The following is a 57,671-nucleotide window of genomic DNA, read 5'->3' as shown; positions in this document are numbered from 1 at the left end:
GCCGGGCTGCCGGGATATCTGGGCAACTGTCACTCTTCCGGCACGGTGATCCTGGATCAACTGGGCGAGGAGCATATGCGTACCGGCAAGCCGATTTTCTATACCTCCGCCGATTCGGTTTTCCAGATAGCCTGTCATGAAGAACGGTTCGGCCTGCAACGTTTGTACGACCTCTGCGAGCTGGCCCGGGAGATGCTGACCGCCGGCGGCTACAATATCGGCCGGGTGATCGCCCGGCCGTTTACCGGCGATAAAAGCGGTCATTTCCAGCGCACCGGCAACCGCCATGATCTGGCGGTGGAGCCGCCCTCCGCCACGGTATTGCAAAAGCTGGTGGAAGAAAAGGGCGGGCAGGTGGTGTCGGTGGGCAAGATCGCCGATATCTACGCCCAGGTGGGCATCACTAAAAAAATCAAGGCCACCGGCCTGGATGCGCTGTTCGACGCTACTTTGCGTGAAATGGAACTCGCGGGCGATAACACCATCGTCTTTACCAACTTTGTCGATTTTGATTCATCCTATGGCCACCGCCGCGACGTGGCCGGCTATGCGGCGGCGCTGGAGCTGTTCGACCGCCGCCTGCCGGAACTGCTCGCGCGGGTGACCGGCGAGGATATGATCATTCTGACCGCCGATCACGGCTGCGATCCCACCTGGCGCGGCACCGATCATACCCGCGAGCACGTGCCGGTGTTACTCTACGGCCCCGCCATCCGGCCGGGGTCCTATGGGCACCGCCGGACCTTCGCCGATATCGGCCAGACGGTGGCGGATTATTTTGGCCTGACACCCATGGATTATGGTAAATCCATCCTCCATGCATGAAGGTAGTCAGGATTTTGCCTGTCCCGGCGCGGGCCGGGACAACGTTATTTTTTATTATTGAGTATAAGGAAAACCAACATGGCGACGCCGCATATTAACGCTGAACGAGGTGATTTTGCCGATGTGGTCCTGATGCCCGGCGATCCGCTGCGGGCGCAGCACATCGCCAATAACTTTCTCACGCAACCGCGCGAAGTCAATAACGTCCGCGGCATGCTGGGCTATACCGGCAGCTACAAAGGCCGGGCCATTTCAGTTATGGGTCACGGCATGGGCATCCCGTCCTGCTCCATTTACACCAAGGAGCTGATTACCGAGTTCGGGGTTGAACAGATCATCCGGGTCGGGTCCTGCGGCGCGCTGCGCGGCGATGTCAATGTGCGCGACGTGGTGATCGGCATGGGCGCCTGCACCGATTCCAAGGTTAACCGCATGCGTTTTAAGGATCATGACTTTGCGGCCATTGCCGATTATGACCTGCTGCGCCACGCGGTGGACGCGGCCAAGGCGGCGGGGGTCAATGTGCGCGTCGGCAATCTGTTCTCGGCGGATCTGTTTTACACCCCCGATCCGCAGATGTTCGACGTCATGGAAAAATACGGCGTCCTGGGCGTGGAAATGGAAGCCGCCGGTATCTACGGCGTGGCCGCGGAATTCGGCGCCAGGGCGCTGGCCATCTGCACCGTGTCCGACCATATCCGTACCGGCGAGGCCTTAAGCGCGGCGGATCGCCAGACCACGTTTAACGAGATGATCGAAATCGCGCTGGAGTCGGTGCTGCGCGGCGACGCGGCATAAAGACCACGCGGCCGGCGGCAAGGCGTCAACGCGCTGTTCCGCCGGTCAAGACGCGCAGGTTGGCAACGGCGCAAGGCGTGCCTGATGCGCGCGCTTAGTCGGTTTTGGTCCGCGCAGGATCATCGGGCGTGGCCGCAGCCGGGGCCGGCGCGTCGTTTTCGTCCCCTTTGCGTTCCGCCAACGGCGTGCTGGCGGTCAGCAGGTACGGGGACTGCTGCCAGCGGCTGCGGCGGTTTTGCAGCAGGGTGCGGGCCAGGATAATACCGATGGCCAGCGCCAGCAGAATCATCAGGCGCAGCAGGTTGGTGGTGTTATCCACCTGTTTGGCTTCGGTTTCCAGCACATGGGTATCAAGGGTCAGGCGGATAAAACCGCTGGGCCCGTCCTTATCGATAATGGTACGCACCAGCTGATGGTTAAAATAGCTGCCGGCGCGCTGGTGTTCGATAGCCAGCCGGTCGCGCACGCTGATGGTCTCCCCGGCGCGGGCTATCAGGCTGCCGTCCATGCTGTATACGCTGGCATCCAGGATACGGCTGCCCTGGGTAAGGGTGTCCAGTATCGACTGGATGGGGGCATTGTTTTCCTCGCTGTCGGCCATCAGCGGCGCCAGTTGCCCCGCCAGCTGTCCTATCAGTGTGCCGGCCAGCTCATCCACCTGCGCCGAGCGGGCCATTTGATGGCTCAGGCTGAACCAGGACGCGCCCTGCATCAGGAAGACCAGCAGCGTCACGCAGATAAGCACGATGGCGGTGCGGTGTAAACGAAACGAGTGTCTGGCCCGGAGCATGGGATTCCTTTACTATTCTGAACGCTTTATGTTGCCAGAAGCGTCGACGATAGGATAGCTTGATGCGCGATGTTTTATCATGACGGTTATCCATGACTACAGGAGTGATTGATGCCTATTAGTTTGACGTACTGCGATCTCCCCGCCGGGATTTCACAGTGGCCGGGTCTCCCGTTATCATTAAGCGGCGACGAGGTCATGCCGCTGGATTACCGGGCCGGTCATACCGGCTGGCTGCTGTACGGCAAGGCGTTGGATAAATTTTCCCTTACCCGTTTCCAGCGTCGCCTGGGCGCGGCGATGGTTATCGTCTCCGCCTGGCATGTCGAAGACTACCAGGTGGTCAGGCTGGCCGGTCCGCTGACCGGGCTGGCCGCGCAGCTGGCCGCGGAGATGGAGCTGGATGTCGCGCCGTTTGGCAAAACGCCGCATCTGCATGCCCCGGGACTGCTGGTCATGGACATGGATTCCACCGCCATCCAGATAGAATGCATTGATGAAATCGCCAAACTGGCGGGCACGGGCGAGGAAGTCGCCGCCGTTACCGAACGCGCCATGCGCGGCGAGCTGGATTTCGCCGCCAGCCTGCGCCAGCGCGTGGCGACCCTTAAGGGCGCCGACGCCGATATCCTGCGCCAGGTGCGGGACAGTTTACCGTTGACGCCGGGCCTGGGCTCCCTGGTGACCAAATTGCAAAGCCTGGGCTGGCAGATAGCCATCGCTTCCGGCGGATTTACCTATTTCGCCGACTACCTGCGCGACCGGTTTCACCTGGTCGCCGTGGCGGCCAATGAACTGGGCATCCGCGACGGTAAATTCACCGGCGAGGTGGTGGGGCCCATCGTCGATGCCGCCTATAAAGCCCGCATGCTGACCACCCTGGCGGAGCGGCTGGAAATCCCGCTGCACCAGACGGTGGCCATCGGCGACGGCGCCAATGACCTGTTGATGCTACAATCTGCTGGCCTGGGTATCGCATATCATGCCAAGCCCAAGGTGAATAAGCAGAGTAAGGTCATTATCCGCCATGCGGATCTGCTGGGCGTGCTGTGTATCCTGACCGGCAATCTTAAGAATGAAGAGCGCTAGGCGGCCGCCATGTGTTCCCTAGGCGGGTCTTCATTGTTTTCTCATTTCCGAGGTCATTGTGGCTAAAGCGGCGAAACGGGCATTTGTCTGTAATGAATGCGGGGCGGAATATCCGCGCTGGCAGGGCCAGTGCAGCGCCTGTGAAGCCTGGAATACCATCACCGAGGTCCGGGTGGCGTCTACCCCCGCCGCCGTGCGTAACGACCGCTTCAGCGGCTATTCCGGCGAAGCCGGCGTCAGCCGGGTGCGCAGGCTGGCGGATATCAGTCCCGAGGAACTGCCCCGTTTTTCCACGGGGTTCAAGGAGTTCGACCGAGTGCTGGGCGGCGGCGTGGTGCCGGGCAGCGCCATTTTGATCGGCGGCAGCCCCGGCGCCGGTAAAAGCACCCTGCTGCTGCAAACCCTGTGTAAATTGTCCGAACAGATGAAAACGCTGTATGTCACCGGCGAGGAGTCGTTGCAGCAGGTCGCCATGCGCGCGCACCGGCTGGCGCTGCCCACGGGCGGGCTGAACATGCTCTCGGAAACCAGCATCGAGCAAATCTGTCTGATTGCGGCCGAGGAAAAGCCGCGCCTGATGGTGATCGATTCCATCCAAGTGATGCATATGGCGGACATCCAGTCGTCGCCGGGCAGCGTTTCGCAGGTGCGGGAAACCGCCGCCTACCTGACCCGGTTCGCCAAAACCCAGGGCGTGGCGATCCTGATGGTCGGCCACGTGACCAAGGATGGCTCCCTGGCCGGCCCCAAGGTACTGGAACACTGTATCGACTGTTCCATCATGCTCGACGGTGATTCGGACTCCCGTTTCCGCACCCTGCGCAGTCATAAAAACCGCTTTGGGGCGGTGAACGAGCTGGGGGTGTTCGCCATGACCGAACAGGGATTGCGGGAAGTCAGCAATCCGTCGGCCATTTTTCTCAGCCGCGGCGAGGAGATGACGCCCGGCAGCAGCGTGATGGTGGTTTGGGAAGGCACCCGTCCCCTGCTGGTGGAAATCCAGGCGCTGGTGGATCACTCCATGCTGGCCAATCCACGCCGGGTGGCGGTGGGCCTGGAGCAAAACCGGCTGGCGATCCTGCTGGCGGTGCTGCATCGCCACGGCGGCTTGCAAATGGCCGATCAGGATGTCTTTGTCAATGTGGTCGGCGGCGTCAAGGTGACGGAAACCAGCGCCGACCTGGCGCTGATGCTGGCGATGGTGTCCAGCCTGCGCGATCGTCCGTTGCCGCGGGATTTGGTGGTATTTGGCGAAGTGGGGCTGGCCGGCGAGATCCGCCCGGTGCCCAGCGGCCAGGAGCGCATTGCGGAGGCGGCCAAGCACGGTTTTCGCCGCGCCATCGTGCCCTTTGCCAATGTGCCGAAAAAAGCGCAGGACAATATGCAGATTTTTGGCGTGAAAAAGCTGGCCGACGCGCTGGACATCCTTGCCGAGCTTGAATGACCGGCGCGTTTACCGGCTGACGCCATGCGGATTTTTGCTTAAGCCATCAGAGGGAGGCGTATGTCGTCATTCGATTACCTGAAGAGTGCGATTAAACAACAGGGATGTACCCTACAGCAGGTCGCCGAGGCCAGCGGCATGACCAAAGGCTACCTCAGCCAGTTGCTGAACGCCAAAATCAAAAGCCCCAGCGCGCAGAAGCTGGAGGCCATCCACCGTTTCCTCGGGCTGGAGTTTCCGCGGCGGGAAAGGAAAATCGGCGTTATTTTCGGCAAGTTCTATCCCCTGCATACCGGCCATATCTACCTGATCCAGCGGGCGTGCAGCCAGGTGGACGAGCTGCACGTGATCCTCGGCTACGACGAGCCGCGCGATCGCAAATTATTTGAAGACAGCGCCATGTCGCAGCAGCCCACCGTCAGCGACAGGCTGCGCTGGCTGCTGCAAACCTTTAAATACCAGAAGAATATCCATATCCACGCCTTTAACGAGCAAGGCATGGAGCCTTATCCGCACGGCTGGGATGTCTGGAGCCGCGGCATTACCTCCTTTATGAAAGAGAAGGGCATCGCGCCGGGGTTTATCTATTCAAGCGAAGCGCGGGATGTGTCGCGCTACCGCGAGCATTTGGGCATCGAGACCATACTGGTCGACCCCAACCGGTCGTTTATGTCGATCAGCGGCGAGCAAATCCGCCAGGATCCGTTCCGTTATTGGGAATATATCCCGACCGAGGTCAAGCCGTTCTTTGTACGCACCGTGGCGTTAATCGGCGGCGAGTCCAGCGGTAAATCCACCATGGTCAATAAACTGGCCAATATCTTTAATACCAGCAGCGCCTGGGAGTACGGCCGTGAATACATCTTCTCCCATTTGGGCGGCGATGAAATGGCGCTGCAGTATTCCGACTACGACAAGATCGCCCTGGGCCAGGCGCAATATATCGACTTCGCGGTGAAATACGCCAATAAAGTGGCGTTTATCGACACGGATTTCGTTACCAGCCAGGCGTTTTGCAAACGCTACCATGGCCGCGAGCACCCCTTTGTTCAGGCGATGATTGACGAGTACCGTTTTGATTTGGTTATTTTATTAAAGAATAATACGCCCTGGGTGGCCGACGGGTTGCGCAGCCTGGGCAATCCGGTGGATCGCGACGGTTTCCAGCGGCTGCTGGAGGACCTGCTGAACGCGAATAATATTCCCTTTGTGCGCATCGACGCGCCGGACTACGACCAGCGCTTTTTGCAATGCATCGATCTGGTGCGGGACCTGCTGGGGCAACGGTAAGCCTGGCGCCAGCCGCAAGCTAAACCCCCGCAAAGGTTGCCTGCGTCAATGAAGAAAAAATTCGCCGGTCCAGGGCGCCTCATTGGCATGAGGCGCCCATCGCTGGCGCTATCAGGACATTTTTTTATATTTAATCCGGTGCGGCTGTAGCGCTTCCGCGCCCAGCGTGCGTTTTTTCCACTCTTCGTATTCGGTAAAGTTGCCTTCAAAGAATTCGATCTTGCCTTCATCCTGATAGTCAATGATATGGGTGGCGATGCGGTCGAGGAACCAGCGGTCATGGGAGATCACCATGGCGCAGCCGGGGAACTCCAGCAGGGCGTTTTCCAGCGCGCGCAGGGTTTCCACATCCAGGTCATTGGTCGGTTCATCGAGCAGCAGCATATTGCCGCCCACCTGCAGCAGTTTGGCCAGATGCAGCCGCCCGCGCTCGCCGCCGGACAGTTCGCCGACGCGTTTGCCCTGATCGACGCCCTTGAAGTTAAAACGGCCGACATAAGCGCGGCTCGGCATTTCAAAGTTGCCGATGCGCATAATATCCTGGCCGCCGGACACTTCTTCCCAGACGGTTTTACTGTTATCCATGCTATCGCGGAACTGGTCAACCGAGGCCAGCTGCACCGTATCGCCCAGCGTTACCGTACCGCTGTCCGCCTGTTCCTTGCCGGACAGGATACGGAACAGGGTCGACTTGCCGGCGCCGTTCGGGCCGATAATGCCGACGATCGCCCCTTTGGGGATCGAGAACGACAGGTTGTCTATCAGCAGCCGGTCGCCATAGGATTTCCTGAGGTTTTCCACCTCCAGCACTTTGTCGCCCAGGCGCGGTCCGGGTGGAATAAACAGCTCGCTGGTCTCGTTGCGCTTTTGGTATTCCACATTGTTAAGCTCTTCAAAGCGCGCCAGACGGGCCTTGCCTTTGGACTGGCGTCCCTTGGGATTCTGGCGCACCCATTCCAGTTCCTTCTCGATGGATTTGCGCCGCGCCGTTTCCGATGAGGCTTCCAGCGCCAGGCGCTGATCTTTTTGCTCCAGCCAGGAAGAATAGTTGCCTTCCCAGGGAATGCCCTCGCCGCGGTCCAGTTCCAGGATCCAGCCGGCCACGTTATCCAGGAAATAGCGGTCATGGGTAATGGCCACCACGGTGCCTTCGTAATCCAGCAGGAACCGCTCCAGCCAGGCGACCGACTCCGCATCCAGATGGTTGGTCGGCTCATCGAGCAGCAGCATGTCCGGTTTTTCCAGCAGCAGGCGGCAAATCGCCACGCGGCGGCGTTCCCCGCCCGACAGGGTGGCTATCTTCGCATCCCAGGGCGGCAGGCGCAGCGCATCGGCGGCGCGTTCCAGCTGGTTCTCCAGGTTATGGCCGTCATGGGCCTGGATAATGGCTTCCAGTTCGCCCTGTTCCCTGGCGAGCTTATCGAAGTCCGCATCCGGTTCGGCATAGGCGGCATAGACCGCGTCCAGGCGCGTCAGCGCCTGTTTGACTTCCCCAACCGCCTCTTCAATCGCCTCGCGCACGGTTTGCTCTAAATTCAGCTGCGGCTCCTGGGACAGATAACCGATTTTGATACCCGCCTGCGGCCGCGCCTCGCCCTCAATTTCCGTGTCGATGCCGGCCATGATGCGCAGCAGGGTGGACTTACCGGCGCCGTTGAGCCCCAGCACGCCGATCTTGGCGCCGGGAAAAAAGCTGAGCGAGATATCTTTCAGGATATGACGTTTCGGCGGCACGATTTTGCCGACGCGATGCATGGTATAGACGTATTGAGCCACGTTGTTAAGAGCCTCTTTCTATCTGGTTTTAGCTATGCCCCGCGGCCTGCGCGGAGCATGTACGGGCAGTGCGCCAAGTGTCGCAATGGATAAGCGCCCAGTTTAGCCCGTTTTCGCATGCGATCCCAGCCATCACCGGACGATGTTGGTATCGTGCGCCGGCAGCGCGGAGGCCCGTCTGCGCCGGCGGGTAAAATACAGCACCGTCACCAGCAAAGACAGCAGGCTGGTGACCGCGGGGATAATCACAATAGAGCGATGATAGGCTAACGTGACGCTGTGCTCGCCGTCGGTCAGGGCAACGCCGACCAGCCCGCTGTCCAGCCGGACGGTGTCCCGCCGTTTGCCGTCCACCAGCAGGTAATAGCCGGCATACATAATATAGGGCAGGGTAACGGTTTGCGTCCCCTGCGCCCGTATGATCATCGCCGGATAGCCCTGGCGATAGGTAGTGCCGATAATGGCGGCTGCGGGGTTGGCGAAGAAAGCGAAGTCGTTGATTTTCAGATGATCGAAGTTCTCGGGGCGCACGTTGTGGTTATTGAGGTAATCATCATAAAGAGAGGACGTATCCACATTCAGATAACGTACGCTTAAGGCCTTATGGATAAGAGGATACATCCCCGCGATGCACAGGCAGGCCAGTAGCATGACCAGCGCTTTTTTCCGCGCCATCATCGCCGCCAGCATGCCCGACGCATGCAAAGCGATGATGGCGGTGGCGCAGGACAGCAGCCGCCACGGGAACTGGATTAATTTTAACACCGGCACGCTATCGGGAATTTTATTCCAGGGTATCAAGTGGGTAGTGGCAATGATAAACAATAAAGCTATTAGGATCATTTTCTTCGACGCGCCGGATTTACCCCATTTCAGATAGGCCACGGCGAGCAGCAGCTGGATAACGCCCACCGATAAAAACATGCCCGGTTCGGATACGCCGTAGGTAGAAGACAGCGACAGCAGGGTTTCCGTCAGGCCGCTGCTGAACTTTAACAGGTCGTCGTACTTAAGCAGCTTGCCGCTGGTGGCGAAAATATCTGAATTATGGATATGATAAAACAAAGGCGCCCAATAAAATGCGCTAATCGAGACGACAATGAGAAACGACATCAGAAAAAAAGTTATATTGGCTTTAATAAAAACTGCCCGGGCGTTGAGCAGGCAAAATAAAACAAAAAACCCTAAAAGCACCACCATGCTCGGGATATTGGCTAAAAATACGCCTAAGGCGCTAAACGGCAGCAGCCAGATATCCCGGCGATCGCGGATAAGGGAACTGCAACCCCTGATAAACAGCGGCATCAGCGACATGGCCAAACTTTCGCCCAGGGCAAAGCGAACATAGATATTGGTCAGGAAATATCCGGAAGTGATAAATAATATGGCGCAGAGCAACCCGGCCTGGGAAGACGAATGCTCTCGTTTAGCGGCGGAATAGGTCGAAAAAAAGGCAATGATGAAGAGGAGGAAATACACCATTTTCATCTGGCTAATGATATCAGCGGTATTAAATGTCAGCGCTTTCGCCGCCAAAAACAGCAAGGATGTCAACGGCGGATAAAATAGCTGCCATGAGTAACCGAATTGCCCGGGCGACCAATAATCAAACAAGGGAGGGAACTGATTGTGCGCCAATTCGTTATTCAACGAAATCATTCTCTGGAAATGAGCGATCCAATCATGCCCGTTCCAAATGCCAATTTCTTTTAACGTTACCAGGAGTATGCATAAAACCAAGAAACTCAGAAAGATAAGCATCAGGTTGTTTTTCAATTTCACTTTCCATCACCTTAAAGCATGTTTGTTGCAAACATCATTCGGTAGTTGCAATTCTTTTAGACCGGGGCAAACAGGCACGGGCCACAGCCCACGGTTGACATGCCCGTGGTAAATAGACGGTTACGCGTTGCGTGCTCAGTTGCGCAGCGTAACCCAACCCCAGAACCGGGTATAGGGGCAACCCGCGTTCGCTACCGTTAAAAATCAGTAATGTGATCCAGCGCGCTGCCGTCGCCGGCCCGCTTTGCGCTTATTATCGCCGCTAAAAAAAATAACCGCGAAAATAATGACGATTGTCGCCGCTGCCGCTGGCATACGCCCGGTTGCTTAGCTAGCATGGTGACAGCAACCGGATTTATGGCAAACTGAATGAATGCGCCGGCGTCCGGAAAAGGACGCGGCAAAAAGACATTACGCTGAGGATAGAGTGGATATGGTCAAGGTGGACGGATGGCGGTATGTGGGCGCGGGTTTTATCTGCGCGCTGGCAAGCCTGGTGGCCGCAACCGGCAGCGCGCACGCGGACTCAATCGATGCGCAGCGCCAGCGCTATCAGCAGGTTAAGCAGGCGTGGGATAGCAACCAAATGGATGTGGTGTCGCAGCTGATGCCCACCCTGCGTGATTATCCCCTGTATCCCTATCTGGAGTACCGCGCCTTGTCGCAGGATCTTTCCCAGGCGAGCACGGCGCAGGTTAAGGCCTTTATGGATGCCAACCCGACGCTTATGCCTGCACGCTCGCTGTCGGCCCGCTTTGTCAATGAGCTGGCCCAGCGCCAGGACTGGCAGGGGCTGCTGGCCTTCAGTCCGCAGCCGCCGAAACCGGTCTCCGCGCGCTGCAACTTTTATTACGCCAAATGGGCCACCGGGGCGCAGCAGGCGGCCTGGGACGGCGCCAAGGAGATCTGGCTCAACGGCCATTCCCTGCCGGAAAGCTGCAACAAATTATTCAGCGTCTGGGATCAGGCCGGGCAGCGCGGGCCATTGGCGATCCTCGAGCGGATGCGCCTGGCGATGAAAGAGGACAATACCAACCTGGTGAACGCGCTGTCGAAACAATTGCCGATTGAATACCAGACCATGGGCAGCGCGCTGGCGGCATTACAGGATAATCCCGCGACCCTGGAAGGCTTTGCCAGAAGCGTGGGACCGACGGATTTAACCCGCCAGGCCACGATTATCTCCTTTGCGCGCCTGGCCCGCGACGATGTGGAAAATGCCCGCGCCATGCTGCCGACCCTGGTGCGGCTGCAGAAAATGGACGACGGCGATCGCCTCGATCTCGAGGAAAGCGTCGCCTGGCGCCTGATGGGCACCGACGCCACGCCGGAACAGGCCGCCTGGCGCGACAACGTTATTTTACGCGGCCACTCCACCGCATTGCTCGAGCGGCGTATCCGCATGTCGCTGGGACAAGGCGATATGCGCGCGGTGGCCGCCTGGCTGGACCGCCTGCCGGAGGACGCCCGCCAGAAAGAGGAGTGGCGCTACTGGCGCGCGGTATTGCTTATCAACCAGGGGCGCAAAAGCGACGGCGAGCCGATACTGCGTGATTTGATGCAGGGACGCGGTTTTTACCCGATGGTCGCAGCACAGGAACTGGGCGTCAATTATGCCGTCAATGTGGCGCGCGCGGTCGCGCCGGCCCCCGAGCTTATCAAACGGCCGGAAATCGCCCGCGTGCGCGAGCTGATGTACTGGAATATGGATAACCTGGCCAGGAACGAATGGAGCTCGCTCGTGGCCAGCCTGAGCCGGACGGAACAGGAAGGTCTGGCGCGTTACGCCTTTGAACAGCAATGGCCCGACCTGAGCGTGCAGGCGACGATTACCGGCAAGCTGTGGGATCATCTGGAAGAGCGTTTTCCCCTGGCCTGGCATAATGAATTTCGCCGCGCCACCGACGATAAAGGGATAAGCCAGAGTTACGCCATGGCGATAGCCCGCCAGGAAAGCGCCTGGAATCCTAAAGCACTGTCGCCGGTCGGCGCGGCCGGCCTGATGCAGCTGATGCCCGCCACGGCCAAGCATACCGCCGAAATGTTTAATATCAGCAGTTATATGAACACCAGCCAGCTGTTGGATCCGCAGACCAACATCGAGCTGGGCACCACTTACCTGGAATATGTGTACCAGATGTTCGGCCGCAACCGGATCTTATCAAGCGTGGCCTATAACGCCGGCCCTGGGCGGGTGAACACCTGGCTTGGCAACAGCGCGGGGCGTATCGACGCGGTGGCTTTTATTGAGAGCATTCCGTTTTCGGAAACCCGCGGTTACGTGAAAAATGTCCTGGCCTATGACGTCTTTTACCGTTATTTCCTGCGTCAGCCCGCAAAAGTGCTGACGGACGCAGAGTGGCAACGGCGTTACTGAACCGGCGGGGAAAATAGGGTAGACTGCTGTACTCGTTAACAGGTATGGCGGGCGCTTATGAATGACATTACCACCTCCGTTGCCGGCGATGTGCCGCGGCATGAGCAGGAGTGGCGGCATTTTGCCGTGCTGTTGGGGCAGGCTTTTGCCGACGGTATGCATGTGCCGTTGCTGCAACTGATGTTGACCGCCGATGAGCGCGAAGCCATCGGCACGCGCATCCGCATTATCCGGGCGCTGCTGGACGGCGAGATGAGCCAGCGCGAATTAAAGAATGCGCTTGGCACCGGCATTGCCACCATCACCCGTGGTTCCAATAGCCTCAAGGCCGCATCGCCTGAATTAAAACAGTGGCTGGAGCATCATCTGCGGCATTTGCCGGATTAACCGCCGTGGCCGCGGCTGGTCTGGTAGATGGCGTTATTAAACGGCACCAGCGCCAATAGCAGGGCCTGATAATAGACGCTGCTGCGGGTCAGCCTGCCGGCGGTAAACACGCCGATGGCGCCGCCCTGGCGTTTAATATCCGTAATTCCGGTCAATCTGGCCATTTCCTGGCCTAATTCCCGCCCTTCAATGATTCCCTGTAATATACTTTCTGGTAATATTAAGCTGGCGGAGCGAGATTCACCGCGCAGGTGCGTATTTTCAATAACCATCCAGGCAAAGGTCATATTATCTGCAATACCCGCCTCGACACCGACCCAGAAATCCGCCTCGGGACAAACCTGACGCGCGGCCATGACCCGATTCCGCGCCCCGCTGCGGGTTTCGACATCGCCCATGGGCTGCGACGGCACGCCGCTGTCGACATCTATGCCTTCAACGCGGCAGCTGTCGGGCCCGTAGGTGTCGTTAAAGGCCTGGAGAATGGCATTGATTTTAGCCGGGTTAGTCGTTGCAGCCACCACATAATACATAATGTTTTTATCACTCCAGTCATTTTCACGCAGTATAACGGAAAAAAACCATGTTACAGGTCTATCTTGTTCGCCATGGCGAAACAGAATGGAATGCCTTGCGCCGTATCCAGGGACAATCCGACAGCGCGTTAACCGCCAAAGGCCAGCGCCAGGCGCAACAGGTCGCTGAACGCGTGCAGCGTATGGGTATTACCCATATCATCAGCAGCGACCTCGGACGCACGCGCCATACCGCCGATATCATCGCCCGGGCCTGCGGCTGCGATGTTCGCCCGGACCCCCGGCTGCGCGAGCTGGACATGGGCGTGCTGGAAATGCGCGATATCGATACCCTGACGCCGGAAGAAGAAAGCTGGCGCAAGCAATTGGTTAACGGAACGCCCGACGGGCGCATTCCCAAGGGGGAATCGATGACCGAACTGGCGCAGCGCATGCACGCGGCGCTGGACAGCTGCCGTGAACTGCCCGCCGGCAGCATGCCCCTGCTGGTGAGCCATGGCATGGCGCTGGGGTGCCTCATCAGTACCGTCCTGGGCTTGCCGCCCTATGCCGAGCGCCGGCTACGGTTACGCAACTGCTCTATTTCCCGCATGGACTTCCAGCAAAGCCCTTGGCTGGCGCCCGGCTGGGTGGTGGAGACCGCGGGCGACACCTCGCATCTGGATATGCCGGCGTTGGATGAAATCCAGCGTTAGCGTCGCACCGGTATCAGATATTCACACCGGATGGTATGCGGCGCGGGCGCATCGGGCGCTCTTTCCTGCGGATAGAAACGCTCGATATCATGTCCGCGGCGGCGGGTCATTTTCATCATCGGCAGGCAGGTGCCATACAACGTTAAAATAAAGCTCTGCAGGCCGTCGGACGCGCCGTTATAAATAAACTGCGCGTAATCGCCGCCGTCCAGCGCGATCGGCTGGCCGTTTTGTACATTATCGGGCACGTCCTGGGGTTCGATGGCGGTGGTATACAGGATCTCCTGTTCGTCATCCTTTTCCTGGCTGGGGCGCGAGTGGTTCAGGCCGTACAGTACCGGCGGAATGGTTTTTGCCTCGCCCAGGTACTGGCGCCAGAACTGAATGCGCAACTCGGTACGGAACGTGGTGATCTGTTCCAGGGTGCAGGAATAGCTTTGCGTCAGGCCCACCAGCTGCATCGGCGGCAGGACGATAAATTGCGGCTGCGGCATTTCCCATTTTTCCAGCCGGATCGGCGGCCGGATGCCGCTGGAGTCCCATTCTTCCGCCCGGCGGTATAACGCGGGCGTCTGGGTGAACTGTTTTTTGAACGCGCGGGTAAAGGTTTGTTGCGAGTCGAACCGGTATTGCAGGGCAATATCCAGGATCGGCCGACTGGTTAGACGCAATGCCACGGCCGCTTTGGATAACCTGCGGGCCCTGATATACGCACCGATGGCATGACCTGTTACCTCTTTGAACATCCGCTGCAAATGCCATTTGGAATAACCGGCTTTTGCGGCGACATTGTCCAGGGACAGCGGCTGGTCAAGATGTCCTTCCAGCCAGCTTAACAGATCACGAATTATACCGGCTTGATCCATAGATCATCCTCAAAAAAGCATTTAGGGCACAATGAAAAAAGTTGACGCATGATAGCAATTTTTTTGCAGTTCGACCGTCAAAGATTTATTAGCTAATTAATACCTGCCATGATAGCAGCAATTCACCACCGGTAGTGAAGCCCGTACGCGGTCTTCGCCCCGCCGCCGATCCGTCCATTGAAAGAAGTCTATCTCTATGAAGAAACTGTTTTTTTCCGCATTGCTGCTCAGTTTGACAGCCACCGGCGTCGCCCGGTCCGAGGAAGTCGGCTCCGTTGACACTGTTTTCAAACTCTTTGGCCCCGATCACAAGATTGTCGTGGAGGCATTTGACGACCCTGATGTGCAGAATGTCACCTGCTACCTCAGCCGGGCCAAGACCGGCGGCATCAAGGGAGGATTGGGCCTGGCCGAGGATACCTCGGACGCGGCCATCTCCTGCCAGCAGGTCGGTCCCATTACCCTGACGGATAAAATCAAGAACGGTAAACAGACCGGCAGCGTTGTATTCCAAAAACGCACATCGCTGGTTTTTAAGCGGCTACAGGTGGTTCGTTTTTATGACGCGAAGCGTAATGCGCTGGTATACCTGTCCTACTCGGACCGGGTGGTGGAAGGATCGCCGAAAAATGCCCTGAGCGCGGTGCCGATTATTCCCTGGACCACACAGCATGAATAAAGCCGGTCAATAATAACATCGGGCGCCCATGCGGACGCCCGATGTGGTGATGCCATGGGGCGATTATTCTTCCAGATCGCCGCAGAAACGATAGCCTTCGCCATGGATGGTAGCGATGATTTCCGGCGTGTCGGGGGTGGATTCAAAATGCTTGCGGATGCGGCGGATGGTGACATCCACGGTACGATCGTGTGCTTTGAGTTCGCGCCCGGTCATTTTTTTCAGCAGTTCGGCGCGGGATTGAATTTTGCCCGGATTTTCGCAAAAGTGCAGCATGGCGCGAAATTCGCTGCGCGGTAGCTTGTAATGATCGCCGGTGGGGCTTAACAATGAGCGGCTGTTGATATCCAGTTCCCAACCGTTGAATTTATAGCTTTCCACCAGTTTGCGCTCTTCGCCGCCACCGCCGAGATTCATGGTGCGCGACAACAGGTTGCGCGCGCGGATGGTAAGCTCGCGGGGATTGAACGGCTTGGTAATATAATCGTCGGCGCCGATTTCCAGGCCGAGGATTTTATCGACTTCATTATCGCGGCCAGTCAAAAACATCAGCGCAACGCTTGCATGCTCACGTAATTCACGCGCCAGCAGTAAACCATTTTTACCCGGCAGGTTAATATCCATAATTACCAGGTTGATGTCGTTTTCCGACAAAATCTGATGCATTTCAGCGCCATCGGTGGCTTCATGAACCATGTAGCCCTCGGCCTCGAAAATGCTTTTGAGGGTATTGCGGGTAACTGACTCGTCTTCAACGATAAGTATGTGCGGGGTCTGCATGTTTGCTACCTAAAATTACTAACAAAATTGGAAGAGGAAGTACAAAAGCCGCGGTTATCTACAACATTGCCCGGGGCATAATGCCGCATCCCCAACGCCATGAGGCTAAAGTACATAAACGTGCTCCAGATGACGAACGACGGATAACCTTGGCACCGCTAACCTGATTTTGGTCCGCTTTTTCTCAAGCTCAAATGCCGTATAGCTTACCCTTATTAACAACACTATAACAGCGCGAAACGAAATTGCCACGCAAGAAAATTTCATTTTGCTGACATATATCAAATTACCGTCCACGACAGCGCGCATTTCCGGAAAATCCCTTAAATACCAGCATATTTAAGCATTTTTGCCAAGAGCGCCAATTCGATTCAGCTTTAACGACGCGGTCTGAAATAGCGGTGGAATGATGATAATATCGGCGTCATTCGCCGCGATTTAAGAGACTCACCATGCAATTGCATATTATCCTGGTATCCCCGGCGCGTCCGGAGAATGTCGGCGCCGCGGCCCGGGCCATGAAAACCATGGGGTTCGGCTCGCTGCGTATCGTCGACAGCCGCGCGCACCTTCAGCCCGCCGCCGCCCGGGTCGCCCACGGCGCGACCGAGGTGTTGGAACGGGCCATTCATTTCGACACGCTGGCGGCCGCCCTGGCGGATGTGGATTTTACGGTGGCCACCACCGCGCGTCACCGGGCCCGGTTCCACTATTACTGCACCGCCGCGCAATTGCTGCCGCAAATGCAGGAAAAACAACAGTGGATAACGCAGGCGGCGCTGGTATTCGGACGGGAAGATACCGGCCTGACCAACGAGGAACTGGCGCTGGCCGATATCCTGACCGGCGTGCCGATGCAGGCCGGCTATCCGTCCCTGAATCTCGGGCAGGCGGTGATGGTTTACTGTTATCAGCTGGCGGCGCTGAACCGGATTGCGCCTCAGGAGCACCCGCCGGCCATACCCGGGCAACTGGCTGCGCTGCATCAGCGCTTCGATCGGCTGTTCACGCAATTAAGCGTCGGCGATGATCATAAATTAACCGATTGGCTGCATCAGCGGCTTGGACTGGCGACCCAGCGGGACATCGCGATGTTGCACCAACTGCTGCAGGATATAGAAAAAGTATTGCCAGTAAATAATACCACGGCGTAGCGATAACCTGGCGTTTAAAACTATATGAATACGTTTCAGCCACATTATTATATGATTATTGGGTATTGCGAACAGTAAAACTCCGACCGCTGCGCTGAGTGATAAATAGCCAAACGCAAATTAACATTGACTTTTTACGGCAATTGCTTTACCAGTAAGCCATTAAAAAATAATATAGATTGCTTAAGACATGCGTTTTATCAGCCTGAACACCATTATTATTACCACCACCGATACCACAAGTAGCGGTGCGGGCTGACGCATACAGGATAAACAGAAAAAAGCCCGCACCTAACCAGTGCGGGCTTTTTTTTAAGCTTCAATCCAGGAGAGAGAAAAGAAATGCGCGTACTGAAATTCGGGGGTACCTCGGTCGCCAATGCGGAACGTTTTATTCGCGTTGCCGATATCATTGAAAGTAATACAGGTCAGGGACAGGTCGCCGCCGTGCTCTCCGCACCCGCAAAGATCACTAATCACCTGGTGTCGATGATCGACAAGACGCTCGGCGGGCTGGATATCCAGCCCGCCATGAACGACGCCGAGCGTATTTTCTCCGAGCTGCTGCAGGGCTTGTCCCAGGCCCAGCCCGGTTTTGACTTCGCCGCCCTGCGCAAGCTGGTGGATCAGGAGTTCGGCCAGCTTAAGCAGTTGCTGCACGGCATTACCTTGCTCAGGCAATGTCCGGACAGTATCAACGCCGCCATTATCTGCCGTGGGGAAAAGCTCTCCATCGCCATTATGGAAGCGGTGTTCGTCGCCCGCGGTTATGCCGTGACGGTAATAAATCCGGTGGAAAAACTGCTGGCGCAGGGCAGCTATCTGGAGTCCACCGTGGATATCGTGGAATCCACGCGGCGCATTAACGACGCCGCCATTCCCGCCGACCATATTATCCTGATGGCGGGGTTCACCGCCGGTAATGAGAAAGGCGAGCTGGTGGTGCTGGGCCGTAACGGCTCCGATTATTCGGCGGCGGTATTGGCCGCCTGCCTGCGCGCCGACTGCTGTGAAATCTGGACCGACGTGGATGGGGTATACACCTGCGATCCCCGCCAGGTGCCGGACGCGCGGTTATTGAAATCCATGTCCTACCAGGAGGCCATGGAATTATCGTACTTCGGCGCCAAAGTGCTGCATCCGCGCACCATCGCGCCGATTGCCCAGTTCCAGATACCCTGCCTGATAAAAAATACTGAAAACCCGCAGGCGCCCGGCACGCTTATCGGCCAGAGCGATCCCGACAGCGATAATCCGGTTAAGGGCATCACCCATTTAAACAATATGGCGATGATCAATGTTTCCGGCCCCGGCATGAAGGGGATGATCGGCATGGCGGCGCGGGTTTTCGCCGCCATGTCCCGGGCCGGCAGTTCGGTGGTATTGATTACCCAATCCTCATCGGAATACAGCATCAGCTTTTGCGTGCCGCATCATGAGCTGAACGGCGCGCGCAAGGCGCTGGAAGACGAATTTTACCTGGAACTGAAGGACGGCCTGCTGGAACCGCTCGACGTCATGACCCAACTGGCGATTATTTCGGTCATCGGCGACGGTATGCGCACCCAGCGCGGCCTGTCCGCCAAGCTGTTCGCGGCCCTGGCGCGCGCCAATATCAATATTGTCGCCATCGCCCAGGGATCGTCCGAGCGGTCGATTTCGGTGGTGGTGGATAACGACGCCACCACCACCGGGGTGCGTGTCGCGCACCAGATGCTGTTTAACACCGACCAGGTGATCGAGGTGTTTGTCATCGGCGCCGGCGGCGTGGGCGGCGCGCTTATCGAGCAGATCCATCGCCAGCATCGGTGGCTGAAAGCGAAGCATATCGATTTGCGCGTCTGCGGCATCGCCAACTCGCGGGCGTTGCTGACCAGCGTGCACGGTATCTCGCTGGAAACCTGGCGCGAGGAGCTGGCGCAGGCCAAGGAGCCGTTTAACCTGGGACGCTTGATCCGCCTGGTAAAGGAGTATCATCTGCTTAATCCGGTGATCGTCGATTGCACCAGCAGCGCGGCGGTGGCCGACCAGTATGCGGACTTCCTGGCCGACGGCTTCCACGTGGTGACGCCTAATAAGAAAGCCAATACCGCCTCGATGCATTATTACCGGCAGATGCGCACCGCCGCCGCCAGGTCGCGGCGTAAATTCCTTTACGACACCAACGTGGGCGCGGGCCTGCCGGTTATCGAAAATTTGCAGAACCTGCTTAACGCCGGTGATGAACTGGTACGTTTTTCCGGTATTCTTTCCGGGTCGCTGTCGTTTATCTTCGGCAAGCTGGACGAGGGCATGTCGCTGTCGGCGGCGACGCTGGCGGCAAGGGCGCTCGGTTATACCGAACCGGACCCGCGCGATGACTTGTCAGGGATGGACGTCGCGCGTAAGTTATTGATTCTGGCGCGCGAGGCGGGTTATCAGCTTGAATTGGAGTCCATCGACGTCGAGCCGGTGCTGCCCGCGGATTTTGACAGCGCCGGCGATACCGACAGTTTCCTGGCGCGGCTGCCGGGTCTTGACGACGCCTTTGCCTCTAAAGTCGCCATGGCGCGGGAACAGGGCCAGGTGCTGCGTTATGTCGGCAGCATCCGGGATGGCCGCTGCCAGGTTAAGATAGCGGCGGTGGATGGCAACGATCCGTTGTACAAAGTGAAGGATGGCGAAAACGCGCTGGCGTTCTATACCCGTTATTACCAGCCGTTGCCGTTGGTGTTGCGCGGCTACGGCGCCGGCAATGATGTGACGGCCGCGGGCGTATTCGCGGATCTTCTGCGTACGTTGTCATGGAAGCTGGGAGTCTAAAATGGTTAAGGTGTATGCGCCGGCCTCGATCGGCAATGTCAGTGTCGGCTTTGATGTGCTGGGCGCCGCGGTATCGCCCGTGGACGGTACGTTGCTCGGGGACTGCGTGACGGTGGAGGACGCGGCGGCGTTCAGCCTGTGCAACGAAGGGCGTTTCGCCGGCAAGCTGCCGGCTGAAACCGAGCAGAATATTGTTTATCAATGCTGGGAACGTTTTTGCCAGGCGGTGGGTAAAACCGTCCCGGTGGCCATGCGGCTGGAAAAAAACATGCCCATCGGCTCGGGACTGGGCTCCAGCGCCTGTTCGGTGGTGGCGGCGCTGGTGGCGATGAACGCCCATTGCGGTTATCCGCTGGATGAAAACCAGATGCTGACGCTGATGGGCGAAATGGAAGGCCGTATTTCCGGCAGCGTTCATTATGATAACGTGGCGCCCTGTTTCCTGGGCGGCATCCAGCTGATGCTGGAGGAAAACAGTATCATCAGCCAGCAGGTGCCCGGTTTCAGCGAATGGCTGTGGGTCATGGCCTATCCGGGCATCAAGGTCTCCACCGCCGAGGCGCGGGCAATCCTGCCCGCTCAATATCGCCGGCAGGATTGCATCAGCCACGGGCGTTTCCTGGCGGGTTTTATCCACGCCAGCCATACCCAGCAGCCGGCTCTGGCGGCAAAACTGATGAAGGATGTGATTGCCGAGCCTTACCGCACTAAACTGCTGCCGGGATTTACCGAAGCGCGCCAGGCCTGCGCCAGTATCGGCGCCCTGGCTTGCGGCATCTCCGGCTCGGGACCGACGCTGTTTGCGGTCTGCGATCGGGAAGATACCGCGCAGCGCCTGGCCGGCTGGCTGGAGCAGCACTACCTGCAAAATGATGAGGGTTTTGTTCATATATGCCGCCTGGATACCACCGGCGCGCGAGTGATGGGATAACGTATGAAACTGTATAATATTAAAGATCATAACGAGCAGGTCAGCTTCGCGCAGGCGATAAAGCAGGGGCTGGGACGCCAGCAGGGGCTGTTTTTCCCCGTCGATCTCCCGGAGTTCGCCTCGACGGAAATCGACGCCCTGCTGGATCTCGATCTGGTGACCCGCAGCGCGCGCATCCTGTCGGCCTATATCGGCGACGAGCTGCCGTTGGACGTTATCCATAAACGGGTGCAGGCCGCCTTCGAGTTCCCGGCCCCCGTGGTCAAGGTGAGCGAGGATATATCGGTCCTGGAGCTATTCCACGGCCCGACCCTGGCGTTCAAGGATTTCGGCGGCCGCTTTATGGCGCAGATGCTGACCGAAGTCGCCCGGGGCCAGCCGGTCACCATCCTCACCGCCACCTCCGGCGATACCGGCGCCGCGGTGGCGCACGCCTTCTACGGGCTGGAAAATGTCCGTGTGGTGATCCTGTACCCCCACGGCAAGATAAGCCCGCTGCAGGAAAAACTGTTCTGCACCCTGGGCGGCAATATCCATACCGTGGCGATTGACGGCGACTTTGACGCCTGCCAGGCGCTGGTCAAACATGCGTTCGACGACGAGCAGCTCAAGCACGAACTGGGGCTGAACTCCGCCAACTCGATTAATATCAGCCGCCTGCTGGCGCAGATTTGCTATTACTTCGAAGCGGCGGCGCAGCTCTCGCAGGAGCAACGCAATCAATTGGTGGTTTCGGTGCCCAGCGGCAATTTTGGCGATTTGACCGCCGGCCTATTGGCAAAATCCCTCGGCCTGCCGATTAAACGCTTTATTGCCGCCACCAACGCCAACGATACCGTGCCGCGCTTTCTCGCCGACGGGAAATGGTTGCCCAACGCCACCGTGGCGACGCTATCCAATGCCATGGATGTCAGCCAGCCGAACAACTGGCCGCGCGTGGAGGAATTGTTCCGGCGTAAGAACTGGCGCCTTGATACCCTGGCCTACGGCTGCGTGAATGACGATGTTACCCGCGACACGATGCGCGAACTGGCGGGACTGGGGTATATATCGGAACCTCATGCGGCTATTGCCTACCGGTTACTGCGCGACCAGCTCCAGCCAGGGGAGTCCGGCCTGTTCCTGGGCACCGCGCATCCGGCGAAGTTTAAGGAAACCGTGGACGCGGTGCTGGGCCAATCGCTGCCGCTGCCCAAGGCGCTGGCGCTGCGGGCGACCCTGCCGCTGCTGTCAAGCCGGCTGCCGGCGGACTTTGGTCAGCTGCGCGCCCTGCTGATGGCCTTGCCGCAGTAATCCGCCACGACCGCCGCCGGTTCAGCCGCCGGCCGGCGCGGTGGTACAGCCGCCATGGCCGTACCACCGCGCCGGTTTCACCGCGGGGCATTCGGGCCCGCGCCGCCGTGCGATAGGACGGCCGCGTTATCGCGCATCACGCCCGCCGTCCTAGCGTGCCGGTCGTTTAAAGACCATCTCCGACTCGCTGGATTCCTCCGGCGCATAGGCATAACCGCCGTCATTGAACGCGGCCAGCTGTTCCGGCTGCGTCAGCCGCCGGGTGATGATAAACCGGCTCATCATGCCGCGCGCTTTTTTGGCGTGGAAACTGATCACTTTATACTTGCCGTTTTTTTCATCCAGGAACACCGGCTTGATCACCCGCGCGGCCAACTGGTCCTTTATCACCGCCTTAAAATACTCCCCGGACGCCAAGTTAATCAGCACGTTATCGCCTTGCGCCGTCAGCGCCTCGTTGAGCTTTTGAGTCAGGGTTTTTCCCCAGAAATGGTATAAGTCCGGCCCGGCCGGGTTCGCCAGCCTGATACCCATTTCAAGGCGATAGGGCTGCATCAGGTCCAGGGGGCGCAGTATGCCGTACAGGCCGGACAGCATGCGCAAATGGGTTTGGGCGAAGTCGAAATCCGCCTCGCTGAAACTTTCCGCCGCCAGGCCGGCATAGACATCGCCTTTAAACGCCAGGATCGCCTGCCGGGCGTTGTCGGGTGAAAAATCCGCCCGCCAAGACTGAAAGCGCCCCGCGTTAAGCTGGGCCAGCTTATCACTGATGCCCATCAGGCCGGATAACTGCGCCGGGGTCAGTTTGCGGCACACGCGCATCAGTTTTTCGGCGCGGGCCAGCAGCTCGGGCTGGGTATAACGCCGGGTCGCCAGCGGGCTGGTGTAATCCAGCGTTTTGGCCGGGGAGATAACGATTAGCATGTTGTACGGTTCCTGTCTCTTAAGGGCTGGAGGTCAGCGGGATGATAAGCGGCGGTCATGTTGATTTGCGCGCCGCCGGGCGGTCCCAACTGCCGGGCGCCAGCTGCGCCGCGATAGCGGGGAAATTCGCGGCGTAGAACGTCGGCAGTTTGCCGACCGCGCGCTGGCTATTGTAATCGCGCGCCAGCATCAGGGCGATGCGCGACAGCAGCAGCAGCGCAATCAGGTTGGTCAGGGTCATCAGGCCCATCGCCAGGTCCGCCAGCCGCCATAATACCGGTACTTCCGCCAGGCAGCCCAACATCACCGTCGCCAATGCCACGACGCGCAATATCTGCACCGGCCGTTTGGAGCGATGGCGGAAAAAACGCAGACTGCTTTCCGCGTAGGCGTAATTAGCGATAATCGAGGTAAAGGAAAAAATAAATACCACCATCACCATAAACGGCGTGCCCCACTGTCCCGTCGCCGCCAGCAATGACCGCTGGACCAGGGCGATGCCGCCGAGATCGGGCGCGGCCTGTTCCAGCGCGCCCGACGTCAGGATAATGGCCGCGGTGGCGCTGCAGATGACGATGGTATCGATAAACACCGCCAGCATCTGGATATATCCCTGCGACGCGGGGTGGGGCGGCCAGGGCGTGGCGGCGCCGGCGATATTGGGCGCCGAGCCCATGCCGGCCTCGTTGGAAAACAGCCCGCGCTGCACGCCCTGGAAAATGGCCTGGGAAAAACCATAGCCCAGGATTCCCGACGCGGCCTGCGGCAGGCCGAACGCGCTGTTGAACACCAGCTCCGCCACCGCCCCCAGGCGTCCGGCATGCTGCGCCATCACCCAGGCCGCCAGCAGCACATAGCACAAGGCCATCAGCGGGACCAGCCATTGGGAAAGCCGGGCGATAAGACGCAGGCCGCCGCACATGGCCAGTCCGCTTAACGCCGCCAGGCCCAGCCCCGTCTGGTAAGGCGCGAATCCGCAGGCGTCATGCAGCGACTGCGTAATGGCGCTGGCCTGCACCGCGCTGAATATACCGCCGTAGCCTATGAGTAGAAAGCAGGTAAAGAGTACGCCCATCCAGCGCAGGCCCAGGCCCTTTTCCATATACCAGGCGGGGCCGCCCCGGTAATGGCCCCGGCTGTCGCGCACCTTATATAATTGCGCCAGGGTGCTTTCGAAGAAGGCGGTGGCCATGCCGATAAACGCGGCCAGCCACATCCAGAATATCGCTCCCGGCCCGCCGATGACCAGGGACAACGCCACGCCGGTCAGGTTGCCGCAGCCGATGCGCGCCGCAAGCGTCGTGCATAATGCCTGAAACGGTGAAATGCCCGCGCCGTCGGCGCGGCCCGATCCCTTCAAGATGGAAAACACGTGGCCGAAGTAATGGAACTGAATAAAACCGGAGCGGAAAGTAAACCAAAGACCGGTGCCAATCAGCAGGTAAATTAACACTGAATTCCATAACAAATCGTCGATAAAGTTGAAGAGTTCAGCCATTTATTCCTCGTCTTCCCTGATAAGCGGCGCTTATGCCGACCCGCGGCCGGCAGCGGCCGATTTTATCCTGCCATGGCCGCATAATGCGCTGCCGCCGGGGCGGTGCCATTACGCTGGCGCCTCGCTTGCACCCATGCTTGCGCGTGGTATTATCAAAAAAGGCAGTGCAACGCCATAAGATATGCACACCCTTCACAATGAGATATTCCACCATGACAGATAAACTTAGTGCCCTACGCAAGATGACCTCCGTTGTCGCTGATACCGGTGATATCACCGCCATTAAACTGTATCAGCCCCAGGATGCAACCACCAACCCTTCATTGATCCTGAACGCGGCGCAGATTCCCGAATACCGCGGCTATATCGACCAGGCGGTTGCCTGGGCGCGTGATCAAAGCCGGGACGCGGCGGAACAGGTCAAATACGCCACCGATAAACTGGCGGTCAACATCGGGCTGGAAATTCTTAAGCTGGTGCCGGGGCGCGTTTCCACGGAAGTCGACGCCCGACTGTCCTATGACACCGAGGCAAGCGTCGCCAAAGCCAAAAGCCTGATTAAACTCTACAACGACGCCGGCATCGGCAACGATCGCATCCTGATTAAGCTGGCCTCGACCTGGCAGGGTATCCGCGCTGCCGAGCAACTGGAAAAGGCCGGCATCAACTGTAACCTGACGCTGCTGTTTTCCTTCGCCCAGGCCCGCGCCTGCGCCGAGGCCGGGGCCTACCTGATTTCGCCTTTCGTCGGCCGCATCCTTGACTGGCACAAAGCCAACGGCGAACGCAAGGAGTTTTCCCCGGAGCAGGATCCGGGCGTGATTTCCGTGACGGAAATCTACCGTTACTACAAAGAACACGGTTATGACACCGTGGTAATGGGCGCCAGCTTCCGCAACGTGGGCGAGATTATTGAACTCGCCGGTTGCGATCGCCTGACCATCGCGCCGCCGCTGCTGAAAGAGCTGGCCGCCACCGAAGGCACCCTTGAGCGTAAACTTTCCTATACGGGCGAGATCAAGCCGCGTCCGGCCAAACTGACCGAGGCTGAATTCCTCTGGCAGCACAACTTGGATCCTATGGCGGTGGACAAACTGGCGGACGGGATCCGCAAGTTCGCCGTCGACCAGGAAAAGCTGGAAGCGATGATTAAAGACCTGCTGTAATCACCGTGGCCCTGGCCGGGCAGGCAAGCCGGCGCGGCCACCCGTTTACCAGCACCATTGCGGCCCGTAACGGGCCGTTTTTATTTGTGCGCACGGCGCTTCGCCGTTAAATTGCTATTATGGAAAAAACATGTCGACCGGAGGACGTTCTATGCAAATTTGCCGTATTGGCCTGGTATCCATATCCGATCGCGCGGCCAACGGCGTCTACCAGGATCAGGGCATCCCCGCGCTGGAATCCTGGTTACGGCAGGCGCTGATTTCACCTTTTACGCTGGAAACACGGCTGGTGCCCGACGAGCAGCCGCTGATTGAGCAAACTCTGCGCGAGCTGGTGGATGAAATGGGTTGCCATCTGGTGCTGACCACCGGCGGCACCGGCCCGGCGCGGCGTGATGTCACGCCGGATGCCACGCGGGCGATAGCGGATCGCGAAATGCCCGGGTTTGGCGAGCAAATGCGCCAGATCAGCCTGCATTTTGTGCCCACGGCTATCCTGTCCCGGCAAATGGGGGTGATCCGCAAACAGGCGCTGATCCTGAATCTGCCGGGCCAGCCCAGGGCTATCCAGGAAACGCTGGCGGGCGTCAGGGACGCGCAGGGGAACGTGGTGGTGCACGGCATCTTCGCCAGCATCCCTTATTGCATTCAACTGCTGGAAGGGCCTTATATCGAGACCGATCCCGCGATCGTGGCGGCGTTTCGTCCCAAAAACGCCCGGCGCCCCGACCCGGAGTAATCGCGGCGCGCGGCGGCGGCGGTAAACGCCGCCCCAGGGTGTGAAATTATATTTCCGCGCAGTAAGATTACCTTTACGTTGTATGCTATATTTTTTTCTTTTTTCTCTCTGGCCCGACGCGAATGACTATGCCTGCCGACCCGCAACGCCGATTGAACCGACAGGATTACAAAACCCTGTCGCTTGCCGCCCTGGGCGGCGCGCTGGAATTTTACGACTTTATTATCTTCGTGTTCTTTGCCGGGGTGATGGGAAAACTGTTCTTCCCGCCGGATTTGCCGGAGTGGCTGCGGCAACTGCAGACCTTCGGTATTTTTGCCGCCGGTTACCTGGCCCGGCCGCTGGGCGGCATTATCATGGCGCATTTCGGCGATAAAGCCGGCCGGAAAAAAATGTTTAGCCTGTCCATTCTGCTGATGGCGCTGCCGACGCTGATGATGGGCCTGCTGCCCACTTATGAAACCCTCGGCATCACCGCGCCGCTGCTGTTACTGGCGCTGCGCATCCTGCAGGGCGCGGCCATCGGCGGCGAAGTGCCGGGCGCCTGGGTCTTCGTCGCCGAACATGTGCCCCACAAGCGCATCGGGTTCGCCTGCGGCACGTTAACCGCCGGCCTGACCATCGGCATTTTATTAGGATCCTTTGTCGCCACCTTATTAAACACCTTCATGACGCCGCAGGGCGTGCTCCAGGGGGGCTGGCGCATTCCTTTTTTCCTCGGCGGCTTCTTCGGACTGGTCGCCATGTACCTGCGGCGCTGGCTGCGTGAGACCCCGGTGTTTATCGAGATGCAGATCCGCAAAGCGCTGGCGCAGGAACTGCCGCTGAAATCCGTGGTGATGAACCATAAAAAAGCGGTGCTGATTTCCATGCTGCTGACCTGGCTGCTCTCCGCCGGCATCGTGGTGGTGATCCTGATGGCGCCCCTGTGGCTGCAGCAGCAAATGGGCGCTACCCCGTCCCTGGCGCTCAAGGCCAACTGCGCGGCGATTATCGCGCTGGCCGTGGGCTGCGTGATAACCGGCGCCGTCATCGACCGCGTGGGCGCGGGCAAAACCTTTATCACCGGCTGCGTGATGCTGGGCGTCTTCAGCTGGCTGTTTTACCACACCGGCGCGGATCGGCCGTTGCCGCTGTACATCACCTATGCGCTGGCCGGCCTGAGCGTCGGCGTGGTGGGCGGCGTGCCTTATGTTATGGTCCATGCGTTTCCCTCGCCGGTGCGGTTCAGCGGTATTTCGTTTTCCTATAATGTGGCGTACGCCATTTTTGGCGGACTGACCCCGGTGATGGTCACCATGCTGATGCGCATCTCGCCGATGGCGCCTTCCTGGTATGTGCTCGGGCTATCGGTAATGGGGGTGTTGCTCGGCATTTGCCTGCCGTCCGGACTGCGGCATAAGCCGCCGCTGGCCGGTGGATTGAATTCCATCGCCTGATTTTACGTGCGGCGTGAAATAAATAGGTTCCTGTTTGTCATGGCACTTTTGGGAACGATTTAGTCATTTTTATAAAAATGCCCTGTATATCAAAGGACTGCGCGCCAGCCGCTCAGCGATGCGCGGCGCCCGGGGCCGCCGGGAGCGCGCAGAACGCTTTTTTTTTCCTGCTCCCCCTTGATGCGCGGCGCGGTGACCCCATCTTATTTGCAACCAACGTTGTTTAACCTGCTGACAAAAACGTGTCGCTGGCTTGAAAAAAAGTTAACCGGCCACATATCAGGTTTACGACCACAACGAATATGACTTTTTAGTGGAGATGTTTAGATGGGTAAAATTATTGGTATCGACTTGGGTACGACCAACTCTTGTATCGCAATTATTGAAGGCTCCAAACCTCGGGTGCTTGAAAACAGCGAAGGTGATCGTACTACCCCTTCCATTATTGCTTACACGCAGGACGGTGAAATTCTGGTTGGCCAGCCAGCTAAACGTCAGTCCGTTACGAACCCGCAGAACACGTTGTTCGCCATCAAGCGTTTGATCGGACGTCGTTTTGAGGATGAAGAAGTACAGCGTGATAAAAATATCATGCCGTATAAAATTATCGCTTCCGACAACGGCGACGCCTGGCTGGACGTGAAAGGCCAGAAAATGGCCCCGCCGCAGGTGTCCGCTGAAATCCTGAAAAAGATGAAGAAGACCGCGGAAGATTATCTGGGTGAGCCGGTTACCGAAGCGGTTATTACCGTGCCGGCCTACTTTAACGACGCCCAGCGCCAGGCGACCAAAGACGCCGGCCGTATCGCGGGCCTTGAAGTTAAACGTATTATTAACGAACCTACCGCCGCGGCGCTGGCTTACGGCCTGGATAAAGAAACGGGCAACCGCACCATCGCGGTCTATGACCTGGGCGGCGGTACCTTCGATATTTCCATCATCGAAATCGATGACGTGGACGGTGAAAAAACCTTTGAAGTGCTGGCGACCAACGGCGACACCCATTTGGGTGGCGAAGACTTCGACAGCCGCCTGATCAATTACCTGGTGGATGAGTTCAAGAAAGACCAGGGCATCGATCTGCGCAACGATCCGCTGGCCATGCAGCGTCTGAAGGAATCCGCTGAAAAGGCCAAGATCGAGCTGTCCTCCGCGCAGCAGACCGACGTGAACCTGCCGTACATCACGGCGGACGCCACCGGTCCGAAACATATGAACATCAAGGTGACCCGCGCCAAACTGGAATCGCTGGTTGAAGACCTGGTAAAACGCACCATGGACCCGCTGAAGATGGCGCTGAAAGACGCCGGACTGTCGGTCGGCGATATCAAGGACGTTATCCTGGTGGGCGGCCAGACCCGTATGCCGCTGGTGCAGAAGACCGTTACCGATTTCTTCGGTAAGGAACCGCGTAAAGACGTTAACCCGGATGAAGCCGTGGCTATCGGCGCCGCGGTGCAGGGCGGGGTGCTGGCCGGCGACGTGAAGGACGTGCTGTTGCTGGACGTCAGCCCGCTGTCGCTGGGCATTGAAACCATGGGTGGGGTCATGACGCCGCTGATCGCCAAGAACACCACCGTACCGACCAAGCATAGCCAGGTGTTCTCTACGGCGGAAGACAACCAGTCCGCGGTGACCATCCACGTGCTGCAGGGTGAACGTAAACGCGCCGCGGATAATAAATCCCTGGGCCAGTTCAACCTGGACGGGATTGCCCCCGCCATGCGCGGTACGCCGCAAATCGAAGTCACCTTCGATATCGACGCCGACGGCATCCTGCATGTGTCCGCCAAGGATAAGAACAGCGGCCGTGAACAGAAAATCACCATTAAGGCATCGTCCGGTTTGACCGAGGATGAAATCCAGAAAATGGTGCGTGAAGCGGAAGCCAACGCAGAATCCGACCGCAAGTTCGAGGAACTGGTGCAGACCCGTAACCAGGCCGACCATCAGCTGCACAGCACCCGCAAGCAGCTGGAAGAAGCCGGTGACAAACTGCCCGCCGATGACAAAACGGCCATCGAATCCGCGCTGAGCGCGTTGGAAACCGCGCTGAAAGGCGAGGATAAGGCTGAGATCGAAGCCAAGATGCAGGCGCTGATCCAGGTTTCCGGCAAGCTGCTGGAAGTGGCGCAGCAGCAGGCGGCTCAGGCCGGCGCGGCGGAAGCTGGCGCTGAAGCCAATGCGGGCAAAAAGGATGACGACGTTGTCGACGCCGAATTTGAAGAAGTTAAAGATAAAAAATAATCGCCCTTGAGCGGGCACAGCCACGGTGAGTAATGCCGTGGCTGGCAACAGGCACGGGCGTCGGGGAAACCTTACGCCCGTGCAAGCATGTTGAGGGCAGGAAGAGACAATGGCGAAAAAAGACTATTACGAGATTTTAGGCCTTTCCAAAGATGCGGAAGAGCGTGAAATCAAAAAGGCCTACAAACGCCTGGCAATGAAATTCCACCCGGATCGTAACCCAGGGAATGCTGACGCCGAAGCAAAGTTCAAAGAAGCGAAAGAAGCCTATGAAATCCTGACCGACGCGCAAAAGCGCGCCGCGTATGATCAATACGGCCACGCCGCCTTCGAACAGGGCGGCATGGGCGGTGGTTATGGCGGCGGCGCCGCCGGCGGCGCGGACTTTACCGATATCTTCGGCGACGTCTTCGGCGATATCTTTGGCGGCGGGCGCCGCCAGCGCGCCAGCCGTGGGTCGGATCTTCGCTACAATATGGAGCTTACCCTCGAGGAAGCGGTCCGTGGCGTAACCAAGGAAATCCGCATCCCGACGCTTGAGGAATGCGACGTCTGCCATGGCAGCGGCGCCAAGCCCGGCACTTCCCCCGTTACCTGTCCTACCTGCCATGGCGCAGGCCAGGTGCAGATGCGCCAGGGTTTTTTTGCGGTGCAGCAGGCCTGTCCCACCTGTCAGGGACACGGCAAGATTATCAAGGAACCGTGCCACAAATGCCACGGCCACGGTCGTATTGAAAAGGCCAAGACGCTGTCGGTGAAAATTCCGGCGGGCGTCGATACCGGCGATCGCATCCGTCTGTCGGGCGAAGGCGAAGCGGGCGAGCAGGGCGCGCCGGCGGGGGATCTGTACGTACAGGTTCAGGTGCGTCAGCACCCCATCTTTGAACGTGAAGACAATAACCTGTTTTGCGAAGTGCCGATTAACTTCGCCATGGCGGCGCTGGGCGGCGAGATCGAAGTTCCCACGCTTGACGGCCGGGTGAAGCTGAAGGTGCCTGCGGAAACGCAAACCGGCAAGCTGTTCCGTATGCGCGGCAAAGGGGTGAAATCGGTACGCGGCGGCAACCAGGGCGATTTGCTGTGCCGCGTGGTGGTCGAAACGCCGGTGAAGCTTAACGAAAAACAGAAACAGCTGCTGCGTGAACTGGAAGAGAGTTTTGGCGGCCCGAGCGGCGATCAGAACAGCCCGCGTTCCAAAAGCTTTCTGGACGGCGTGAAGAAGTTTTTTGACGACCTGACGCGCTGAATTTTTGCGCCATCGGCGGTGTCTTTCGATCCCCGGCCCAGCGGCCGGGGATTTTTTTTGGCCTTTGCCTGTCCAACCGAGGCTTTCTCCTGCTTAAGCGCTGTTGCCGGTACGATATCGATAATGGCCGCTATAATTTAGGGGGAATAATTCTCTGGAGATAGACGCCATGGCCCGTGCCGCACTCCGCCCGGCAGTCCCCTTCACGCCGTCCATAGAGACGTACCGACCCGACGAAGAGCAGACCCATCGGCAAATCGCCGACGTATTTAAGCACATCATCGGCAAGACACACCGTGATTTGGGCCATGCCCAGCGCGGCGTCCATGCCAAAAGCCACGCCCTGCTGCAAGGCCGGCTGGTTGTGCACAGCTCCCTGGCGCCTGAGCTGGCCCAGGGTATTTTTGCCAGGCCGCGTAGCTATGACGTGCTGCTGCGTATTTCGACCATCCCCGGCGACGTGTTGCGCGACGGGGTTTCCCTGCCGCGTGGCCTGGCGATCAAGGTGCTGGATGTGGCAGGGGAACGGTTGCCCGGGTCGGAAAACGACCTGACCCAGGATTTTTTACTGGCCACGGGACCCGCCTTTACCGCAGCGGACAGCCGGGCGTTCCTGAAAAACCTGAAACTGCTGGCCGCGACCACCGGTCGGGCGGAGTGGGCCAAAGCAGCCTTATCCGCCGTCCTGCGCCCGCTGGTGCGCGCCCTGAAGACGCTGGACGTCAACACCGGATTGCTGCAAGCCCTGGGCGGCTATCCGCTCACCAATCCGCTGGGGGATCGCTACTTTACCCAGGTAGCCAGCCGCTTCGGTGATTATATCGCCAAACTGGACGTGGTGCCGGAATCGGCCAATTTCCTGGCGCTGGCGGGCAAGGCGTTCGCGCTGGCCGGACGGCGGGACGCGCTGCGGGAGGAGGTGGCGCGCATTCTGGCGCGGGAGGGCGGCGCCTGGACCCTCAGGGCGCAGCTGTGCCGGGATTTGGCGGAAAATCCCGTTGAAGATGCCTCGGTGGCCTGGCCCGAGCAGGATAATCCCTACCTGCCGTTGGCGTCGATTATTGTCGAGCCGCAGCAAAGCTGGTCGCCCGGGCGCTCCCGTGCCATGGACGACGGTCTTTCCTTCCAGCCCTGGCATGGCGTCACCGCCCATCGGCCGCTGGGCGACATTATGCGGGCGCGCCGGCTGGCGTACCCGGTGTCGGTGGCGCAGCGCAGCGACCTGAATCAATGTCCGGTGCACGAGCCGCGCCAGCCCCCGGCGTGCTAAACATCCGCATTACCGGCGCGCCGCGGCGGCGGGTAAACCGGCGGTCAATCCTCCAGCCCGGCCGCCGGGGTATTTTTGCGAGCCGCGCTAAATAACGCGCCGGCGATGTTGGGTTTTTATTTACCTGGCTCCCGCCATCCCGCACAATAAATCCATTGTGCGCACTTCAAGGATATATTGTGTCTTCTCTTATTCACCGCTGGTTAAATCACGAAGCCTCGGGCGGCGTATTGTTGATTTTAGCCGCGTTAATTGCGCTGATCATGGCCAACACGCCGGCGCAGGCGGCCTATGAAGCGCTGATTTATTTTCCCCAGGGCGCCTCCGCCGGCCACGCCTCGCCATTGACGCTGCTTTTTTTGATCAACGACGGCTTGATGGCGATTTTCTTTTTGATGATCGGGCTGGAGGTGAAGCGCGAACTGATGGAAGGCGCGCTCGCCAGCCGCAGCCAGGCGGCGTTCCCCGCCATTGCCGCGCTGGGCGGCATGATAGCCCCGGCGATTATCTATACGCTGATTAACTGGAACACGCCGGCCAATCATGCCGGCTGGGCTATTCCCACCGCCACGGATATCGCGTTTGCGGTAGGCGTGATGGCGCTGTTGGGAAAACGGGTGCCCGCCAGTTTAAAGGCTTTTTTACTGGCGCTGGCCATTATTGACGATTTAGGCGCCATCGTAATTATCGCGGTATTCTACAATCACGATTTGTCGTTAATCGCCCTGGCGGGCGTGGCGGCGACGATTGCGGTGCTGGTGATGATGAACCGCAGCAATGTGCGTCATATCGGACTTTATCTGCTGGCCGGCGCGGTGCTGTGGGGCTGCGTGCTGTTATCGGGCATTCATGCCACTCTCGCCGGGGTGATACTCGGCGCCCTGATCCCCCTGCGTTTGCCGTCACGGCCTGGGGCTCCGGCCTCAGCGCCGCAGACCCAGGCGTATTCTCCCGCCCTGGTGCTTGAGCACGCGATCCAGCCCTGGGTGGTTTATCTTATCCTGCCGCTGTTCGCCTTTGCCAACGCCGGCGTAGGCCTGCATGGCTTAACCCCCGCCAGCCTGATGTCGGTGCTGCCGGCCGGCATTGCCGTGGGGCTGGTGCTGGGTAAGCCGCTGGGCATCCTGCTGTTTTGTTTTGCATCCATCAGGCTGGGATTGGCCCGGCTGCCCGACGGCGTGGCCTTTAGCCAGATTGCCGCCGCCGCGGTGCTGTGCGGTATCGGCTTTACCATGTCGATCTTTATCGCCGGGCTGGCGTTCGGCGTGCCGGGGGTAAGTCCGGACAGTATAACCTATGCCAAGCTCGGCATTCTGTCCGGTTCGGTGGTGGCGGCGATCTTGGGCTATATATCGCTGCGCCTGGCGCTGCCGACGCATAAGCCCGCCCCGGCCCGCTCCTGACCAACAGGTTAGCGCCGCGCTACGCCATCAACGCTAAGCGCGGCGCTGAAGAATCGGAGGCAAACGCCAGATGCAAAAAAACCGGCCGAAGCCGGTTTTTTTAACAAAACACCAACGTAAGAACAGATCTTACTGCATTGCGTTGATACGCGCGGTCAGATTAGATTTATGACGCGCTGCTTTGTTTTTGTGGATCAAACCTTTACTGGCCTGACGGTCCACAATGGGTTGCATGGCAGAAAAAGCATTCTGCGCTGCATCTTTATCACCTGCATCGATAGCCGCGTATACTTTTTTGATAAAAGTACGCATCATAGAGCGACGGCTGGCATTGTGCTGACGACGCTTCTCAGACTGTACGGCGCGTTTCTTAGCTGATTTGATATTAGCCAAGGTCCAACTCCCAAACATGTTCTATGAGACAATTCAAAGGCCGAGGAATATGCCCTTTCGGCCTTCTTTTGTCAATGGATTTGTGCAAATAAGCGCCGCTTGACTACGCAACGCCTGTTACAATGTGATGGCGCAGGATTCTACCAGTTTCAGCGCGCGGAATACAGCCTTAGACGATAAAAAAGCGATTATCTGTAATAAACAAACCAATTCGCGGCGCGGCGCCCGTCGGCCGGGCGGGGAAATGTCCTGTCCGGCAGAATAACCTGCGAAAAAACCCTGGTCGGGCAAAATAAGCATGACTTTCACCGTCGTTACTGTCAAAGATTGGATTCGCGGGTTAACCTTAGCGGCTGTACAAGGTATAATCCGCCGATTTCCTCAGTCTTGAGCCTGCTATGAAGCTTATTCGCGGTTTACATAACCTGCAGGCGCGTCCCCAAGGGTGCGTGCTCACTATTGGCAATTTTGATGGTTTCCATCGTGGGCATCAGGCGTTGATTGCACAATTGCAGACCGAAGGCCGCAAACGCGGCTTGCCGGTAATGGTAATGATATTCGAGCCCCAGCCGCAGGAACATTTTGCCGGCCGGGACGCACCGGCGCGGTTGACCCGCCTGCGGGATAAAGTGAAGTACCTGGCCCAGGCCGGGGTAGACGTAGTATTGTGCGTAACCTTCGATACGCGGTTCGCGGCCATCGGCGCCGAGTCGTTTGTCGCGGAGCTGCTGGTGAAAAAGCTCGGCGTCAGGTTTCTTTGCGTCGGCGACGATTTTCGCTTCGGCGCCGGGCGGCGGGGCGATTTCGCCTTTTTGCAGCAGGCGGGTATCGCGGCGGGCTTTGATGTCATGAGCACCGCCACGTATACGGAGGGCGGTAAGCGTATCAGCAGCACGGCGGTACGGGAGGCGCTTTGCAACGACCAGCTGGTTGTCGCCGAGATGCTCCTTGGCCATCCTTACCGTATTTCCGGGCGCGTGGAGCACGGCGACGAGCTGGGCCGCACCCTTGGCTTCCCCACGGCCAACGTCTCCTTAAAGGGCCGTCCAGCGCCCATTAACGGGGTCTATGCGGTGGAGGTCGGCGGACTGGCGGCGCAGCCGTTGCCCGGTGTGGCCAATATCGGCACCCGCCCGACGGTGGCGGGGCTTCGTCCGCGGCTTGAAGTGCATTTAATGGATATGGCGCAGGATCTTTATGGCCGCCATATAGAAGTGGTGATACGCGCAAAACTGCGCAATGAACAACGGTTTGCCTCCCTTGATGAGCTAAAGCGGCAAATCGCGAATGATGTGGTGAACGGCCGGGAATTCTTCGGACTGACGGCACCCCTCTAAACGCTCTAACCGAAAACGGAACCGAGAATCGAATGAGTGATTACAAAAACACCCTGAATTTGCCGGACACAGGGTTCCCGATGCGCGGCGATCTGGCCAAGCGCGAGCCTGGCATGCTGCAACGCTGGTATGAACAGGACCTGTACGGGATTATCCGTAACGCTAAAAAAGGCAAGAAAACCTTTATCCTGCATGACGGCCCTCCGTATGCCAACGGCAGTATCCATATCGGTCACTCGGTTAATAAGATTCTCAAAGACATTATTATCAAGTCCAAAGGCTTGATGGGCTATGACTCCCCCTATGTGCCGGGCTGGGATTGCCACGGCCTGCCGATTGAGCTGAAAGTTGAACAGATGATTGGCAAGCCGGGCGAAAAGGTCAGCGCCGCGGAATTCCGCGCCGCCTGCCGCAAATATGCCGCCGAGCAAGTGGAAGGCCAGAAAAAAGATTTTATCCGCCTGGGCGTGCTGGGCGAATGGGATCATCCTTACCTGACGATGGATTTCGGCACCGAAGCCAATATTATCCGTTCGCTCGGCAAAATCATCGCCAACGGCCATCTGCATAAAGGCGCCAAGCCGGTGCATTGGTGTATCGACTGCCGTTCCGCGCTGGCTGAGGCGGAAGTCGAGTATTACGATCGCACCTCGCCCTCCATCGACGTGGCTTTCCAAGCGGTCGACGCCGACGCCGTGGCGGCAAAATTCGGCGTGAGCGGGGTTGCCGGGCCGGTGTCGCTGGTGATCTGGACCACCACGCCCTGGACCCTGCCGGCCAACCGGGCGATTTCGGTCCATCCGGACTTCGAGTATCAGCTGGTCGCGGTGGACGGGCAAAACTGGATACTGGCCGCCGACCTGGTGGCAAGCGTAATGCAGCGTGCGGGTATCGCCCAATGGACCGTGCTGGGCAGTTGTAAAGGCGGCGCGCTGGAACTGCTGCGCTTTCGCCACCCGTTTATGGGCTTCGACGTGCCGGCGATCCTGGGTCAGCATGTGACGCTGGAAGCCGGTACCGGCGCGGTGCATACCGCGCCCGGCCATGGCCCGGACGATTATGTCATCGGCCAGCAATACGGCCTGGAGGTCGCCAATCCGGTGGGGCCGGACGGGTGCTACCTGCCGGGGACCTATCCGGATCTCGACGGGCTGCAGGTGTTCAAGGCCAACGATGTGGTGGTCGAATTATTGCGCGCGCACGGCGCGCTGGTGCATGTGGAAAAGCTGGTGCACAGCTATCCGCACTGCTGGCGTCATAAGACCCCCATCATTTTCCGCGCCACGCCGCAGTGGTTTATCAGCATGGATCAGAAAGGGCTGCGCAAACGTTCCCTGGAAGAAATCAGAGAAGTGCAGTGGATCCCGGGCTGGGGACAGGCGCGCATCGAAAATATGGTGGCCAATCGTCCCGACTGGTGTATCTCGCGCCAGCGCACCTGGGGCGTGCCGATGTCGCTGTTTGTCCATAAGGATACCGAGGAGCTCCATCCGCGCACGCTGGAGTTGATGGAAGAAGTGGCCAAACGGGTCGAGAAAGACGGCATCCAGGCCTGGTGGGATCTGGATCCCGCCGCTATCCTCGGGGCTGAGGCGGCCGAGTATACCAAAGTGCCGGATACCCTGGACGTGTGGTTCGACTCCGGTTCGACGCACTCGTCCGTGGTAGCGGTCCGCCCGGAATTCGGCGGCCACGAGCCGGATATGTACCTGGAAGGTTCCGACCAGCATCGCGGCTGGTTTATGTCGTCGCTGATGATTTCCACCGCCATCAAAGGCCAGGCGCCCTATCGCCAGGTGCTGACCCACGGTTTTACCGTCGACGGGCAGGGGCGTAAAATGTCCAAATCCATCGGCAACGTGGTCAGCCCGCAGCAGGTGATGGATAAACTCGGCGGGGACATCCTGCGTCTGTGGGTGGCTTCCACCGATTATACCGGTGAAATGGCGGTCTCCGACGAGATCCTTAAGCGCTCCGCCGACGCGTACCGGCGTATTCGCAATACCGCGCGGTTCCTGCTGGCCAACCTGAATGGGTTCGACCCGGCGCTGCACAGCGTCAAGCCGCAGGAGATGGTGGTGCTGGATCGCTGGGCCGTGGGCCGGGCGCAGGCGGCGCAGGCGGAAATCATCGCCGCCTACGACAGCTATGACTTCCATAACGTCGTGCAGCGCATGATGCAGTTCTGCTCGGTGGAAATGGGGTCTTTTTACCTGGATATCATCAAAGATCGCCAGTACACCACCCAGGCCGACAGTATCGCCCGCCGCAGTTGCCAGACCGCGCTGTACCATATCGCCGAAGCGCTGGTGCGCTGGATGGCGCCGATCCTGTCTTTTACCGCCGATGAGATCTGGGGCTTCATGCCGGGTGAACGCGCCCAGTATGTCTTCACCGAAGAGTGGTATGAAGGGTTGTTCGGACTGGACGCCGGTGAAACCATGAACGACGCTTACTGGGAACAGGTGTTGAAGGTGCGCGGCGAAGTGAACAAAGTGCTTGAGCAGGCCCGCGCCGATAAAATCATCGGCGGGTCGCTGGAGGCCCGGGTCACCCTGTATGCCGAACCGGCCCTGGCGAAAACGCTGGGGGCGCTGGGTGAAGAGTTGTATTTTGCCCTGCTGACTTCGCGCGCCGATGTGGCCGATTACAGCGCGGCGGGAGAGGATGCCCAGCAGTGCGAAGGATTGAAGGGCCTTAAAATCGCCCTGGCTAAGGCCGATGGTGAAAAATGCCCGCGTTGCTGGCATTTTGAAACCGATATCGGCGCTGACGCCGGGCATCCCGAAATTTGCGGGCGTTGCGTCACTAACGTGGCCGGCCCGGGCGAAGAGCGTAAATTTGTCTGATGAGTAAATCCTTAGCATCCACCGGTCTGCGCTGGCTTTGGCTGGCGCTGGTCGTACTGATTATCGACCTGGGCAGCAAGCAGTTGATCATGCAGCATTTTATGTTGCATGAGACGTTGCCGCTGATCCCGTTTTTTAACATTTTTTATGCCCACAACTATGGCGCGGCGTTCAGTTTTCTGGCCGATAAAGGGGGATGGCAGCGTTGGATGTTTGCCATTATCGCCCTGGTCATCGCCGTGGCGTTGATGATATTAATGTACCGTTCAGACAGCCGCCAAAGAATGACCAATTGCGCCTACGCCTTGATTATCGGCGGCGCGCTGGGCAATCTCTTTGACCGCCTGGTGCATGGCGTGGTCATCGATTTCATTGATTTTTATGTCGGTGACTGGCACTTCCCCACCTTCAACGTGGCGGATTCGGCCATTTGTATCGGCGCACTCCTGATCGTGCTGGAAGGGTTTATGCATCCGGCCGATAAAACGGCTAAGCAGAAAGGTTAAGCGGCATGTCCGAACAGGTGCAGTCCGACAGCGCGGTGCTGGTGCATTTCGACCTTAAACTCGAGGATGGCACCCTCGCCGAATCCACCCGGCGCGAAAATAAACCGGCGCTGTTCCGTCTTGGCGATGATAGCCTTTCACCGGCCCTTGAACAGTCGTTGCTCGGGCTGCGCGTGGGGGATAAAAAATCGTTTTCCCTGGCGCCGGAGTCGGCGTTCGGGCCGGTTAATCCGGATTTGATCCAGTTTTTTTCCCGCCGGGATTTTATCGAAACCGGCGTGCCCGACGTGGGCACCATTATGCTGTTTACCGCCATCAGCGGTAATGAAATGCCCGGATTGATTCGTGACGTGGCCGAGGAGTCGATCACCGTGGATTTTAACCATCCGCTGGCGGGCCGCACGGTCTATTTCGATATCGACGTATTGGCAATTGATCCGCAGCAGGAGGATAAACATGCGCATCTTACTGGCTAACCCGCGGGGTTTTTGCGCCGGTGTCGACCGGGCCATCAGTATTGTCGAACGCGCGCTGGAGATTTACGGCGCGCCGATCTACGTGCGTCACGAAGTGGTGCACAATCGCTATGTGGTGGAGTCGCTGCGCGCCAGCGGCGCCATTTTTATCGAGCAAATCGACGAAGTGCCCGACGGCTCTATCCTGATTTTCTCGGCCCACGGCGTATCGCAGGCGGTGCGCGCCGAGGCGAAAAACCGCGATTTGACGGTATTCGACGCGACCTGCCCGCTGGTGACCAAGGTGCATATGGAAGTGGCGCGCGCCAGCCGTAAAGGAACGGAAGCCATTTTGATTGGTCACGCCGGGCATCCGGAGGTCGAGGGCACCATGGGGCAATACAATAACCCCAACGGCGGCATGTACCTGGTGGAGTCGCCCAAGGATGTCTGGAAACTGCGGGTGAAGGACGATGCCAACCTGTGCTTTATGACCCAGACCACGCTGTCGGTGGACGATACCTCGGATGTTATCGACGCGCTGCGCGAACGGTTTCCGTTGATTATCGGACCGCGTAAAGACGATATCTGTTATGCCACCACCAACCGCCAGGAAGCGGTGCGCGAGCTGGCCGCCGATGCTGACGTGGTGCTGGTGGTCGGCTCGAAAAACTCGTCTAACTCCAACCGGCTGGCCGAGCTGGCCCAGCGGGTGGGCAAACCGGCCTATCTTATCGATACCGCGGCGGATATCCAGGAAAGCTGGCTGCAGGGTATCGATACCATCGGGGTAACCGCCGGCGCTTCCGCGCCGGATATTCTGGTGCGGGAGGTGATTGCGCGTCTGCAGGGGCTCGGTGGCGAGGGGGCGGAGGAACTGATCGGGCGCGAGGAGAATATTGTGTTCGAGGTGCCGAAGGAGCTGCGGGTGAATGTGAGGGTGGTGGAGTAAGACCGGCTTTTGCTTGCGCCGCATGCCCTGTAAATGACATTTCCAGTCGCCCGCGGCGGTTTGATGCGGCGACGCGGTAAACCTGTTCTTATCGTGCCCCAGGACGTGCAAGAGAGGGGCTTCAAATCCCTTTTGGCGATCGATCAATTTGGCGGCAGTCAAATTGATCGTATTCAATGGGATGTGCCGGTTTTTTATCCCTGTTCTACAGTCTGAACCGGTATTCCGGGGCGCCGACGGCGCTGGTATAAACATGCAGCAACGCGCCGTCGAGCGCGCCGGGAGGATCGAGATTTTTGCCGGCGCTGGTGATAAATAATTCATTACGCCCGGGGCCGCCGAAAGCACAGCAGCTCGGTTGGCGTACCGGTAACGGCAGATCCTCGATTAGCGTCAGTTCGCCATCGCCGATGGCGTAGCGGCTCAGGCAGCCATGGCCGAAGCGCGCGTTGATCAGTTCTCCGGCCGCGGTCAGCGCCGAACCGTCGGGGGTCTTGTCTCCGGCATCGAATACCCGCAGGCGGGCGGTATTGATGGCGGCGGCGTCGCTGGCGTAAAACCGTTTTTCGGCGCTGTCGGCAAACCACACCCGGTCGCCATGCCACGCCAGGGTATTGGGGATGGTGACATGGCCCATCATGCTCCGCGGCCGCGCTTCGCCGGCGGCAAAGCGGTACCAGCCGCCGATAGGACGCTCTTCCGCCAGGTCCATGGTGCTAAACCATAATGAGCCGTCGGGGGCGATGGCCGCCTCGTTTGGCCGGGTGCCGGCGGCGTCGGCCGGGTAGGGGCACAGGAGCTCAAGGCGTGGGGTATCCCGGCCGGCGCTGCTCTTTTCATAGTGATAAAGCAGTATGCCCTGCTGCGCCACGATCAGGAACTGCTCTTCCCGCTCGGTCGGCAGCGCCGCGCTGAACAGACAATCCAACCGGCGCTGTTCGACGCATCCCCGGGAGGGCCAATAGCGCAACAGGCGCTGTTGCAAAATATCTACCCACAGCAGCGATTGGCTACGGCTGCACCAGACCGGCGTTTCGCCCAGGGCGGCGCGATAATCCCCAATGGCCTGGATTGTTGAGGTAAAAAAAGGACTCATCCTGTCTCTCCGTGGCGAGTGTTCGGCTGTAGATATCCAGTATAGCCGCTTCGCGCCGGATCATCCGCGCCCGGCACCGGCCGGGAGATGAATAAACATTCATTTCTCCCGCGCTGCGGCCGCACCCGGCCCGGTCCATTGCCGTGACTGATGAAAGCCGGCTTCTGACATATAATGCTAATTCCAGGGGAAATCCGCTGGCGGCAATCCGGGACGGCGGTTACCCTAAACTGATTTTATCATGCCAACCAACAGAGAGTGTCTATGAGCGTAACACCAGTTCGCATCGCCATCGCCGGTGCGGGCGGCCGTATGGGCCGCCAACTGATCCAGGCGGTACTGCAATCGGAACAGGCGCGCCTGGGGGCGGCGCTCGAGCGCGCCGGCTCAAGCCTGATTGGCGCGGACGCAGGGGAGTTGGCCGGGCAGGGCGCGTTGGGGATAAGGGTCGGCGACAGCCTGGAAGCCATTAAAGATGACTTTGATATCTTTATCGATTTTACCCGGCCGGAAGGCACCCTGACGCATATGGAATTTTGTCGGCTGCATGGCAAAGGCATGATTATCGGCACTACCGGTTTTGACGAGGGGCAGAAGGCGCGAATCGGGCAAGCCGCCGGGCAGATCGGCATTGTCTTTGCCGCTAATTTCAGCGTGGGGGTCAACGTTATGCTGAAATTACTGGATAAGGCCGCCAGGGTTATGGGCGACTATTGCGACATCGAGATCATCGAGGCGCACCACCGTCACAAGGTGGACGCGCCTTCTGGCACCGCGCTTGCCATGGGGGAAACCATCGCCGGGGCGCTGGGCCGCAACCTCAAGGACTGCGCCGTATACAGTCGCGAGGGCCATACCGGCGAGCGTGTGCCCCATTCCATCGGCTTCGCCGCCATACGCGCCGGGGACATTGTCGGCGAACATACCGCGATGTTTGCCGATAACGGCGAACGTATTGAGATTACCCATAAGGCTTCCAGCCGCATGACCTTTGCCAATGGCGCGGTCAGGGCGGCAATATGGCTGAAAGCGCAGAAAGCGGGCCTTTATACCATGGCTGATGTGCTGGATCTGGCAAGTTTATAACTCTATTTTTTACTGCCACCTGAAGTCTGCCATTTTATCACTATGATTAAATAGAGATAATTTTATTTTATTGGAATTATCTCTTAAAAAATCGTTTTCAATGGAAATGGAAGGCCAAATGGCTTTAAGTTTGGCTTTCAGCGGTTATTTTTCTTGGTGATTGCCATTCTGGGCTGATTATTGCGCTTTCGCGCCTGCGCCGGTTCCTTTTAACAAATTTCTGGCCACGCAACCGGTTACTCATGCCCTAAATGAGTGCTTTTTAGCGGTTTCAAGGTGTGTAACCGGCTTAATTGCCATTATTTAGTAAAAAACATCAGCCCGGGGTGGACAAATGACCAGCTCATCATTAAAATGCGCCCAATTTGCCGAAAATCTACCTTGAAGGTGTTTTTTGCATTGATTAAGATCGTTAAATCTGAATTAATATGCAAATACAATGACTGAATATTCCTTGGAGGGTGTTTTGATAAAGTCAGCGCTGTTGGTTCTGGAAGACGGAACCCAATTCCACGGTCGGGCCATTGGGGCAGCGGGAACGGCAGTGGGGGAAGTGGTCTTCAATACATCGATGACCGGCTATCAAGAAATCCTCACCGATCCTTCCTATTCCCGCCAAATCGTTACTCTCACTTATCCCCATATCGGCAATGTCGGCACCAACGAAGCAGATGAAGAATCGTCCCGCATCCAGGCCCAAGGGTTGGTCATACGCGATTTGCCGCTTATCGCCAGTAATTTTCGCAGTACCGGTTCCCTGTCGGACTACCTCAAGCAAAATAATATCGTCGGTATCGCCGATATCGATACCCGCAAACTTACCCGCCTATTGCGCGAAAAAGGCGCCCAGAACGGCTGCATTATCGCCGGCGACGCGCCTGACGCGGCGCTGGCCTTGCAAAAAGCGCGCGAATTCCCGGGACTGAAGGGCATGGATCTGGCCAGGGAAGTCAGCACCGCCGAGCAATACAGCTGGACCCAGGGCAGTTGGGCATTGCATGCCGGCCTGCCTGCGCCGGCCGCGCCGGACGCGCTGCCCTACCATGTGGTGGCGTACGATTTCGGCATCAAACGCAATATCATGCGTATGCTGGTGGATCGCGGCTGCCGCCTGACGGTGGTGCCGGCGCAGACGCCGGCCGACGTCGTCCTGGCGATGGATCCCGACGGCATCTTCCTCGCCAACGGCCCGGGCGATCCCGAACCCTGCGATTACGCCATCGCCGCCATCAAAACCTTTCTCGAGACCGAGACGCCGATCTTCGGCATCTGTCTCGGCCACCAACTGCTGGCCCTGGCCAGCGGCGCCAAGACCGTCAAAATGAAGTTCGGCCACCACGGCGGCAACCACCCGGTAAAGGATATTGACGCCAACCGGGTCATGATTACCGCCCAGAACCACGGTTTTGCGGTGGATGAAACCACGCTGCCGGCGAATCTGCGCGTAACGCATACCTCGCTGTTCGACGGTTCGTTACAGGGATTGCACCGCACGGATAAGCCGGCGTTCTGTTTCCAGGGGCATCCGGAAGCCAGCCCCGGCCCGCATGACGCCGCGCCGCTGTTCGACCATTTTATCGAGTTGATCAAGACTTACCGTTCCCAGGCAAAATAATCAGGAGCAAGACCATGCCAAAACGTACAGATATATCCAGTATCCTGATTCTGGGCGCCGGCCCGATTGTCATCGGCCAGGCGTGCGAGTTCGATTACTCCGGCGCGCAGGCGTGCAAGGCCCTGCGTGAGGAAGGCTACCGCGTGGTGCTGGTGAACTCCAACCCGGCCACCATCATGACCGATCCCGATATGGCGGATGCCACTTATATCGAGCCTATCCATTGGGAAGTGGTGCGTAAAATCATCGAAAAAGAACGCCCCGACGCCATCCTGCCGACCATGGGCGGGCAAACCGCGCTGAACTGCGCGCTGGACCTGGAGCGCGAAGGCGTTCTGGCGGAGTTCGGCGTCACCATGATTGGCGCCACCGCCGATGCCATCGACAAAGCGGAAGACCGGCAGCGTTTTGATAAGGCGATGAAAAAAATCGGTCTTGAGACCGCGCGCTCCGGTTTTGCCCACAATATGGAAGAGGCGCTGGCGGTGGCGGCGGACGTGGGCTTCCCCTGCATTATCCGTCCGTCGTTTACCATGGGCGGGTCGGGCGGCGGCATTGCCTACAACCGCGAGGAGTTCGAGGAAATCTGCGAACGCGGCCTCGATCTGTCACCCACCACCGAGCTGCTGATCGATGAGTCGCTGATTGGCTGGAAAGAGTACGAGATGGAGGTGGTGCGCGATAAAAACGATAACTGCATCATCGTGTGCTCGATTGAAAATATTGACGCCATGGGCATCCATACCGGCGATTCCATTACCGTGGCGCCGGCGCAAACCCTGACCGATAAAGAATACCAAATCATGCGTAACGCCTCGATGGCGGTATTGCGTGAAATCGGCGTGGAAACCGGCGGCTCGAACGTGCAGTTTTCGGTAAACCCTAAAAACGGCCGGCTGATTATCATCGAAATGAACCCGCGGGTTTCCCGCTCCTCGGCCCTGGCCTCCAAGGCCACCGGTTTCCCGATTGCCAAGGTGGCCGCCAAGCTGGCGGTGGGGTATACCCTCGATGAACTGATGAACGATATCACCGGCGGACGCACGCCCGCCTCGTTCGAGCCGTCCATTGACTATGTCGTCACGAAAATTCCGCGCTTTAACTTCGAGAAGTTCGCCGGCGCCAATGACCGCCTGACCACGCAGATGAAGTCGGTGGGCGAGGTGATGGCCATCGGCCGCACGCAACAGGAATCGCTGCAAAAAGCCCTGCGCGGTCTGGAGGTGGGCGTCACCGGTTTTGACCCCAAGGTCAGCCTGGACGACCCGGAAGCGCTGACCAAGATCCGCCGCGAACTCAAAGACGCCGGCTGCGATCGCATCTGGTATATCGCCGATGCTTTCCGCGCCGGGCTGTCGGTGGACGGCGTCTTTAACCTGACCAATATCGACCGCTGGTTTCTGGTGCAGATAGAAGAGCTGGTCACGCTTGAAAACGTGGTGGCGGAGAAGGGCGTCGGCGCGCTGGACGCCGAATTCCTGCGCCAGCTGAAGCGCAAGGGCTTTGCCGATGCCCGCCTGGCGACGCTTGCCGGCGTGTCGGAGGGGGAGATTCGCAAACTGCGCGAAGAGTACAACCTGCATCCGGTCTATAAACGGGTCGATACCTGCGCCGCGGAATTCGCCACCGATACCGCCTACATGTACTCCACCTATGACGAAGAGTGCGAATCCAATCCCAGCCGCGACCGGGAAAAAATCATGGTGCTGGGCGGCGGGCCAAACCGTATCGGCCAGGGCATCGAGTTCGACTACTGCTGCGTCCACGCCTCGCTGGCGCTGCGCGAGGACGGTTACGAGACCATTATGGTCAACTGTAACCCGGAGACGGTCTCCACCGATTACGACACGTCCGATCGCCTTTATTTTGAACCCGTTACGCTTGAAGATGTGCTGGAAATCGTGCGCATCGAGCAGCCGAAAGGGGTGATTGTCCAGTACGGCGGCCAGACCCCGCTGAAACTGGCCCGGGAGCTTGAAGCGGCGGGCGTGCCGATTATCGGCACCAGCCCCGATTCCATTGACCGCGCCGAAGATCGCGAGCGCTTCCAGCAGGCGGTGGAACGCCTGGGACTCAAGCAGCCGGCCAACGCCACGGTGACCACCATCGACCAGGCGGTGGAGAAGGCGGCGACCATCGGTTATCCGCTGGTGGTGCGTCCTTCCTATGTACTGGGCGGCAGGGCGATGGAAATCGTCAACGACGATGTCGATTTGCTGCGCTACTTCCAGACCGCCGTCAGCGTCTCCAATGACGCGCCGGTGCTGCTGGACCGTTTCCTTGACGACGCGGTGGAAGTGGACGTGGACGCCATCTGCGACGGCCAGCAGGTGCTGATTGGCGGCATTATGGAACATATCGAGCAGGCAGGCGTGCACTCCGGCGATTCAGCCTGTTCGCTGCCGGCCTATACCCTTAGCCAGGAAATACAGGACGTGATGCGCCGGCAGGTCGAGCAACTGGCGTTTGAACTGCGGGTGCGCGGGCTGATGAACGTGCAGTTCGCGGTTAAGGCCAATGAAGTCTATCTGATCGAAGTCAATCCGCGCGCCGCGCGCACGGTGCCGTTTGTTTCCAAAGCCACCGGCGTGCCGCTGGCGAAGGTTGCCGCCCGGGTGATGGTGGGGCAATCGCTGGCCGACCAGGGCATTACCAAAGAGGTTATCCCGCCGTATTACTCGGTCAAGGAAGTGGTGCTGCCGTTTAATAAATTCCCCGGCGTCGACCCCATCCTGGGGCCGGAAATGCGCTCCACCGGCGAGGTGATGGGCGTGGGCCGCACCTTTGCCGAAGCCTTCGCCAAAGCCATGCTCGGCAGCCAGTCGCGCATGAAAAAATCCGGCCGGGCGCTGCTGTCGGTGCGCGCCGGCGACAAGGGCCGGGTAGTGGATTTGGCGGCGAAACTGCTCAAGCACGGCTTTGAACTGGATGCCACGCACGGCACCGCGGTGATATTGGGTGAAGCGGGAATCAATCCCCGCCTGGTGAATAAAGTGCATGAAGGGCGGCCGCATATCCAGGACCGCATTAAAAACGGCGAATATACCTATATCGTCAATACCACCGCCGGACGCCAGGCAATCGCGGACTCGAAGCTTATCCGCCGCAGCGCGCTGCAGTATAAAGTGCACTACGACACCACCATGAACGGCGGCTTCGCCACCGCCATGGCGCTAAACTCGGATCCCACCGAACGCGTGATTTCAGTTCAGGAAATGCATGCGATGCTGAAGGGATAGCGGCATATCGCCGTATCCTGGCCAGGCGCGTGGCCGGGATACGGCGGCAAAATACGCTTATCCGTGCGGGACGCTCCAGGAGCGTCCCGATTTTTTTATCCCAGGGCGACCTTGATTCCCAGGGCAATCAGCACCCCGCCCAGCAGCTTGTCCACCAATTTTTGCGTTTTGGCGAGGGCGCGGCGCACGGGACCGCTTTGGATTAATAGCACCAGCAGCGGCCACCAGACCAGCGCCAGCAACAGGATAATACCCGCGTACCAGAGTTTTTCGGCAACGTCCGATTGCACCTGCAGCACTTGGGTAAACACCGCCAGGAAAAACAGTGTGGCCTTCGGATTGAGTAAGTTATTCAAATAGCCCTGGATAAAAGCGGTTTTCAGGCTTACCGGCTGATGCGGGGCATCGTTGAGGCTTATTCTGCCGGCGCCGCGGGATAGCAGCGCCTGGATGCCGATCCAGATCAAATATCCGGCGCCGGCGTATTTCAGCAGGTTAAACAGCCAGGGTGTGGTGGTAATCAGCACTGCCAGCCCGGCGACGCAATACGACATATGGGTGGCGACGCCGCAGATCACACCAAGGGATGTCATCATGGCGGCCCGTTTGCGATAGCGGGCGGCATTCCTTATCACCAGAAAAAAGTCGGGGCCGGGAGAAAGCATGCCAAGGGTGGCGATGGAGGCGACAAACAGTGAGGTTTCTAACATGACGGACTCGGCAATCAACCAGTAAGCGCTACAGGATAACGCCGGCGCAGGGGAAGCGCACCCTCGATTTGGTTCAGCACTTATGTACCGTATCGCGGCAGCGCAGGAACGCGGCGGGACGGGCGCGATCCCGTTGCCGGGAGAACGCCGCGCCGCCGCCGGCGTTTACAGCAGATCCTCCATCCTGAAGCTAAAACCTCCCGTCCGGGACGGTGGTTCCGTCGTTTGCCCGCGTGTTGCCCCATTTTCGCCTTTAAGGATCACATCCGCCCGGCCGCGCCGGGTAACGCACAGGACTTGCCCTTGTTCCAGGGACTCAAGCGCTTGCGCCAGGTTGTTGCGCAGCGCGGTGTAACTGATGGTTTGCATATCAGCATCCAATATAATGATGAATTATCCCTTAGGTTGGCCTTGCTTTGTTCAGTTAAGCTTAACATCGGGCATTTCAAAGCGCGGCGAAATGATGCCGTATAATGTCCAGCCGAGGAACGTGACGATCGCACCCCACATCATCGCCTCTTGCCCGGAGCTGTAGAGCGCATAAAAGCTGTATAGCGCGCCGAGAAAGGCGATGCCGTTGGTGACTCGCGCCCTGGCCGGCGGCAGGCCCGCGGATTTCTGGATCACCACGGTGGCCGCCATCGACAGGATATAAGGAATAATGTTGGTGACCACCGCCAGGTTCACCAGCACGTTGAACTGTTTGTTCAGCGACGGGCTGATGGTCATCAGCGACAGACCGGTCTGGATGGCGACGATGATAAGCATGCCTTTCACCGGCGCGTCCGCCTTATTCGTGTGGGAAAACACCTTGGGAAAATAGCCGGCGTCGGCGGAGGATTTGAAGACCTGGGCGATGGTAAACTGCCAGCCCAGCAGGGAACCGACGCATGACATGATCATCAGCGCCATGATGATTTTGCCGACGAAAGGCGTAAACATATAGGAAAACGCCAGCCCGAACGGCGCGGTGGAATTCGCCAGCGCCAGGTTGGGCACGATGCCGGCGATAACATTGGTGGAGACCACATAGATAACCGCTGCCCCGAGCGTGCCGCCCAATACGGCGATCGGCACGTTGCGTTCCGGGTTTTCCACCACGTCCATATTGGCGCAGGCGGATTCCAGCCCCAGGAACGCCCAAAGCGTCATGGCGATGGAGGAGCCTATGGCCTCGAAGGTGGGGATGGCATGGGGATTCCAGGCGGCCATGTAGGCGGCGCCGCTAAACCAAAACCACCCGATCAGGGAAATGCCAACAACTGGAATAATGACGCCCCATATAGTGATACTGCTGATGTTCCCGGTAATGCGCGCGCCGCCAAAATTGGCCATGGTGGCCAGCCACAGCACCACGATGGTGGCCAGGCAGATGCCAAGCGGCGTGAGGGTTTGTCCCACCAGCTCCGTACCGTAGCCAACGGCTGATATGGCAATGGCGACATTGGCGATCAGCAGGGAAACGCCATAGGTGTAATTGGCCATGAAGTTACCGGATTTGCCGAAGGCATATTCCGCATAGCCGCCCATCCCGCCGGGCTTGCGGCTGAACATGCCGCATTTGGCGAACGCGTAGGCCAACGCCATCGACCCCAGGGCGGTAACCAGCCAGGAGACAATGGACAGGGTCCCGACCTCCGCCAGTTTGGTGGGCAGCATGATAATGCCGGAACCCATCATATTCACGGCGGTCAGGACGGTGAGCTGCACCACGCCCATTTTATTTTTCGTTTTATTCATGATCATGGTCCTTTTTGTTTATTGTTTAACGACATAACCATAGGCGTGCTGTATTCCATCCCGATCGCGCTCAAGATAAACCCCCTGCAGCTCCGGCGAGAAGCCGGGCAGCAAATTGATGCCTTCCTCCAGCGCCAGGAAATACCGTTGCACGGCGCCGCCCCACACTTCGCCGGGCACCATGCAAAGCACTCCCGGCGGGTAGGGCAGCGCGCCCTCGGCGGCGATGCGGCCTTCCGCCTTGCTCAGCGGCACCAGTTCAACATGACCGCGCACGAACTCGCCGTTGGCATCCTGCGGATTCATCGCCACCCGCGGGAAGTTCCCCTGGCGGAACATGTCCTTTTGCAGTTGTTTAACGTCGTAACTGACATATAAGTCATGCATTTCCTGGCACAGGCGTCGCAGGGTATAACCCTGGTAGCGTTGTCCATGGCTGGCGACAATGGCGGGCAGGACGTCGGATAAGGGCGCATCTTGCAGTATAAAACGTTCAAAACGGGCGATCTGAGCGACCAGGTGCTGCATTTTAGCCATATCTTCCGCCGGCGTAAGCAGGAACAGAATGGAGTTCAGATCGCATTTCTCGGGCACGATGCCGTTTTCACGCAGAAAGTTGGCCAGGATGGTCGCGGGGATGCCGAAATCGGCATACTCGCCGCTGGCGGTGTCAATACCGGGGGTGGTCAGCAGCAGTTTGCAGGGATCGACAAAATACTGGTTTGGCGCATACCCGTCGAACCCATGCCATTTTTCACCGGGCACGAAATTAAAGAAACGCAGGTCCTGCGCCATTTCGGCGGTGTCAAAATCCTGCCAGGGACGCCCTTCCACGCTTACCGGTACAAAGGGCCTGATCATCGAGCAGGTATTCAGCAGGATCTTTCGGGTCTCGATGCCCAGGGCGACACAATCCGCCCACAAGCGTCGGCCGCTTTCGCCGGCATGCATCCTGGCATTGACATCCAGCGCCGCGAACAACGGATAAAAAGGGCTGGTGGAGGCATGCAGCATAAAGGCATTGTTAAAACGCTTATGATTGCAATATCGCGCCTGCCCCTTGATATGCCGGTCCTTTTTATGAATTTGCGAGGTTTGGGAAAATCCGGCCTGCTGCTTATGCACCGACTGGGTCACGATAATGCCCGGATCGTTTTCGTTTAGCTCCAGCAGCAGCGGGGAACAATCCTTCATCATGGGAATAAACTGTTCATAGCCGACCCAGGCCGAATCAAACAGGATGTAATCGCAGAGATGGCCGATCTTATCCACCACCTGGCGCGCGTTATATATCGTGCCGTCATAGGTCCCCAGTTGGATAACCGCCAGACGGAACGGCCGGGTTTCGCCTGCGCGTGCGGGGGCCACGCGGCGAATTTGCGCGCGCAGATAATCCTCCTCGAAACAGTGGGCATCGATGCCGCCGATAAAACCGAACGGATTACGGGCGGTCTCCAGGTAAACGGGCGTCGCGCCCGCCTGGATCAAGGCGCCGTGATGAACGGATTTATGATTATTGCGATCGAACAGTACCAGGTCGCCCCGCGCCAGCAGGGCATTGGTCACCACTTTATTCGATGCCGAGGTGCCGTTAAGGACAAAATACGTTTTATCGGCGTTAAAGACTTTGGCCGCATGCTGTTGCGCCGCGCAGGGCGCGCCTTCATGAATTAACAAATCGCCCAGCTTAACGTCGGCATTACACATATCCGCACGGAACAGCGTTTCGCCGAAAAAATCAAAAAACTGGCGTCCCACCGGATGCTTACGGAAAAACTGCCCGCCCTGATGACCCGGGCAGGCAAAGGAGGAATTACCCATTTCCACATATTTCTTTAACGTGGAAAAGAAAGGCGGCAATAATTCTTTTTCATATTTTGTCGCCGCGGACTCCACCTGTTTGCCGTAAAAATCGGCATTGCCGTCGCCCAGCTCAAATACGCCGTTAACCCTTGTCAGGTCATGATTCGCCAGCTCTTCGTGGCAGCCGATGGCGACAAAAATAGGGATGTCGAGACCGGTAAGTTTGATGGCGTCAATGGCGCCGCCATGGGTTTCTGATAAGGATAATACTACCGCCGCAATATCTGAGAAATCTGTATTAATTATATCAACCGTCTCCCTTTCGCTATTAAAACATGATTTTACCGCGGCATTGGCGACAATTTTCAAGGGTTTCATTCTATTATATTCTCCTGGAGCAGGGACAAAAGATTGCCTTCGGTTAAATAGGAATCGACAGTCCCATGGTTATTTTTCAAGCATAATGATACGTAATAGTACCTGCCGTACTATTAATAAAATAATGGCCAGAATCATGGCGAACCATCATCTCACAGCCGTGGCGGGCTGAAGATCTTCCGGATGCTGTTCAGTACGGTTCATGGACAATAGCGGCCCGTCAGGATGCGTTAAAACATCTGGCTGGCGGTATTATCTATGGAGAGACGGCAATGACAGTCCCGCAGAAGAGGGTGCCATGTCCAAGGGAAATTTATCTGAAAGAGAAAAAAGAGAAAGAGAAATAGTCACGGCATCGGGGCATCATTAAATGCCTCACTCTGCGTATATGCGCCATTTTCCGGTTATTGTTTTCCATTATGGTTACCTGTTAGTGGGTAAGCAACGAACTGACAGGCGCTATACTATCGGCCATGGAGCCGTTTTCTGTGATCAATCTCATGATTATGGCGGTTCTTTATGGCCGCTATTTAGGCTTAAAAAATAAAAATCCAGCGGCGGCAAGATTGTCTTTTTTAAAACGAAATAAATGGAGCGCATGATAATTCATTTCATTTTGGCGGGGGAAATATCTGAAAAACGAGTGCGTAAATTTAAGCAGTTGAATATGATTAAAGACATGTACAGGTAAGGCATCAAAACAGGATTAAATCGCCTCAGCGCCCATGATATTGGATTATCGACCAGGCTACCGTCCCTTGGGCGGTCGCCAATGCTGTTTAACGCGTGATGCCCATAGAAGATCATCTGCATGATAATACGTAATTATTGCATATATCGGAAACAGGAATATCCAGGCTTTGGCGCTGCGCAGGCGTGGATCGGCCCACGCCGGGGGGATAACGCCACACGCCCGATAGCACGAAATGCTAAACCCTAAAACGCGCCGGTAGATCGGTGTCATGTACAGCATCGGCGTTGAGAAGAAAGCCGGAGGAGTATTGTTTGCCGGGGTAGTTAATTTTATGTAGATATTAAGTTAATTTTTTAAAAGCCCCGCGGCGAATATCACCCGCCGGTATTTAGAACATTATGGCTTTCGTCATGGCATAATTATGGCTTGCCGCCGTTTTTGTTACATGTTAAGAAAAGAGCGTCCATTAAGCGTAGGGTTATCGGAGTGTGGTTGGGTATGGTGCATGTCGATGGGTAGTGAAATAACGCAAGATCAGCAGCGGGTTATCACCCGGCTGTGTATTGAATGCGCGCTCCTGCTGCTGCAGCATGGCGCGGAAAGCATGATCGTGGAGCAGTTGTCGACACGCCTGGGGCGGGCTTTGGGTGTCCAGCGGGTGGAAAGCTCTATTTCAGCCAATGCCATAGTATTGACCACCATTATCAATGATTTTTGCCTGACATCGACGCGCAAAAATAACGATCGCGGCATTAATATGCATGTGGTCACGCAGGTGCAGCATATCGTCATTATGACCGAGCATCGTTTGCTGGATGTCGCCGACGTGACCAAACGCCTGGCCAATATCAAAGCGATGCGCTACCCCCGCTGGCTGATGGTCATCATCGTCGGTCTCTCCTGCGGGTGTTTCAGCCGCCTGAATGGCGGGGGATGGGATGCCTTTGCCGTGACGCTGTTTGCCAGCGGACTGGCCATGTACGTGCGCCAGCTGTTGACCGCCCGGCAAATGAATCCGCTGATCAATTTTTGTATTACCGCGTTTGTCGCCACCTCCGCCTCCGGGCTGCTGATGCGGCTGCCGGTGTTCCAGGGCACGTCGCTGGTGGCGATGCCGGCCAGCGTCCTGCTGCTGGTGCCGGGTTTCCCGCTGATCAATGCGGTGGCGGATATGTTCAAGGGCCATGTCAATACCGGCCTGGCGCGCTGGACCATGGCCAGCCTGCTGACGTTATCGATTTGCATCGGTATTGTCCTGGCGATGGCGGTGTGGGATTTCCGGGGATGGTCATGAATCTGTTGCTGGCGTTACTGGAGGATATGCTGCTGGCGGCCGTACCGGCCCTGGGTTTCGCCATGGTGTTCAACGTGCCGGTAAAAGCGCTGCGCTATTGCGCGCTGCTCGGGGCCATCGGCCACGGAACGCGCATGTTGCTTATCCATTTCGGCATGAATATCGAATGGGCTTCCCTGCTGGCCGCGATCCTGATAGGCATCATCGGCATTCATTGGTCGCGCTGGCTGCTGGCGCACCCGAAGGTGTTTACCGTGGCGGCCGTGATCCCCATGTTTCCCGGCATCTCCGCCTACAGCGCGATGGTGGCGGCGGTGGAAATTTCCCATTTAGGCTATAGCGACGCGCTGATGTCGATCCTGGTTACGCAATTCCTCAAGGCGGGTTTTATTGTCGGCGCGCTGTCGATCGGGTTGTCGCTGCCGGGATTATGGCTATACCGAAAACGCCCGGGAGTATAGGTGTTAGGCGCTTTCTGAATTTTGTGATGGACGTCTGCCGAGGCGCTCGACGGTCGGCGGCAGTTTCCGTATAGTGGCAGCAATTTGACAGCTTGTAAGAGTTTATATGAAAATTAGCCTGATTGCCGCGCTGGCCGTCGATCGCGTGATTGGCCTTGAGAACGCCATGCCCTGGCATCTGCCTGCCGATATGGCCTGGTTTAAGCGCAATACCCTGCATAAACCGGTGATCATGGGCAGGCGTACCTATGAATCCATCGGCCAGCCCCTGCCGGGGCGGTTGAATATCGTCCTTAGCCGCCATCCGGCGGCGGACGACCGCGTCACCTGGGTGACCACGCCGGAACAGGCCCTGGCCGCCGCCGGTGAGGCGGAGGAAGTGATGGTGATTGGCGGCGGCAAGATCTATGCGCATTTCCTGCCGCAGGCCGCGCGTCTTTACCTGACGCATATTGATGCCGAGATTGACGGCGATACCTATTTCCCGGAGTACGAACCGGATCAGTGGCAGTCCACTTTCAGCGAATTCCACGATGCCGATGAGAAGAACAGCCACAGTTTCTGCTGGGAAATACTCGATCGCCGCTAAGCGCAGACGTCGGCGTTAACGCCGAATCAACGGCCATCCGGTCGTTGATTCCCCTCCACTTACATAAGCGCCGTGGCCTCGACGCCGCTCTCATCCTGGCGATTGGAGGGCTGGATAAAGTAGCGTTTATCTTCCCAGCGCAGCATGGTCAGGTGGCCGCCCCAGCAGCAGCCGGTGTCCAGCGCATACACATTCGCCGGCGTGCCTTTACCCTCAAGCGACGCCCAGTGACCGAAGGCAATGCTGTAGTTCTCCGCCACCGGTCCCGGGATCATAAACCAGGGCCGCAGCGGGGCAGGGGCGCTGCCGGGCGCATCCTTGGCAATCATATCCAACTGGCCGTTGGGGAAACAGTAGCGCATCCGGGTCAGGGCATTGGTGCTAAATCGCAGCCGCGCCAGGCCGCTTAGCTCGGGCGACCAATTGCTGGGCATATCCCCGTACATCGCGTCCAGGAACAGCGGGTAGCTGTCGCTGCTGAGTATCGCTTCCACTTCCCGGGCGCAGGTCTTGGCGGTGTCCAGATCCCACTGCGGGGTAATGCCGGCATGGGCCATCACCAGTTTTTTTTCTTCGTCCACCTGCAGCACCGGTTGCCGGCGCAGCCAGTTGATCAGCGTATCGGCGTCGGGGGCTTCCAGCAACGGGGTAATACGATCACGGGGTTTATTACGGCTGATGCCGGCGTAAACCGCCAGCAGGTGCAGATCATGATTGCCCAGCACCATCCGCACGCAGTCGCCGAGTTCGCGCACAAAACGCAACACTTCCAGCGAAGCGGGCCCGCGCGCCACCAGATCGCCGGTGAGCCAGAGGGTATCCGCCGCGGGATTGAAGGTCACTTGGGACAACAGTGACGTCAGCTCGTCGTAGCAGCCATGAATATCCCCGATTAAGTATGTCGACATAATTAGTGTATAAGTGTTGGGATTGCTAAGCGAAAGACGGGAATGGCAATACGAAAAGACTGCCCCTCATGATCCAGCATTTCATAGTGGCCTTCCATCGTGCCCAAAGGCGTTTCGAGAATGGCCCCGCTGGTATATTGAAACTCGCTGCCGGGCAGGATGATCGGCTGCTCGCCGACCACGCCCTCGCCCTGGACCTGTGTTTCCTTGCCGTTGGCGTTGGTTATCAGCCAATAACGCCCGACCAGCTGTACGTTATGCCGCCCGAGATTACGTACGGTAATAGTATAAGCAAAGACATAACGCTCCTGTTCGGGCATAGACTGTGTCTCGACATACATACTTTGAACCTGTACACAAACGCGTGGCGAATTAATCATGACAGCTGCTCCTGTTATTCCTGTTGCGAAGGGTGCTCCGCCAGCCAGTTCGCCAGTTGGCAGTACTGCGCCACGGTAATATTTTCAGCGCGCAGGATCGGGTCGATGCCCAACGCCTTTAATTGCTCCGCGGTAAAAAGGTTACCCAGGCTGTTACGCACGGTTTTGCGGCGCTGGTTAAACGCCTGGCTGGTAATGCGCGCCAGCACCTGCAGGTCGCTGACCGGGTAGGGCAGCTCGGCGTAAGGCACCAGCCGTACCACCGCGGAGTCCACTTTTGGCGCCGGCCGGAATGAGGTCGGCGGCACTTCCAGCACGGGAATGATCTGGCAATAATACTGCGCCATCACGCTCAGGCGGCCATAGGCTTTGCTGTCCGGGCCGGCGACCAGCCGGTTGACCACTTCTTTTTGCAACATAAAATGCATGTCGCGGATTGCCTGAGTATAGCCGAAAAGGTGAAACATCAACGGCGTGGAAATATTGTACGGGAGATTGCCGAATACCCGCAACGGCTGCCCAAGCTGTCGCGACAGTTCGGCAAAATCCACCGTCATGGCATCCTGCTGCACAATGGTCAGCTTGCTGTTCAGGAACGGATGCGTCGCCAGGCGGGCGGCCAGATCGCGATCAAGCTCGATGACCGTCATATGATCGATGCGTTCCGCCACCGGTTCGGTCAGCGCGCCGAGGCCGGGGCCGATTTCCACCATGGCCTGATCGGGCAGGGGATGGATGGCGGAGACGATGGAATCGATGATATTGCCGTCATGAAGAAAATTCTGACCAAAACGTTTGCGGGCCAGATGGCCCTGGTGAACAAGTTTACTCATTACGGTTATTTATCATTTTAATGGCGAGATTTAACGCCGTTTTGATGCTGCCGGCCTCCGCCAGACCAGTGCCGGCCAGTTCCAGCGCGGTGCCGTGATCGACGGAGGTACGTATAAAAGGTAAACC

General features: G+C 58.2%; 51 protein-coding genes and 1 other annotated feature (2 of these 52 cut by a window edge). Of the genes, 32 read left to right on the top strand and 19 right to left on the bottom strand.

The window, feature by feature from the left end:
• Both deoB and deoD read left to right on the top strand, forming a co-directional pair.
• Window positions 1-825, top strand: partial view of a phosphopentomutase gene (deoB, locus tag ACL2XG_RS11825; protein WP_413722102.1) — the 3' portion only. 405 nt of this gene lie to the left of the window's left edge; only the last 825 of its 1,230 coding nucleotides appear in the window; the start codon falls outside the window, past its left edge; the stop codon is at window positions 823-825.
• 78 nt (window positions 826-903) lie between these two features.
• The gene (gene deoD / locus ACL2XG_RS11820) at window positions 904-1,623 is read left to right on the top strand and encodes a purine-nucleoside phosphorylase (protein WP_413722103.1); all 720 of its coding nucleotides are present in this window, start codon (window positions 904-906) and stop codon (window positions 1,621-1,623) included.
• Window positions 1,624-1,717: 94 nt separating this feature from the next.
• Here the strand turns inward: deoD and ACL2XG_RS11815 are convergent, their stop codons facing one another.
• Entirely contained in the window at window positions 1,718-2,413 is a 696-nt protein-coding gene (locus tag ACL2XG_RS11815) for a YtjB family periplasmic protein (protein ID WP_410016486.1), read from the bottom strand.
• Window positions 2,414-2,524: 111 nt separating this feature from the next.
• Here ACL2XG_RS11815 and serB point away from each other — a divergent pair, with 111 nt between their 5' ends.
• The 3 genes from serB to nadR are packed head-to-tail and all read left to right on the top strand — an operon-like array spanning window position 2,525 to window position 6,236.
• A complete protein-coding gene (gene serB / locus ACL2XG_RS11810) occupies window positions 2,525-3,502 on the top strand; it encodes a phosphoserine phosphatase (RefSeq protein ID WP_413722104.1) in 978 nt (325 codons plus the stop codon).
• Between the two features lie 58 nt (window positions 3,503-3,560).
• Window positions 3,561-4,946 (top strand): DNA repair protein RadA, encoded by a 1,386-nt coding sequence (radA, locus tag ACL2XG_RS11805; RefSeq protein ID WP_410016484.1) that lies wholly within the window; start codon window positions 3,561-3,563, stop codon window positions 4,944-4,946.
• A 60-nt stretch (window positions 4,947-5,006) separates the two neighbouring features.
• Window positions 5,007-6,236 (top strand): multifunctional transcriptional regulator/nicotinamide-nucleotide adenylyltransferase/ribosylnicotinamide kinase NadR, encoded by a 1,230-nt coding sequence (gene nadR / locus ACL2XG_RS11800; RefSeq protein WP_410016483.1) that lies wholly within the window; start codon window positions 5,007-5,009, stop codon window positions 6,234-6,236.
• A gap of 111 nt (window positions 6,237-6,347) precedes the next feature.
• Here nadR and ettA read toward each other — a convergent pair whose 3' ends face one another.
• Complete coding sequence (gene ettA / locus ACL2XG_RS11795; RefSeq protein WP_410016482.1) at window positions 6,348-8,012, bottom strand: energy-dependent translational throttle protein EttA; 1,665 nt, start codon at window positions 8,010-8,012, stop codon at window positions 6,348-6,350.
• Between the two features lie 132 nt (window positions 8,013-8,144).
• Window positions 8,145-9,662, bottom strand: a complete 1,518-nt coding sequence (locus ACL2XG_RS11790; RefSeq protein WP_413722105.1) for a hypothetical protein — start codon at window positions 9,660-9,662, stop codon at window positions 8,145-8,147.
• Window positions 9,663-10,236: 574 nt separating this feature from the next.
• Here ACL2XG_RS11790 and sltY point away from each other — a divergent pair.
• Window positions 10,237-12,171, top strand: coding sequence for a murein transglycosylase (sltY, locus tag ACL2XG_RS11785; RefSeq protein ID WP_410016629.1), 1,935 nt, complete (start codon window positions 10,237-10,239; stop codon window positions 12,169-12,171).
• A 57-nt stretch (window positions 12,172-12,228) separates the two neighbouring features.
• On the top strand, window positions 12,229-12,558 hold the full coding sequence (gene trpR / locus ACL2XG_RS11780; RefSeq protein WP_413722106.1) for a trp operon repressor: 330 nt from the start codon (window positions 12,229-12,231) through the stop codon (window positions 12,556-12,558).
• On the opposite strand, the gene yjjX is transcribed toward trpR, so the two are convergent.
• Entirely contained in the window at window positions 12,555-13,091 is a 537-nt protein-coding gene (gene yjjX, locus ACL2XG_RS11775) for an inosine/xanthosine triphosphatase (protein WP_410016479.1), read from the bottom strand. The two genes, trpR and yjjX, sit on opposite strands and share 4 nt — an antisense overlap.
• Window positions 13,092-13,141: 50 nt before the next feature.
• Here yjjX and gpmB point away from each other — a divergent pair, with 50 nt between their 5' ends.
• Window positions 13,142-13,789 (top strand): 2,3-diphosphoglycerate-dependent phosphoglycerate mutase GpmB, encoded by a 648-nt coding sequence (gene gpmB, locus ACL2XG_RS11770; protein WP_413722107.1) that lies wholly within the window; start codon window positions 13,142-13,144, stop codon window positions 13,787-13,789.
• On the opposite strand, the gene robA is transcribed toward gpmB, so the two are convergent.
• Window positions 13,786-14,655: an MDR efflux pump AcrAB transcriptional activator RobA gene (gene robA, locus ACL2XG_RS11765; protein ID WP_413722108.1), complete on the bottom strand. Its 870-nt coding sequence runs from the start codon at window positions 14,653-14,655 to the stop codon at window positions 13,786-13,788. The genes gpmB and robA overlap by 4 nt on opposite strands.
• A 196-nt stretch (window positions 14,656-14,851) precedes the next feature.
• On the opposite strand from robA, the gene creA reads away from it, so the two are divergent.
• Window positions 14,852-15,334: a protein CreA gene (creA, locus tag ACL2XG_RS11760; protein ID WP_413722109.1), complete on the top strand. Its 483-nt coding sequence runs from the start codon at window positions 14,852-14,854 to the stop codon at window positions 15,332-15,334.
• A gap of 63 nt (window positions 15,335-15,397) precedes the next feature.
• Here the strand turns inward: creA and arcA are convergent, their stop codons facing one another.
• Entirely contained in the window at window positions 15,398-16,114 is a 717-nt protein-coding gene (arcA, locus tag ACL2XG_RS11755; RefSeq protein ID WP_162364033.1) for a two-component system response regulator ArcA, read from the bottom strand.
• A gap of 452 nt (window positions 16,115-16,566) precedes the next feature.
• On the opposite strand from arcA, the gene ACL2XG_RS11750 reads away from it, so the two are divergent.
• The 5 genes from ACL2XG_RS11750 (at window position 16,567) to thrC (ending at window position 22,294) form a co-directional block, all read left to right on the top strand.
• Window positions 16,567-17,268, top strand: coding sequence for a tRNA/rRNA methyltransferase (locus tag ACL2XG_RS11750; RefSeq protein ID WP_413722110.1), 702 nt, complete (start codon window positions 16,567-16,569; stop codon window positions 17,266-17,268).
• 190 nt (window positions 17,269-17,458) lie between these two features.
• On the top strand, window positions 17,459-17,527 hold the full coding sequence (gene thrL, locus ACL2XG_RS11745) for a thr operon leader peptide (RefSeq protein ID WP_410016628.1): 69 nt from the start codon (window positions 17,459-17,461) through the stop codon (window positions 17,525-17,527).
• Window positions 17,466-17,583 (top strand) — a sequence feature (Thr leader region). It overlaps the preceding gene by 62 nt.
• A 27-nt stretch (window positions 17,584-17,610) precedes the next feature.
• Window positions 17,611-20,070: a bifunctional aspartate kinase/homoserine dehydrogenase I gene (gene thrA, locus ACL2XG_RS11740; RefSeq protein ID WP_410016474.1), complete on the top strand. Its 2,460-nt coding sequence runs from the start codon at window positions 17,611-17,613 to the stop codon at window positions 20,068-20,070.
• Window position 20,071: 1 nt separating this feature from the next.
• A complete protein-coding gene (thrB, locus tag ACL2XG_RS11735; RefSeq protein ID WP_413722111.1) occupies window positions 20,072-21,001 on the top strand; it encodes a homoserine kinase in 930 nt (309 codons plus the stop codon).
• A 3-nt stretch (window positions 21,002-21,004) separates the two neighbouring features.
• Window positions 21,005-22,294 (top strand): threonine synthase, encoded by a 1,290-nt coding sequence (gene thrC / locus ACL2XG_RS11730; protein WP_413722112.1) that lies wholly within the window; start codon window positions 21,005-21,007, stop codon window positions 22,292-22,294.
• A gap of 150 nt (window positions 22,295-22,444) precedes the next feature.
• On the opposite strand, the gene yaaA is transcribed toward thrC, so the two are convergent.
• Together yaaA and ACL2XG_RS11720 are read right to left on the bottom strand one after the other, a co-directional pair.
• Entirely contained in the window at window positions 22,445-23,218 is a 774-nt protein-coding gene (gene yaaA, locus ACL2XG_RS11725) for a peroxide stress protein YaaA (RefSeq protein WP_410016472.1), read from the bottom strand.
• 55 nt (window positions 23,219-23,273) lie between these two features.
• Complete coding sequence (locus tag ACL2XG_RS11720) at window positions 23,274-24,716, bottom strand: alanine/glycine:cation symporter family protein (protein WP_413722113.1); 1,443 nt, start codon at window positions 24,714-24,716, stop codon at window positions 23,274-23,276.
• A 212-nt stretch (window positions 24,717-24,928) separates the two neighbouring features.
• On the opposite strand from ACL2XG_RS11720, the gene tal reads away from it, so the two are divergent.
• The 7 genes from tal to nhaA all read left to right on the top strand — a co-directional run bounded on the left by tal (window position 24,929) and on the right by nhaA (window position 34,226).
• Window positions 24,929-25,882, top strand: coding sequence for a transaldolase (tal, locus tag ACL2XG_RS11715; RefSeq protein ID WP_410016470.1), 954 nt, complete (start codon window positions 24,929-24,931; stop codon window positions 25,880-25,882).
• A 151-nt stretch (window positions 25,883-26,033) separates the two neighbouring features.
• Window positions 26,034-26,621, top strand: a complete 588-nt coding sequence (mog, locus tag ACL2XG_RS11710) for a molybdopterin adenylyltransferase (protein ID WP_410016469.1) — start codon at window positions 26,034-26,036, stop codon at window positions 26,619-26,621.
• 128 nt (window positions 26,622-26,749) lie between these two features.
• On the top strand, window positions 26,750-28,060 hold the full coding sequence (locus ACL2XG_RS11705) for an MFS transporter (protein ID WP_413723543.1): 1,311 nt from the start codon (window positions 26,750-26,752) through the stop codon (window positions 28,058-28,060).
• Window positions 28,061-28,387: 327 nt separating this feature from the next.
• Complete coding sequence (gene dnaK / locus ACL2XG_RS11700; RefSeq protein WP_410016468.1) at window positions 28,388-30,307, top strand: molecular chaperone DnaK; 1,920 nt, start codon at window positions 28,388-28,390, stop codon at window positions 30,305-30,307.
• 109 nt (window positions 30,308-30,416) lie between these two features.
• Window positions 30,417-31,553: a molecular chaperone DnaJ gene (gene dnaJ / locus ACL2XG_RS11695; protein ID WP_413722114.1), complete on the top strand. Its 1,137-nt coding sequence runs from the start codon at window positions 30,417-30,419 to the stop codon at window positions 31,551-31,553.
• Between the two features lie 169 nt (window positions 31,554-31,722).
• Window positions 31,723-32,823 carry a catalase family protein gene (locus ACL2XG_RS11690; protein ID WP_413722115.1) on the top strand — a complete coding sequence of 367 codons (1,101 nt, stop codon included), beginning with the start codon at window positions 31,723-31,725 and terminating at the stop codon, window positions 32,821-32,823.
• Window positions 32,824-33,002: 179 nt separating this feature from the next.
• On the top strand, window positions 33,003-34,226 hold the full coding sequence (gene nhaA / locus ACL2XG_RS11685; RefSeq protein ID WP_413722116.1) for a Na+/H+ antiporter NhaA: 1,224 nt from the start codon (window positions 33,003-33,005) through the stop codon (window positions 34,224-34,226).
• A 129-nt stretch (window positions 34,227-34,355) separates the two neighbouring features.
• Here the strand turns inward: nhaA and rpsT are convergent, their stop codons facing one another.
• Window positions 34,356-34,619 carry a 30S ribosomal protein S20 gene (rpsT, locus tag ACL2XG_RS11680; protein WP_162364018.1) on the bottom strand — a complete coding sequence of 88 codons (264 nt, stop codon included), beginning with the start codon at window positions 34,617-34,619 and terminating at the stop codon, window positions 34,356-34,358.
• Between the two features lie 398 nt (window positions 34,620-35,017).
• On the opposite strand from rpsT, the gene ribF reads away from it, so the two are divergent.
• Genes ribF through ispH form a run of 5 tightly spaced genes read left to right on the top strand, consistent with a single transcriptional unit; the run spans window position 35,018 to window position 40,718 of the window.
• Window positions 35,018-35,956 (top strand): bifunctional riboflavin kinase/FAD synthetase, encoded by a 939-nt coding sequence (gene ribF, locus ACL2XG_RS11675; protein WP_410016464.1) that lies wholly within the window; start codon window positions 35,018-35,020, stop codon window positions 35,954-35,956.
• 32 nt (window positions 35,957-35,988) lie between these two features.
• Window positions 35,989-38,805: an isoleucine--tRNA ligase gene (ileS, locus tag ACL2XG_RS11670; protein WP_413722117.1), complete on the top strand. Its 2,817-nt coding sequence runs from the start codon at window positions 35,989-35,991 to the stop codon at window positions 38,803-38,805.
• The gene (gene lspA, locus ACL2XG_RS11665; RefSeq protein WP_410016462.1) at window positions 38,805-39,311 is read left to right on the top strand and encodes a signal peptidase II; all 507 of its coding nucleotides are present in this window, start codon (window positions 38,805-38,807) and stop codon (window positions 39,309-39,311) included. The genes ileS and lspA overlap by 1 nt, the downstream gene beginning before the upstream one ends.
• Window positions 39,312-39,316: 5 nt before the next feature.
• Window positions 39,317-39,787 (top strand): FKBP-type peptidyl-prolyl cis-trans isomerase, encoded by a 471-nt coding sequence (gene fkpB / locus ACL2XG_RS11660; protein ID WP_413722118.1) that lies wholly within the window; start codon window positions 39,317-39,319, stop codon window positions 39,785-39,787.
• Window positions 39,768-40,718, top strand: a complete 951-nt coding sequence (gene ispH, locus ACL2XG_RS11655) for a 4-hydroxy-3-methylbut-2-enyl diphosphate reductase (RefSeq protein ID WP_410016460.1) — start codon at window positions 39,768-39,770, stop codon at window positions 40,716-40,718. Before fkpB ends, ispH begins: the two co-directional genes overlap by 20 nt.
• A 205-nt stretch (window positions 40,719-40,923) precedes the next feature.
• Here ispH and ACL2XG_RS11650 read toward each other — a convergent pair whose 3' ends face one another.
• Window positions 40,924-41,814 (bottom strand): SMP-30/gluconolactonase/LRE family protein, encoded by an 891-nt coding sequence (locus ACL2XG_RS11650; protein ID WP_413722119.1) that lies wholly within the window; start codon window positions 41,812-41,814, stop codon window positions 40,924-40,926.
• Between the two features lie 264 nt (window positions 41,815-42,078).
• Between ACL2XG_RS11650 and dapB the strand changes: the two genes are divergently transcribed.
• From dapB to carB, 3 genes are all read left to right on the top strand, one after another.
• Window positions 42,079-42,900, top strand: a complete 822-nt coding sequence (gene dapB / locus ACL2XG_RS11645) for a 4-hydroxy-tetrahydrodipicolinate reductase (protein WP_413722120.1) — start codon at window positions 42,079-42,081, stop codon at window positions 42,898-42,900.
• A gap of 466 nt (window positions 42,901-43,366) precedes the next feature.
• The gene (gene carA, locus ACL2XG_RS11640) at window positions 43,367-44,515 is read left to right on the top strand and encodes a glutamine-hydrolyzing carbamoyl-phosphate synthase small subunit (protein ID WP_410016457.1); all 1,149 of its coding nucleotides are present in this window, start codon (window positions 43,367-43,369) and stop codon (window positions 44,513-44,515) included.
• A gap of 14 nt (window positions 44,516-44,529) precedes the next feature.
• Entirely contained in the window at window positions 44,530-47,754 is a 3,225-nt protein-coding gene (gene carB, locus ACL2XG_RS11635; protein WP_410016456.1) for a carbamoyl-phosphate synthase large subunit, read from the top strand.
• A 95-nt stretch (window positions 47,755-47,849) separates the two neighbouring features.
• Here the strand turns inward: carB and ACL2XG_RS11630 are convergent, their stop codons facing one another.
• The 5 genes from ACL2XG_RS11630 to speFL all read right to left on the bottom strand — a co-directional run bounded on the left by ACL2XG_RS11630 (window position 47,850) and on the right by speFL (window position 52,782).
• Window positions 47,850-48,464, bottom strand: coding sequence for a LysE family translocator (locus ACL2XG_RS11630; protein WP_410016455.1), 615 nt, complete (start codon window positions 48,462-48,464; stop codon window positions 47,850-47,852).
• A gap of 165 nt (window positions 48,465-48,629) precedes the next feature.
• Window positions 48,630-48,833, bottom strand: a complete 204-nt coding sequence (locus ACL2XG_RS11625; protein WP_410016454.1) for a type II toxin-antitoxin system Phd/YefM family antitoxin — start codon at window positions 48,831-48,833, stop codon at window positions 48,630-48,632.
• 51 nt (window positions 48,834-48,884) lie between these two features.
• A complete protein-coding gene (gene potE / locus ACL2XG_RS11620; RefSeq protein ID WP_410016453.1) occupies window positions 48,885-50,204 on the bottom strand; it encodes a putrescine-ornithine antiporter in 1,320 nt (439 codons plus the stop codon).
• 18 nt (window positions 50,205-50,222) lie between these two features.
• Window positions 50,223-52,385, bottom strand: coding sequence for an ornithine decarboxylase SpeF (gene speF / locus ACL2XG_RS11615; protein ID WP_413722121.1), 2,163 nt, complete (start codon window positions 52,383-52,385; stop codon window positions 50,223-50,225).
• A 313-nt stretch (window positions 52,386-52,698) separates the two neighbouring features.
• The gene (gene speFL / locus ACL2XG_RS11610; RefSeq protein WP_410016626.1) at window positions 52,699-52,782 is read right to left on the bottom strand and encodes a leader peptide SpeFL; all 84 of its coding nucleotides are present in this window, start codon (window positions 52,780-52,782) and stop codon (window positions 52,699-52,701) included.
• Between the two features lie 802 nt (window positions 52,783-53,584).
• Here speFL and ACL2XG_RS11605 point away from each other — a divergent pair.
• From ACL2XG_RS11605 to folA, 3 genes are all read left to right on the top strand, one after another.
• A complete protein-coding gene (locus ACL2XG_RS11605; RefSeq protein WP_410016451.1) occupies window positions 53,585-54,373 on the top strand; it encodes a threonine/serine exporter ThrE family protein in 789 nt (262 codons plus the stop codon).
• Window positions 54,370-54,834 (top strand): threonine/serine exporter, encoded by a 465-nt coding sequence (locus ACL2XG_RS11600; protein WP_410016450.1) that lies wholly within the window; start codon window positions 54,370-54,372, stop codon window positions 54,832-54,834. Before ACL2XG_RS11605 ends, ACL2XG_RS11600 begins: the two co-directional genes overlap by 4 nt.
• 106 nt (window positions 54,835-54,940) lie before the next feature.
• Window positions 54,941-55,423, top strand: coding sequence for a type 3 dihydrofolate reductase (folA, locus tag ACL2XG_RS11595; protein ID WP_413722122.1), 483 nt, complete (start codon window positions 54,941-54,943; stop codon window positions 55,421-55,423).
• 59 nt (window positions 55,424-55,482) lie between these two features.
• Here the strand turns inward: folA and apaH are convergent, their stop codons facing one another.
• The 4 genes in view from apaH to pdxA are tightly spaced (at most 14 nt apart) and all read right to left on the bottom strand, a layout consistent with a single transcriptional unit that may run on beyond the window.
• On the bottom strand, window positions 55,483-56,331 hold the full coding sequence (gene apaH / locus ACL2XG_RS11590) for a bis(5'-nucleosyl)-tetraphosphatase (symmetrical) ApaH (RefSeq protein ID WP_413722123.1): 849 nt from the start codon (window positions 56,329-56,331) through the stop codon (window positions 55,483-55,485).
• Window positions 56,332-56,333: 2 nt separating this feature from the next.
• Entirely contained in the window at window positions 56,334-56,711 is a 378-nt protein-coding gene (apaG, locus tag ACL2XG_RS11585) for a Co2+/Mg2+ efflux protein ApaG (protein WP_410016447.1), read from the bottom strand.
• Window positions 56,712-56,725: 14 nt separating this feature from the next.
• Complete coding sequence (rsmA, locus tag ACL2XG_RS11580; protein WP_410016446.1) at window positions 56,726-57,544, bottom strand: 16S rRNA (adenine(1518)-N(6)/adenine(1519)-N(6))-dimethyltransferase RsmA; 819 nt, start codon at window positions 57,542-57,544, stop codon at window positions 56,726-56,728.
• Window positions 57,537-57,671, bottom strand: partial view of a 4-hydroxythreonine-4-phosphate dehydrogenase PdxA gene (pdxA, locus tag ACL2XG_RS11575; RefSeq protein ID WP_413722124.1) — the 3' portion only. 858 nt of this gene lie beyond the right edge of the window; 135 of the gene's 993 nt are visible here — the last part of the coding sequence; the start codon falls outside the window, past its right edge — the gene reads right to left on this strand; the stop codon is at window positions 57,537-57,539. Before pdxA ends, rsmA begins: the two co-directional genes overlap by 8 nt.

Origin of the sequence: Sodalis sp. RH24, assembly GCF_047324145.1 — a bacterium.
GTDB lineage: Bacteria > Pseudomonadota > Gammaproteobacteria > Enterobacterales > Enterobacteriaceae > Acerihabitans.
Note: the sequence above shows the minus strand (reverse complement) of the source record. Positions and strands in the feature narration are given on the sequence as shown.

Coding starts and splice junctions, on each gene's coding strand:
- deoD (WP_413722103.1), top strand. CDS start 904: ATGGCGACGCCGCATATTAACGCTGAACGAGGTGATTTTGCCGATGTG.
- ACL2XG_RS11815 (WP_410016486.1), bottom strand. CDS start 2,413: ATGCTCCGGGCCAGACACTCGTTTCGTTTACACCGCACCGCCATCGTG.
- serB (WP_413722104.1), top strand. CDS start 2,525: ATGCCTATTAGTTTGACGTACTGCGATCTCCCCGCCGGGATTTCACAG.
- nadR (WP_410016483.1), top strand. CDS start 5,007: ATGTCGTCATTCGATTACCTGAAGAGTGCGATTAAACAACAGGGATGT.
- trpR (WP_413722106.1), top strand. CDS start 12,229: ATGAATGACATTACCACCTCCGTTGCCGGCGATGTGCCGCGGCATGAG.
- yjjX (WP_410016479.1), bottom strand. CDS start 13,091: ATGTATTATGTGGTGGCTGCAACGACTAACCCGGCTAAAATCAATGCC.
- gpmB (WP_413722107.1), top strand. CDS start 13,142: ATGTTACAGGTCTATCTTGTTCGCCATGGCGAAACAGAATGGAATGCC.
- robA (WP_413722108.1), bottom strand. CDS start 14,655: ATGGATCAAGCCGGTATAATTCGTGATCTGTTAAGCTGGCTGGAAGGA.
- creA (WP_413722109.1), top strand. CDS start 14,852: ATGAAGAAACTGTTTTTTTCCGCATTGCTGCTCAGTTTGACAGCCACC.
- arcA (WP_162364033.1), bottom strand. CDS start 16,114: ATGCAGACCCCGCACATACTTATCGTTGAAGACGAGTCAGTTACCCGC.
- ACL2XG_RS11750 (WP_413722110.1), top strand. CDS start 16,567: ATGCAATTGCATATTATCCTGGTATCCCCGGCGCGTCCGGAGAATGTC.
- thrA (WP_410016474.1), top strand. CDS start 17,611: ATGCGCGTACTGAAATTCGGGGGTACCTCGGTCGCCAATGCGGAACGT.
- thrB (WP_413722111.1), top strand. CDS start 20,072: ATGGTTAAGGTGTATGCGCCGGCCTCGATCGGCAATGTCAGTGTCGGC.
- thrC (WP_413722112.1), top strand. CDS start 21,005: ATGAAACTGTATAATATTAAAGATCATAACGAGCAGGTCAGCTTCGCG.
- yaaA (WP_410016472.1), bottom strand. CDS start 23,218: ATGCTAATCGTTATCTCCCCGGCCAAAACGCTGGATTACACCAGCCCG.
- ACL2XG_RS11720 (WP_413722113.1), bottom strand. CDS start 24,716: ATGGCTGAACTCTTCAACTTTATCGACGATTTGTTATGGAATTCAGTG.
- tal (WP_410016470.1), top strand. CDS start 24,929: ATGACAGATAAACTTAGTGCCCTACGCAAGATGACCTCCGTTGTCGCT.
- mog (WP_410016469.1), top strand. CDS start 26,034: ATGCAAATTTGCCGTATTGGCCTGGTATCCATATCCGATCGCGCGGCC.
- ACL2XG_RS11705 (WP_413723543.1), top strand. CDS start 26,750: ATGCCTGCCGACCCGCAACGCCGATTGAACCGACAGGATTACAAAACC.
- dnaK (WP_410016468.1), top strand. CDS start 28,388: ATGGGTAAAATTATTGGTATCGACTTGGGTACGACCAACTCTTGTATC.
- dnaJ (WP_413722114.1), top strand. CDS start 30,417: ATGGCGAAAAAAGACTATTACGAGATTTTAGGCCTTTCCAAAGATGCG.
- ACL2XG_RS11690 (WP_413722115.1), top strand. CDS start 31,723: ATGGCCCGTGCCGCACTCCGCCCGGCAGTCCCCTTCACGCCGTCCATA.
- ribF (WP_410016464.1), top strand. CDS start 35,018: ATGAAGCTTATTCGCGGTTTACATAACCTGCAGGCGCGTCCCCAAGGG.
- ileS (WP_413722117.1), top strand. CDS start 35,989: ATGAGTGATTACAAAAACACCCTGAATTTGCCGGACACAGGGTTCCCG.
- lspA (WP_410016462.1), top strand. CDS start 38,805: ATGAGTAAATCCTTAGCATCCACCGGTCTGCGCTGGCTTTGGCTGGCG.
- fkpB (WP_413722118.1), top strand. CDS start 39,317: ATGTCCGAACAGGTGCAGTCCGACAGCGCGGTGCTGGTGCATTTCGAC.
- ispH (WP_410016460.1), top strand. CDS start 39,768: ATGCGCATCTTACTGGCTAACCCGCGGGGTTTTTGCGCCGGTGTCGAC.
- ACL2XG_RS11650 (WP_413722119.1), bottom strand. CDS start 41,814: ATGAGTCCTTTTTTTACCTCAACAATCCAGGCCATTGGGGATTATCGC.
- dapB (WP_413722120.1), top strand. CDS start 42,079: ATGAGCGTAACACCAGTTCGCATCGCCATCGCCGGTGCGGGCGGCCGT.
- carB (WP_410016456.1), top strand. CDS start 44,530: ATGCCAAAACGTACAGATATATCCAGTATCCTGATTCTGGGCGCCGGC.
- ACL2XG_RS11630 (WP_410016455.1), bottom strand. CDS start 48,464: ATGTTAGAAACCTCACTGTTTGTCGCCTCCATCGCCACCCTTGGCATG.
- ACL2XG_RS11625 (WP_410016454.1), bottom strand. CDS start 48,833: ATGCAAACCATCAGTTACACCGCGCTGCGCAACAACCTGGCGCAAGCG.
- potE (WP_410016453.1), bottom strand. CDS start 50,204: ATGAATAAAACGAAAAATAAAATGGGCGTGGTGCAGCTCACCGTCCTG.
- speF (WP_413722121.1), bottom strand. CDS start 52,385: ATGAAACCCTTGAAAATTGTCGCCAATGCCGCGGTAAAATCATGTTTT.
- speFL (WP_410016626.1), bottom strand. CDS start 52,782: ATGGCGCATATACGCAGAGTGAGGCATTTAATGATGCCCCGATGCCGT.
- ACL2XG_RS11605 (WP_410016451.1), top strand. CDS start 53,585: ATGTCGATGGGTAGTGAAATAACGCAAGATCAGCAGCGGGTTATCACC.
- ACL2XG_RS11600 (WP_410016450.1), top strand. CDS start 54,370: ATGAATCTGTTGCTGGCGTTACTGGAGGATATGCTGCTGGCGGCCGTA.
- folA (WP_413722122.1), top strand. CDS start 54,941: ATGAAAATTAGCCTGATTGCCGCGCTGGCCGTCGATCGCGTGATTGGC.
- apaH (WP_413722123.1), bottom strand. CDS start 56,331: ATGTCGACATACTTAATCGGGGATATTCATGGCTGCTACGACGAGCTG.
- apaG (WP_410016447.1), bottom strand. CDS start 56,711: ATGATTAATTCGCCACGCGTTTGTGTACAGGTTCAAAGTATGTATGTC.
- rsmA (WP_410016446.1), bottom strand. CDS start 57,544: ATGAGTAAACTTGTTCACCAGGGCCATCTGGCCCGCAAACGTTTTGGT.